General features: G+C 70.5%; 54 protein-coding genes and 1 pseudogene (2 of these 55 cut by a window edge). 21 read left to right on the top strand and 34 right to left on the bottom strand.

The annotated features are described in order from the left end of the window. The 4 genes from ACFPZ3_RS21830 to ACFPZ3_RS21815 all read right to left on the bottom strand — a co-directional run. On the bottom strand, positions 1-125 hold the beginning of the coding sequence (locus tag ACFPZ3_RS21830; protein ID WP_379516028.1) for a hypothetical protein. Its footprint begins 310 nt before the window's first position; the window shows 125 of its 435 coding nt (coding positions 1-125); the start codon lies at positions 123-125; its stop codon lies off the left edge, out of view. Positions 126-231: 106 nt separating this feature from the next. Continuing rightward, complete coding sequence (locus ACFPZ3_RS21825; RefSeq protein WP_379516027.1) at positions 232-2,385, bottom strand: serine/threonine-protein kinase; 2,154 nt, start codon at positions 2,383-2,385, stop codon at positions 232-234. Between the two features lie 176 nt (positions 2,386-2,561). Continuing rightward, positions 2,562-2,828, bottom strand: coding sequence for a hypothetical protein (locus ACFPZ3_RS21820; RefSeq protein WP_379516026.1), 267 nt, complete (start codon positions 2,826-2,828; stop codon positions 2,562-2,564). Between the two features lie 25 nt (positions 2,829-2,853). Continuing rightward, on the bottom strand, positions 2,854-3,819 hold the full coding sequence (locus ACFPZ3_RS21815; RefSeq protein ID WP_379516025.1) for an NADP-dependent oxidoreductase: 966 nt from the start codon (positions 3,817-3,819) through the stop codon (positions 2,854-2,856). Positions 3,820-3,936: 117 nt separating this feature from the next. Between ACFPZ3_RS21815 and ACFPZ3_RS21810 the strand changes: the two genes are divergently transcribed. After that, positions 3,937-4,923: a GlxA family transcriptional regulator gene (locus tag ACFPZ3_RS21810; protein ID WP_379516060.1), complete on the top strand. Its 987-nt coding sequence runs from the start codon at positions 3,937-3,939 to the stop codon at positions 4,921-4,923. Between the two features lie 63 nt (positions 4,924-4,986). Here ACFPZ3_RS21810 and ACFPZ3_RS21805 read toward each other — a convergent pair whose 3' ends face one another. After that, on the bottom strand, positions 4,987-5,631 hold the full coding sequence (locus ACFPZ3_RS21805) for a response regulator transcription factor (protein ID WP_379516024.1): 645 nt from the start codon (positions 5,629-5,631) through the stop codon (positions 4,987-4,989). Next, positions 5,619-6,860 (bottom strand): sensor histidine kinase, encoded by a 1,242-nt coding sequence (locus ACFPZ3_RS21800; RefSeq protein WP_379516023.1) that lies wholly within the window; start codon positions 6,858-6,860, stop codon positions 5,619-5,621. The genes ACFPZ3_RS21805 and ACFPZ3_RS21800 overlap by 13 nt, the downstream gene beginning before the upstream one ends. A gap of 112 nt (positions 6,861-6,972) precedes the next feature. Between ACFPZ3_RS21800 and ACFPZ3_RS21795 the strand changes: the two genes are divergently transcribed. Further along, positions 6,973-7,842: a CPBP family glutamic-type intramembrane protease gene (locus tag ACFPZ3_RS21795; protein WP_379516022.1), complete on the top strand. Its 870-nt coding sequence runs from the start codon at positions 6,973-6,975 to the stop codon at positions 7,840-7,842. Here ACFPZ3_RS21795 and ACFPZ3_RS21790 read toward each other — a convergent pair. From ACFPZ3_RS21790 to ACFPZ3_RS21765, 6 genes are all read right to left on the bottom strand, one after another. After that, on the bottom strand, positions 7,839-8,084 hold the full coding sequence (locus ACFPZ3_RS21790; protein ID WP_379516021.1) for a hypothetical protein: 246 nt from the start codon (positions 8,082-8,084) through the stop codon (positions 7,839-7,841). The genes ACFPZ3_RS21795 and ACFPZ3_RS21790 overlap by 4 nt on opposite strands. A gap of 63 nt (positions 8,085-8,147) precedes the next feature. Next, on the bottom strand, positions 8,148-8,855 hold the full coding sequence (locus ACFPZ3_RS21785; RefSeq protein WP_379516020.1) for an ABC transporter ATP-binding protein: 708 nt from the start codon (positions 8,853-8,855) through the stop codon (positions 8,148-8,150). After that, on the bottom strand, positions 8,848-9,615 hold the full coding sequence (locus tag ACFPZ3_RS21780; RefSeq protein ID WP_379516019.1) for an ABC transporter ATP-binding protein: 768 nt from the start codon (positions 9,613-9,615) through the stop codon (positions 8,848-8,850). Before ACFPZ3_RS21780 ends, ACFPZ3_RS21785 begins: the two co-directional genes overlap by 8 nt. Beyond that, positions 9,612-10,589, bottom strand: coding sequence for a branched-chain amino acid ABC transporter permease (locus ACFPZ3_RS21775; protein ID WP_379516018.1), 978 nt, complete (start codon positions 10,587-10,589; stop codon positions 9,612-9,614). Before ACFPZ3_RS21775 ends, ACFPZ3_RS21780 begins: the two co-directional genes overlap by 4 nt. Next, the gene (locus ACFPZ3_RS21770; protein WP_379516017.1) at positions 10,586-11,479 is read right to left on the bottom strand and encodes a branched-chain amino acid ABC transporter permease; all 894 of its coding nucleotides are present in this window, start codon (positions 11,477-11,479) and stop codon (positions 10,586-10,588) included. The genes ACFPZ3_RS21775 and ACFPZ3_RS21770 overlap by 4 nt, the downstream gene beginning before the upstream one ends. Then, positions 11,476-12,618 (bottom strand): branched-chain amino acid ABC transporter substrate-binding protein, encoded by a 1,143-nt coding sequence (locus tag ACFPZ3_RS21765; protein WP_379516016.1) that lies wholly within the window; start codon positions 12,616-12,618, stop codon positions 11,476-11,478. The genes ACFPZ3_RS21770 and ACFPZ3_RS21765 overlap by 4 nt, the downstream gene beginning before the upstream one ends. Positions 12,619-12,815: 197 nt before the next feature. Here ACFPZ3_RS21765 and ACFPZ3_RS21760 point away from each other — a divergent pair. Next, positions 12,816-12,935, top strand: a pseudogene (locus tag ACFPZ3_RS21760) (ATP-binding protein); the annotation flags it as partial. Between the two features lie 232 nt (positions 12,936-13,167). After that, a complete protein-coding gene (locus tag ACFPZ3_RS21755; RefSeq protein WP_379516015.1) occupies positions 13,168-13,455 on the top strand; it encodes a hypothetical protein in 288 nt (95 codons plus the stop codon). Positions 13,456-13,605: 150 nt separating this feature from the next. Here ACFPZ3_RS21755 and ACFPZ3_RS21750 read toward each other — a convergent pair whose 3' ends face one another. Continuing rightward, positions 13,606-13,764 carry a hypothetical protein gene (locus ACFPZ3_RS21750; protein ID WP_379516014.1) on the bottom strand — a complete coding sequence of 53 codons (159 nt, stop codon included), beginning with the start codon at positions 13,762-13,764 and terminating at the stop codon, positions 13,606-13,608. Between the two features lie 65 nt (positions 13,765-13,829). Between ACFPZ3_RS21750 and ACFPZ3_RS21745 the strand changes: the two genes are divergently transcribed. After that, positions 13,830-14,393, top strand: a complete 564-nt coding sequence (locus ACFPZ3_RS21745) for a GNAT family N-acetyltransferase (RefSeq protein ID WP_379516013.1) — start codon at positions 13,830-13,832, stop codon at positions 14,391-14,393. Positions 14,394-14,464: 71 nt separating this feature from the next. Here the strand turns inward: ACFPZ3_RS21745 and ACFPZ3_RS21740 are convergent, their stop codons facing one another. The 4 genes from ACFPZ3_RS21740 to ACFPZ3_RS21725 all read right to left on the bottom strand — a co-directional run bounded on the left by ACFPZ3_RS21740 (position 14,465) and on the right by ACFPZ3_RS21725 (position 19,483). Continuing rightward, positions 14,465-15,379, bottom strand: a complete 915-nt coding sequence (locus ACFPZ3_RS21740) for an LLM class flavin-dependent oxidoreductase (RefSeq protein WP_379516012.1) — start codon at positions 15,377-15,379, stop codon at positions 14,465-14,467. Positions 15,380-15,400: 21 nt separating this feature from the next. Beyond that, entirely contained in the window at positions 15,401-15,826 is a 426-nt protein-coding gene (locus tag ACFPZ3_RS21735; RefSeq protein ID WP_379516011.1) for an aldo/keto reductase, read from the bottom strand. Between the two features lie 158 nt (positions 15,827-15,984). Next, positions 15,985-16,467 carry a MarR family winged helix-turn-helix transcriptional regulator gene (locus ACFPZ3_RS21730; RefSeq protein WP_379516010.1) on the bottom strand — a complete coding sequence of 161 codons (483 nt, stop codon included), beginning with the start codon at positions 16,465-16,467 and terminating at the stop codon, positions 15,985-15,987. A 175-nt stretch (positions 16,468-16,642) separates the two neighbouring features. Continuing rightward, on the bottom strand, positions 16,643-19,483 hold the full coding sequence (locus tag ACFPZ3_RS21725) for an AfsR/SARP family transcriptional regulator (RefSeq protein ID WP_379516009.1): 2,841 nt from the start codon (positions 19,481-19,483) through the stop codon (positions 16,643-16,645). Between the two features lie 340 nt (positions 19,484-19,823). Here ACFPZ3_RS21725 and ACFPZ3_RS21720 point away from each other — a divergent pair, with 340 nt between their 5' ends. Then, on the top strand, positions 19,824-20,798 hold the full coding sequence (locus tag ACFPZ3_RS21720) for a glucosyl-3-phosphoglycerate synthase (RefSeq protein WP_379516008.1): 975 nt from the start codon (positions 19,824-19,826) through the stop codon (positions 20,796-20,798). 18 nt (positions 20,799-20,816) lie between these two features. Here ACFPZ3_RS21720 and ACFPZ3_RS21715 read toward each other — a convergent pair whose 3' ends face one another. After that, positions 20,817-21,389 (bottom strand): TetR/AcrR family transcriptional regulator, encoded by a 573-nt coding sequence (locus tag ACFPZ3_RS21715; RefSeq protein WP_379516007.1) that lies wholly within the window; start codon positions 21,387-21,389, stop codon positions 20,817-20,819. 157 nt (positions 21,390-21,546) lie between these two features. Between ACFPZ3_RS21715 and ACFPZ3_RS21710 the strand changes: the two genes are divergently transcribed. Continuing rightward, on the top strand, positions 21,547-22,698 hold the full coding sequence (locus ACFPZ3_RS21710) for an MFS transporter (RefSeq protein ID WP_379516006.1): 1,152 nt from the start codon (positions 21,547-21,549) through the stop codon (positions 22,696-22,698). A gap of 4 nt (positions 22,699-22,702) precedes the next feature. On the opposite strand, the gene ACFPZ3_RS21705 is transcribed toward ACFPZ3_RS21710, so the two are convergent. Then, complete coding sequence (locus ACFPZ3_RS21705; RefSeq protein ID WP_379516005.1) at positions 22,703-23,824, bottom strand: MCE family protein; 1,122 nt, start codon at positions 23,822-23,824, stop codon at positions 22,703-22,705. Positions 23,825-23,980: 156 nt separating this feature from the next. On the opposite strand from ACFPZ3_RS21705, the gene ACFPZ3_RS21700 reads away from it, so the two are divergent. Then, complete coding sequence (locus ACFPZ3_RS21700; protein WP_379516004.1) at positions 23,981-25,189, top strand: acyl-CoA dehydrogenase family protein; 1,209 nt, start codon at positions 23,981-23,983, stop codon at positions 25,187-25,189. A 326-nt stretch (positions 25,190-25,515) separates the two neighbouring features. On the opposite strand, the gene ACFPZ3_RS21695 is transcribed toward ACFPZ3_RS21700, so the two are convergent. From ACFPZ3_RS21695 to ACFPZ3_RS21680, 4 genes are all read right to left on the bottom strand, one after another. Further along, a complete protein-coding gene (locus tag ACFPZ3_RS21695) occupies positions 25,516-25,749 on the bottom strand; it encodes a hypothetical protein (protein WP_379516003.1) in 234 nt (77 codons plus the stop codon). A 406-nt stretch (positions 25,750-26,155) separates the two neighbouring features. Then, a complete protein-coding gene (locus tag ACFPZ3_RS21690) occupies positions 26,156-26,944 on the bottom strand; it encodes a GNAT family N-acetyltransferase (protein WP_379516002.1) in 789 nt (262 codons plus the stop codon). A gap of 27 nt (positions 26,945-26,971) precedes the next feature. After that, positions 26,972-27,754, bottom strand: coding sequence for an enoyl-CoA hydratase/isomerase family protein (locus ACFPZ3_RS21685; RefSeq protein ID WP_379516001.1), 783 nt, complete (start codon positions 27,752-27,754; stop codon positions 26,972-26,974). Beyond that, complete coding sequence (locus ACFPZ3_RS21680) at positions 27,690-29,030, bottom strand: cytochrome P450 (protein WP_379516000.1); 1,341 nt, start codon at positions 29,028-29,030, stop codon at positions 27,690-27,692. The genes ACFPZ3_RS21685 and ACFPZ3_RS21680 overlap by 65 nt, the downstream gene beginning before the upstream one ends. 121 nt (positions 29,031-29,151) lie before the next feature. Here ACFPZ3_RS21680 and ACFPZ3_RS21675 point away from each other — a divergent pair, with 121 nt between their 5' ends. Further along, the gene (locus ACFPZ3_RS21675) at positions 29,152-29,709 is read left to right on the top strand and encodes an EF-hand domain-containing protein (protein WP_379515999.1); all 558 of its coding nucleotides are present in this window, start codon (positions 29,152-29,154) and stop codon (positions 29,707-29,709) included. Positions 29,710-29,787: 78 nt separating this feature from the next. Here ACFPZ3_RS21675 and ACFPZ3_RS21670 read toward each other — a convergent pair whose 3' ends face one another. The 3 genes from ACFPZ3_RS21670 to ACFPZ3_RS21660 form a co-directional block, all read right to left on the bottom strand. After that, positions 29,788-31,287: a SulP family inorganic anion transporter gene (locus ACFPZ3_RS21670; protein ID WP_379515998.1), complete on the bottom strand. Its 1,500-nt coding sequence runs from the start codon at positions 31,285-31,287 to the stop codon at positions 29,788-29,790. A 312-nt stretch (positions 31,288-31,599) separates the two neighbouring features. Beyond that, positions 31,600-32,973 carry a glutamine synthetase family protein gene (locus ACFPZ3_RS21665; protein ID WP_379515997.1) on the bottom strand — a complete coding sequence of 458 codons (1,374 nt, stop codon included), beginning with the start codon at positions 32,971-32,973 and terminating at the stop codon, positions 31,600-31,602. 94 nt (positions 32,974-33,067) lie between these two features. Next, positions 33,068-33,412, bottom strand: a complete 345-nt coding sequence (locus ACFPZ3_RS21660) for an ArsR/SmtB family transcription factor (protein WP_379515996.1) — start codon at positions 33,410-33,412, stop codon at positions 33,068-33,070. Positions 33,413-33,500: 88 nt separating this feature from the next. Between ACFPZ3_RS21660 and ACFPZ3_RS21655 the strand changes: the two genes are divergently transcribed. Further along, a complete protein-coding gene (locus ACFPZ3_RS21655) occupies positions 33,501-34,520 on the top strand; it encodes a zinc-dependent alcohol dehydrogenase family protein (protein ID WP_379516059.1) in 1,020 nt (339 codons plus the stop codon). Between the two features lie 93 nt (positions 34,521-34,613). Continuing rightward, the gene (locus ACFPZ3_RS21650; RefSeq protein WP_379515995.1) at positions 34,614-37,781 is read left to right on the top strand and encodes an AfsR/SARP family transcriptional regulator; all 3,168 of its coding nucleotides are present in this window, start codon (positions 34,614-34,616) and stop codon (positions 37,779-37,781) included. Between the two features lie 27 nt (positions 37,782-37,808). On the opposite strand, the gene ACFPZ3_RS21645 is transcribed toward ACFPZ3_RS21650, so the two are convergent. From ACFPZ3_RS21645 to ACFPZ3_RS21630, 4 genes are all read right to left on the bottom strand, one after another. Beyond that, the gene (locus ACFPZ3_RS21645; RefSeq protein WP_379515994.1) at positions 37,809-38,780 is read right to left on the bottom strand and encodes a hypothetical protein; all 972 of its coding nucleotides are present in this window, start codon (positions 38,778-38,780) and stop codon (positions 37,809-37,811) included. Next, a complete protein-coding gene (locus ACFPZ3_RS21640; RefSeq protein WP_379515993.1) occupies positions 38,780-40,180 on the bottom strand; it encodes a phenylacetate--CoA ligase family protein in 1,401 nt (466 codons plus the stop codon). Before ACFPZ3_RS21640 ends, ACFPZ3_RS21645 begins: the two co-directional genes overlap by 1 nt. Before the next feature lie 248 nt (positions 40,181-40,428). Then, complete coding sequence (locus tag ACFPZ3_RS21635) at positions 40,429-41,274, bottom strand: M56 family metallopeptidase (RefSeq protein WP_379515992.1); 846 nt, start codon at positions 41,272-41,274, stop codon at positions 40,429-40,431. Continuing rightward, on the bottom strand, positions 41,271-41,633 hold the full coding sequence (locus ACFPZ3_RS21630; RefSeq protein ID WP_379515991.1) for a BlaI/MecI/CopY family transcriptional regulator: 363 nt from the start codon (positions 41,631-41,633) through the stop codon (positions 41,271-41,273). Before ACFPZ3_RS21630 ends, ACFPZ3_RS21635 begins: the two co-directional genes overlap by 4 nt. Positions 41,634-41,866: 233 nt before the next feature. Between ACFPZ3_RS21630 and ACFPZ3_RS21625 the strand changes: the two genes are divergently transcribed. Then, complete coding sequence (locus tag ACFPZ3_RS21625; RefSeq protein ID WP_379515990.1) at positions 41,867-42,514, top strand: class I SAM-dependent methyltransferase; 648 nt, start codon at positions 41,867-41,869, stop codon at positions 42,512-42,514. Here the strand turns inward: ACFPZ3_RS21625 and ACFPZ3_RS21620 are convergent. Together ACFPZ3_RS21620 and ACFPZ3_RS21615 are read right to left on the bottom strand one after the other, a co-directional pair. Then, complete coding sequence (locus tag ACFPZ3_RS21620) at positions 42,495-42,635, bottom strand: hypothetical protein (protein ID WP_379515989.1); 141 nt, start codon at positions 42,633-42,635, stop codon at positions 42,495-42,497. The two genes, ACFPZ3_RS21625 and ACFPZ3_RS21620, sit on opposite strands and share 20 nt — an antisense overlap. Positions 42,636-42,675: 40 nt before the next feature. Next, entirely contained in the window at positions 42,676-43,869 is a 1,194-nt protein-coding gene (locus ACFPZ3_RS21615) for an acyltransferase family protein (RefSeq protein ID WP_379515988.1), read from the bottom strand. 124 nt (positions 43,870-43,993) lie between these two features. Between ACFPZ3_RS21615 and ACFPZ3_RS21610 the strand changes: the two genes are divergently transcribed. Beyond that, positions 43,994-44,377 (top strand): DUF2255 family protein, encoded by a 384-nt coding sequence (locus ACFPZ3_RS21610; RefSeq protein WP_379515987.1) that lies wholly within the window; start codon positions 43,994-43,996, stop codon positions 44,375-44,377. A 33-nt stretch (positions 44,378-44,410) separates the two neighbouring features. After that, positions 44,411-46,018: an AMP-binding protein gene (locus ACFPZ3_RS21605; protein ID WP_379515986.1), complete on the top strand. Its 1,608-nt coding sequence runs from the start codon at positions 44,411-44,413 to the stop codon at positions 46,016-46,018. On the opposite strand, the gene ACFPZ3_RS21600 is transcribed toward ACFPZ3_RS21605, so the two are convergent. Further along, a complete protein-coding gene (locus tag ACFPZ3_RS21600) occupies positions 46,015-46,872 on the bottom strand; it encodes an NAD(P)H-binding protein (RefSeq protein ID WP_379515985.1) in 858 nt (285 codons plus the stop codon). The genes ACFPZ3_RS21605 and ACFPZ3_RS21600 overlap by 4 nt on opposite strands. A gap of 89 nt (positions 46,873-46,961) precedes the next feature. Between ACFPZ3_RS21600 and ACFPZ3_RS21595 the strand changes: the two genes are divergently transcribed. Together ACFPZ3_RS21595 and ACFPZ3_RS21590 are read left to right on the top strand one after the other, a co-directional pair. Next, on the top strand, positions 46,962-47,873 hold the full coding sequence (locus ACFPZ3_RS21595; RefSeq protein ID WP_379515984.1) for an AraC family transcriptional regulator: 912 nt from the start codon (positions 46,962-46,964) through the stop codon (positions 47,871-47,873). A 61-nt stretch (positions 47,874-47,934) separates the two neighbouring features. Further along, a complete protein-coding gene (locus ACFPZ3_RS21590) occupies positions 47,935-48,723 on the top strand; it encodes a class I SAM-dependent DNA methyltransferase (protein WP_379515983.1) in 789 nt (262 codons plus the stop codon). Positions 48,724-48,836: 113 nt separating this feature from the next. On the opposite strand, the gene ACFPZ3_RS21585 is transcribed toward ACFPZ3_RS21590, so the two are convergent. Further along, on the bottom strand, positions 48,837-49,631 hold the full coding sequence (locus ACFPZ3_RS21585) for an alpha/beta fold hydrolase (RefSeq protein ID WP_379515982.1): 795 nt from the start codon (positions 49,629-49,631) through the stop codon (positions 48,837-48,839). A gap of 327 nt (positions 49,632-49,958) precedes the next feature. Between ACFPZ3_RS21585 and kdpF the strand changes: the two genes are divergently transcribed. The 5 genes in view from kdpF to ACFPZ3_RS21560 are tightly spaced (at most 1 nt apart) and all read left to right on the top strand, a layout consistent with a single transcriptional unit that may run on beyond the window. Beyond that, positions 49,959-50,048 (top strand): K(+)-transporting ATPase subunit F, encoded by a 90-nt coding sequence (gene kdpF, locus ACFPZ3_RS21580; RefSeq protein WP_379515981.1) that lies wholly within the window; start codon positions 49,959-49,961, stop codon positions 50,046-50,048. Continuing rightward, entirely contained in the window at positions 50,048-51,709 is a 1,662-nt protein-coding gene (gene kdpA / locus ACFPZ3_RS21575; RefSeq protein ID WP_379515980.1) for a potassium-transporting ATPase subunit KdpA, read from the top strand. Before kdpF ends, kdpA begins: the two co-directional genes overlap by 1 nt. Before the next feature lies 1 nt (position 51,710). After that, positions 51,711-53,816, top strand: a complete 2,106-nt coding sequence (kdpB, locus tag ACFPZ3_RS21570) for a potassium-transporting ATPase subunit KdpB (protein WP_379515979.1) — start codon at positions 51,711-51,713, stop codon at positions 53,814-53,816. Continuing rightward, the gene (locus ACFPZ3_RS21565) at positions 53,817-54,677 is read left to right on the top strand and encodes a potassium-transporting ATPase subunit C (protein WP_379515978.1); all 861 of its coding nucleotides are present in this window, start codon (positions 53,817-53,819) and stop codon (positions 54,675-54,677) included. Beyond that, a protein-coding gene (locus tag ACFPZ3_RS21560) for a DUF4118 domain-containing protein (RefSeq protein ID WP_379515977.1) crosses the window boundary here: on the top strand, positions 54,674-55,390 show its beginning. 1,830 nt of this gene lie beyond the right edge of the window; only the first 717 of its 2,547 coding nucleotides appear in the window; the start codon lies at positions 54,674-54,676; its stop codon lies off the right edge, out of view. The genes ACFPZ3_RS21565 and ACFPZ3_RS21560 overlap by 4 nt, the downstream gene beginning before the upstream one ends.

The raw sequence follows: 55,390 nt of genomic DNA, 5'->3' as shown, positions 1-55,390 counted from the left end.
AGCACTTGGATCCCGTCGGGTGCCCACAGCTCGCGGATGAGCGCGCTCCGCCGCGCCGGATCAGGCTCGTTCCACTGGGCGACATAACGGTCGGCCCATTGCTTCACATCGAGTGGATTGCTCATGCGCAGCAGTGTGCAGCCTGGCCTGCGGTGTCGCGATTCCCTGCAGGGAATCGCGCGTCCTGCGGGTGCAGGCGGTTCGGCACCGTATCTGAGCGCATCGGCAGGTCTATGGGGGGCGCCGATCGCCCGGGGCGCTCCTCACCGACGAACCGACGGGGACGAGCGGCTGCCCAGACCATCGCTCGGCGGCCGGCACAGGCGAAGGCGATGGGTGATGCCCCATCACGGAGCGGAGTCCGACCAGCCATGGATCGCCTGGACCACGCTCGACTCGGCGTCGACGATCCGGTACGGCTTGCTGAAATCGATCGGGGTCGTTTTCAGCGGTGCGTGCCGGCCGAGGGCAATGGAGATCCGCGCCCCGGAGATCACGGGCTTGACCGTCGCCGTCAATGGGATCGGACTCGTCCGCCGGGTCGGTCTTGTCGTTCTGCGCCACCCACTGGAGCGTCCATGTGTCCTGCCGGCCGGTGAGCGACACGACGGCGGTCTTGCCGCCCTGCTCGACGGAGACGGCCCAGCGGCTGGAGCTGTTCCCCTCCGAAGGCGCGAGCGCGGGGATGGCGCCGGCGGTGACGAATTCGAGGGTCACGCCGTCAGGGCCGGCCTTCATCGCCGCGCCCAGAAGGTCGCTGTACGGTGGTGCCTTGCCCGCGTCGGGCCCGCCCTTGGCGTCTCCGCGCGCATCTTTGACGGCAGCACTGTGGAAGGCCGGTTCCGGCGGCGGAAGCTGGGGGATTTTGCATTTCAGGTCGGCTCGCGTGGTCCGGCCCGGCTTGACCACGCCCGTCGCCGAGCAGGTCCCGTCGCCCAGCGCGGTTTGGAGGCGGTAACGGCCTGGGGGAAGGGAGAAGCGGAATCCGCGCTGATCCGAACGCCGACCGGCTAACCGCTTGCCCTTGCCGGTGAAGACCTCGACCAGCCCGGCCTGATAGCCGTCCGCGACCGACTGCCCGGGAGAGGGGCCGCCGAGATGGAAGATGCCGCCGACGAGCAAACCCGCAGCCGGGGCAGGCGGGGTCGTGGACGTGTCGGGCTCTCTGGACGCGCCGGGAGGTGTGGACGTGTCCGGCGTCGCGGGCCTGTCGCGCGGTTCGTCGTCGTCCTTCACGTGCGTCAAGAGATCCGGCGACGGCTCCGCCGCGGTGGACGGCGGGGTCTCACGGACACGCGCTTGTAGCGCCGATGGGGACGGGGGATCGGTTCGTACCAGGCTCCAGGTCGCCGCGGCCGCGATCGCCACCGCCGCGAGCCCGCCTGCCACGGTCAGCGCCGGGCGCCGGAGGCGACGTGCGGTCCCGCCGTCAGACGCGCCATCGCTGACGGCGGCCTGGTCGAGGGGGACGGCGGATGGGGAAGCCTGCCTCGCCGAGGAGTCAGGTGGGAGCGCGCGGGATTCCGCCTGCTCCTCCGCAAGCGGATGCCCGGCATCCAGGACATCCACGAGCGCGCGGGCTGCCGTGGCCAAGGCACTGGCGCTGGGCCACCGATCCACCGGGTTCTTGGCCAAAGCACGCATGACGACCTCGGCCACGGCCGCCGGGGTGTCATCGGGCAGCGGCGGAGGCGGCTCGTGCAGGTGTTTGAGCGCGATCGCGACCGCGCTCTCGCCGTCGAAAGGCACCCGCCCCGCCAGGCACTCGTACGCGACCACTCCCAGCGCGTACACGTCCATCGCCGGGCTCGGCGCGACACCCTCGGCCTGTTCAGGGGCACAGTAGGTGGCGGTGCCCATCACGATGCCCGAGGCGGTCAGTTTGAGGGCCTCCGCCGTCCTGGCGATGCCGAAATCGGTCAGCACGACCGTTCCGTCGGATCGGATCACGAGGTTGCCGGGCTTGACGTCCCGATGCACGACGCCGGCCTCATGCGCCGCCTGGAGCGCCTCGGCGGCCTGCGCGACGAGGTCCATCGTCGCACCGGCGGCGATCCGCCCCCTGCGGGACAGCAGCCGATGGAGCGGCTCGCCGTCGAGGTATTTCATGACCAGGTACGGTGTGCGCCTGCCGTGCAGCTCGGCGATCCCGTAGTCGAACACGCCCACCACGCCGGGATGGTCGACGGCGGCCATGGAACGGGCTTCGGCCAGGAACCGGGCCACGAACTCGGGATCGTCGTCCAGCCCCGCCCTTATCATCTTCACCGCGACGACCCGATCGAGCCGCGTGTCCTGGGCACGCCAGACCTCGCCGTGCCCACCACCGCCAAGCCGTGACAGCAGGCGGTAGCGGCCCGCCAGTTCCGTACCCGGACTGATCATCTTCGTGTGGCTGCCCTTCATCCCGACGCGGAATGCCCATTCACTGAAGACGTCCCGCGCAGGCCGCCGGTTCGGAGATGCGCGAGATCCACCGGGAAGCTTTCTGCCCGGGGCGGGCAGGACTCAGCTCACGCAGTCTTGGGTGTTGACCACACCTTGATCACGAAAGATCGAGGTTACGTGTCCTTCCTGATCTGGCTACGTACGAGTAGCCCCACGCCCACCCAGACGAGCACCAGGATCACAGCGTTCCCGGCATACCGCCACCAGGGGATGGGCTGCTCTCCCGTCGCCAGGGAGATGGCGACCCCGAGAAGAAAGACGAACGCCGCGGCGATCGCTCCAATGATCGTCAGTGCGGCAACGGGCCGGGCGCTTATCTGCTTGCCGTACCACTTCCCGGCAGTGGCGATCCCCTTCCGCGCCACACCGATCGTCTTCATGGTCGCGATCATCCCACCCTGCCGGTCATCCGGCGACGGTGAGCACGATCTTTCCGGTGGTACGGCCGGTCTCGCCGAGCTCGTGAGCCTTGGCCGCCTGCTCGAACGGCAGGACGGTGTCGACCTCGGCGCGCAGCCGCCCCGCCTCGACCAGTTCGGCGATCGTCGCCATTCCGGCGTTGTCCGGCTCGACCAGGACGAACCCCGCCCAGATGCCGCGCTCCGCGGCCTGCCGGAGGAGGTCCTGGTCAGGCTCCGAAGCGAGCTGGGCCAGGGTGCCGCCGTCCCGCAGCGTCCGCAGGGAACGCGCCCCGTAGTCGCCGCCGATGCTATCGATGACCAGGTCGACGTCGCCGACCGTCTCGGCGAAGTCCTCCTCGGTGTAGTCGATCACCTCGTCGGCGCCCAGCGCACGTACGAAGGCGTGCTTGGGCGTACGAGCGGTGCCGATCACGTACGCGCCGAGATGCTTGGCCAGCTGCACGGCCAGATGGCCGACCCCGCCGGCGGCGGCATGGATCAGCACGCGCCGGCCTGGCCGCAGGTTCGCGGTGTCGTACAGGACCTGCCACGCGGTGAGCGCCGCCAGCGGCAGCGCCGCGGCGTGCACGTGGTCGAGGCCGGCCGGCTTGCGGGTGAAGTGCCGCGACGGGGCGGTCACGTACTCCGCGTAGCCGCCGGCCTTGTGCGGGAAGCGCGGCATGCCGAAGACCTCATCGCCCGGCCGGAAGCGGGTGACCCCGCGGCCCACGGCCTCGACCACCCCGGACACGTCCCAGCCGAGGATGGCGGGCGGGTCGCCCAGCAGCCTGCCCTGCGTCCGTGACTTCCAGTCCGTCGGGTTGACCCCGGCCGCGTGCACCCGGACCAGGACCTCCGTCGGCGCCGGCTCCGGACGGTCCACCTCGGCCAGGGTGAGGACCTCGGGGCCGCCCGCGGACTCCTGGATGATCGCGCGCATCCGTGCCGCCGTCGTCTTGTCTTCGCTCATCAGAGAAACGCTCCGTAAAAGTGAGGGTGCCACCGACCGCGGCGCCCGTGACCAGCCTTCGCGATGGACGGACTCGGAAGAAGTGGCATGATTGCCATTGTGCGCAAGGATCACGCCATGCATCGCGTCGTCGTACTCGCCCTCGACGGCGTGATCCCGTTCGAGCTGAGCATTCCGTCCCGGGTCTTCGGCATCGCCGAGGGCCCGGACGGCGAACCGCTGTACGAGGTCATCACCTGCACCGTCGACGGCCGCCCCGTACGGACCGCGTCGGACTTCACCGTCGCCGTCGAGCACGGACCGCAGGCCCTCGCCACGGCGGACACCTTGATCATCCCCGCCGCCTACGGCGCGGGGATGATCCACGAGCTGGGACGGCTGCCGGAGCCGCTCGCCGCCGCGCTCGCGACCGTGCGGCCGCGCACCCGCATGGTGTCGATCTGCATCGGATCGTACGTGCTGGCGGCCATGGGCCTGCTCGACGGCCGTCCGGCGACCACGCACTGGCGCCACGCCGAGCACTTCCAGCGGCTCTTCCCCCGCGTACGAGTGGATCCGGACGTGCTGTTCGTCGACGACGGCGATGTGCTGACCTCGGCGGGCGCGGCGGCCGGGGTGGACCTGTGCCTGCACATCGTCCGCCGCGACCACGGCAGCGAGGTGACGAACCGGGTGGCTCGCGGCTGTGTCGTCCCGCCATGGCGCGAGGGCGGCCAGGCCCAGTACATCGAACGGCCCGTGCCGGCACCGTCGGCGGCCGGCACCGCGCAGACCCGCGCCTGGGCCCTGCAACGCCTGCACGAGCCGCTGCCGCTCGCAGAGCTGGCCGCGCACGCCCGGATGAGCGTACGCACGTTCATCCGCCGCTTCCGCGAGGAGGTCGGCATGCCGCCCGGGCAGTGGCTGATCCGCCAGCGCGTGGACCGGGCCCGTCATCTGCTGGAAGCGAGCGACCTGCCCATCGACCTCATCGCCCACCAGACCGGCTTCGGCACCACGGCCTCGCTCCGCCACCACCTGCACGCGGCGATCGGCGTCTCGCCGATGACCTACCGGCGCACCTTCCACACGCACGGATCGCCGTCCACGCACGCCGAGGTCTGACGCACATCGGCTTCGGTTCTCTTCCTCCAAGGATTTGCCCGCCGACTCCGAATCGGGGTGCCGTCAAGAGGTGTTGTCCAGATAGGCGAGTACGGCGAGCACCCGGCGGTGGCCTCCGTCGGTGGGCGGGAGGCCGAGCTTGGCGAAGATGTTGCCGATGTGCTTGTGAACAGCGTTGTCCGTGACGAACAGCCGCTTGCCGATGTCGTTGTTGCCGAGGCCCTGGGCCATCAGGGTGAGCACCTCGCGTTCCCGGTTGGTGAGCGCGTCGATGGCGTTCGTGCCGCCCGCCAGGAGCTGGGCGACGACCTCGGGATCCATGACGGTCCCGCCATCGGCCACCCGGCGCAGACCGTCGACGAACTCGCTGACCCGGCTCACCCGGTCCTTGAGGAGGTAGCCGACGCCCCCTCGCCCGTCGGAGAGCAACTCCCGCGCGTAGATCTTCTCGACGTACTGCGACAGCACGAGCACCGGCAGGCCGGGGTGCGCGCGCCGGATCTCCAGCGCGGCCTTGATGCCCTCGTCGCGGAAGGACGGGGGCAGCCGGACATCGACGATCAGTGCGTCCGGCCGGTGCTGGTCCACCGCTGCCACCAGGCCGGGATGATCGGTGACGACGGCGGCGACCTCGATGCCCTTGGCTCCCAGGAGGAGTTCGAGACCGGCGGAGAGCAGGACGTTGTCCTCGGCGATCACGACTCGCACGGCAGCTCCACCGACAGGGTGGTCGGGCCGCCTGGCGGGCTGCTGACGACCAGCTCGCCGTCGAGCGCGGCGACTCGGCGGCGGATGCCCATGACGCCGGTGCCGCCGGTCTCGTCGACACCGCCGATGCCGTCGTCGGTGACCTCGACCAGCAGACTGCCGCCGGCGCGGGTGATCCGCACCCGCGCCTGGGTGGCGGCGCTGTGCTTGGCGACGTTGGTCAGCGACTCGGCCACGATGAAGTAGGCGGCGGTCTCCACGGCGGTGGGTAATCGGCCGAGCTCGCCGAGGTCGATCTCGACGGGCACGCCCGATCGCGCGGCCAGCGCCGCCACCGCGCCGGAAAGCCCCCGGTCGGCGAGAATCGGCGGATACATGGTACGGATCACCTCGCGTAGCTCCGTCATCGCCTCCTCCGCACCTTCGTGGGCCTCCCTCAGCAGGTCGGACAGGTCGCCAGTGCCGTCGCCGAGGGACTCCCTGGCCACGCCCAGCCGCATGGCGATGGCGACCAGCCGGGCCTGCGTACCATCGTGCAGGTCGCGCTCGATGCGGCGCAGTTCCGCGCCATGGGCGTCAAGCACACCGGCCCGGCTTTCGGTCAGCTCGCCGACCCGCTCGGTGAGCAGGTCCTCCGCCGAGGGCTCCAGCGCCGCCAGGCACCTGCTCGCGTGGAAGGCCGCGAGCCTGGGCACCGCCCACCACGTCAGTACCGCGAAGCTCGCGACCTGGACGGCGCCCAAGGCCAGCGCGCTCCCCCAGCCGGTCACCGGGAACGCGCCCAGCAGCCGCAGCGGCGTATCCGAGGGGAACAACCACCACAGCGAGGTCGCGAACACGGTGAACACCACCGTGCCGACGCAGAACATCGCGGCCATCCCCGCCGGGACACCCGTGACGATATGCCGGAACACCCAGCGAACGTCCCGCCTGGTCCCCGGGTCGTCGAGCACCTGGCGCCACTGCGCGCGAATCCCCCTGCCCAGCGTCATGTCCCGGGCGGACACCTGCCTGTCCAGTAGCGCGGCGGCGCGGCGGCGATGCCACTCGGCCCACCGTCGCAGGCCGCTCACCGCCCGCGGGAACACGACGAGCCCAATGCCACCGAGACCTGTCGACAACGCCGCGGCCACCAGCAGCAGCGGCACCATCGTCGTGAGCATCGCAGTCGGTAACCCGAGGAGAAGGTATCCACTGGCTCGCCGTATCTTCCGCCATTGTTCGCGCACGGCCTCATTCTGGCTCGACGCGATCGACGAGCGCACTACAGCGGGCTGTAGGTCCGGCCGGGCCGTCTGCCGCATCGTCAGCGGATCGGGAGGAGACCTATCGTCCGTCCTCATGACCACACCGACCTTGCACCGCCCCGCCGTTCCATGGCCCAGAGTCGCGGCGTTCCTCGCCATCACCTTCAGCGGCATCTGGGCCGCCGGAGCCGTCGTCTGGTTCGGCGGCGGCGACCTCCACAGCGACTCGGCCGCGGCCATCCTCATGATCGCGATGTACACGCCGACGCTGGGAGTGCTCGTCACGGCGACGGCGACCGGAGAGCTGCGTCGCCCGCGTGACCTGCTGAAGGAGACGGGCGTCCGGTCATCGCGGTCGCTGCCGCGGGTGGCCGGCCTTACCTTGGCCGGCCTGCTCCTCGCACCGCTGCTGGCGCTGGCCGCGTTAGCCGTCAGCTCCGCTGCCGGCGGCTTCGCCTTCCATGAACCCTTGCCGCTCGGGAGTCTGGCGGGGATGCTCGCCTCGCAACTGCTGATCTTCCCGCTCGGGATGGTGCTGACGTTCGGCGAGGAGTTCGGCTGGAGCTACCTGCTGCCGAAGCTGCTCCCCCTCGGGCTCGGCCGCGGCCTGCTGATCAGCGGAGTGATCTGGGGCGTGTTCCACGCCCCGTTCACCTTGCAGGGCTACCACTATCCCGGCATGCCGGGCGCCCTGGCCGTGCTCGCCTTCACGATCGCGTCGGTGCTGTTCGGCGCCCTGCTGGGCTGGCTACGTCTCGCCGCGGGAAGCATCTGGCCGGCGGTCGTCGCCCACGCGGCGGCCAACCTGATCGCCTCCGCCTTCCCCGCAGTCCTCGGAACGCCCGGGAGCGCCGCCGTTCCCGCCTTCCACACCTCGCTTTCCGGCTGGCCGGGCTGGGTCGTCATGGCCGTCCTGCTTGGCGTGCTGATCGTGACAGGACAATTCCGGAAACTCGCGGTCTAGCCGGCGAACACCAGCCACGTGGTCACCCTCCTCCAGTCGGCCGTCGAGACCATCCGGCTCACCGTGGAGTCCCTGGACGCCACCGAGAGCGAGACCCGCGACGACAGGACCGTCACCGTCACGCTGACCAGCGACGTCCTGTTCGCCTCGGCAAGGCCGAGGTCACCGCGAAGGCCGGGGACCGGGCGGCGAAGATCGCCGAGCAGATCAGGACGGACTCCGGCGGCGGCACCGCGATTCACGGGCCTCATCTGCACGGCGATCCTGACACGGCTCGCCGCCGGCGCGATGGCCGGTCGTGGGGATCAGGCTCCTCCGAGGTACGCCTCGATCACTCGAGGGTCGGAGCGCAGCGAGTCCGCGGTGCCCGACAGTGTGCTCTGGCCGCTGTCCAGGACGTACCCCCTGTGGGCGATCTTCAGGGCGGCGGTGGCGTTCTGTTCCACCAGCAGCACGGCGGTGCCCGCGGCGTTGATGTCGGCGATCAGGTCCATCACCTGGGCGACGACCAGCGGCGCCAGCCCCATCGACGGCTCGTCGAGCAGCAGCAGGCGGGGGCCCGTCACCAGCGCGCGGCCGATGGCGAGCATCTGCTGCTCGCCGCCCGACAGCGTGCCGCCCTGCTGGGCGCGGCGCTCGGCCAGGCGGGGCAGCAGATCGTAGACGCGGTCGGTGCGCTTGTGGAGCTCTGCCTGGTCGCGCAGGAGGTAGCCGCCGAGCAGCAGGTTGTCGTGCACGGTCAGCGTGCTGAAGATCCTGCGTCCTTCTGGGCAGTGCACGAGCCCCCGACTGGTGATCTTGTGCGCGGGCCGGCCGGTGATGTCCTCGCCCTCCAGGAGGACCTTGCCGCCGCTGGGCCGTACCAGGCCGGAGATCGCCGACAGCGTGGTCGTCTTGCCCGCGCCGTTGTTGCCGAGCAGGGCGACGATCTCGCCGGCGCCGACACTCAGCGACAGGCTGCGTACGGCGTGCACGCTGTCGTAGTGGACGTCGAGGTCGCTGATCTCAAGCATGGGCGTCGCTCCCCAGGTAGGCCTCGATCACGGCGGGGTCGCGGCGCACCTGTTCGGGATGTCCGTCGGCGATCTCCTTGCCGAAGTTGAGCACCACGATGCGCTCGGAGACCTGCATGACCAGCCCCATGTCGTGCTCGATCAGCACGATCGCGATGCCGAGGTCACGGATGCGCCTGATCAGGTCGAGCATCTCGGCCTTCTCGGCGTGGTTGAGCCCCGCGGCGGGCTCGTCGAGCAGAAGCAGGCGCGGCTTGCCGGCCAGCGCGCGGGCGATCTCCACGCGGCGCTGCTCGCCGTAGGGCAGGTTGCGGGCGGCCGAGTAGCGATCCCCGCGCAGGCCGACGAAATCGAGCCAGTGGCCGGCCGCCTCGGTGCACTCGCGCTCGCTGCGGCGATAGCGCGGGGTGTGCAGCAGCGCGTCGAAGACGCTCTGCTTGAGCCACAGGTGGCTGCCGGCGCGCACGTTGTCGAGCACGGACAGCTCACCGAACAGCCGCAGGTTCTGAAACGTACGGCTGATGCCGGCCGCGGCGACGGCCGAGGGCCGCAGGCCCAGCATGGAGCGCCCGTCGAAGGTGATCGCGCCGGCTGTCGGCCGGTAGAAGCCGGTCACGCAGTTGAAGGCGGAGGTCTTGCCCGCGCCGTTCGGGCCGATGACGGAGACGATCTCGGCTTCGTTCACCGAGATGCTGAGTCCGTCGATGGCCAGCAGGCCGCCGAAGGCCAGCCGTAGATCGCTCACCTCGAGGAGCGTCACTTGAGGGCCTCCTTCGAACGGGCCGGCCACAGACCCTGTGGCCTGACGAGCATCACGATGATCAGCAGCACGCCGAAGATGAAGAAGCGGTAGTCGGCCGCGCCGCGCAGCAGCTCGGGCAACAGGCTGATGATGATCGCGCCGAGCACGACGCCGGGCACCGAGCCCATGCCGCCGAGCACCACGGCCATCAGGACGAGCGCCGACTGCAGGAAGGTGAAGCTGTTGGGCGAGATGGCCGACAGCTGGCCGGCGAACAACACGCCCGCCAGCCCGCCCCACACCGCGCCCGCGATGTAGGCGGCCAGCTTGACCCGGTAGGTGTGCACGCCGCTGGCCTCGGCGGCGTCCTCGTCCTCCCGGACGAAGCGCATCGCCCGGCCCAGACGCGATCGGCCCAGGCGGGAGGCGCCGATGATCGCGACCGTGACGATCGCCACGGTGATGTAGTAGAAGGCCGCCTGGTTGTCGATCAGGCTCGGGATGCCATAGATGCCGGAAGGACCGCCCGTGACGGGCAGGTTGTTGGCGGTGATGCGGATGATCTCGCCGAACCCCAGCGTCACGATGGCCAGGTAGTCGCTGCGCAGGCGCAGCGTTGGCGCGCCGACGATGATCCCCGCGATGACCGTGACGACGATGACGGCGGGCACGGTCGCCAGCAGCGGCAGGTCAAAGCGGGTCGACAGGACGCCGCTGGTGTAGGCGCCGACCGCGAAGAAGGCGGCGTAGCCCAGGTCGAGCAGGCCGGTGTAGCCGACCACGATGTTCAGGCCGGACGCCAGCATCGCGAAGATCGCCGCGCTGGTCATGATGCTCAGCATGTAGTCGCTGGCGTTGACGAACGGCACGAGCAGCGCGATCAGCAGCCCCGCGAGTCCGGCCCAGCGGTTGTCGAACAGTTTCGACAGTCTGGTCCTGGAGGCCTTGGCACCGAGCTTGCGAGGGGTTTCGGGGGCTTTGGTCTCGTTCACACCCGCTCCGTCACGCGTTCTCCGAGCAGACCTGTCGGTCTGACGGTCAGGAACAGGATCAGGACGCCGAAGGCGAACACGTCCCGCCATTCGCCGCCCAGCCAATAGGTGCCGAAGGACTCCAGCAGGCCGAGCACCAGGCCGCCGAGCATGGTGCCGGGGATGTTGCCGATGCCGCCGATGACCGCCGCGGTGAAGGCCTTCAGCCCGATGAGGAACCCCATCAGGAAGTCGATCTTCCCGTAGTACGCGCCCGCCATCACGCCGGCGGCGCCCGCCAAGGCCGAGCCCAGGAAGAAGGTCCTGGAAATGACGGCGTTGACGTCGATGCCCATGAGCGAGCTGGTGCGCGGGTCCAGGGCGATCGCCCTCATGGCCCTGCCCTCGCGGGTCCTGGTGACCAGCAGGTTGAGACCGGCCATGAGCACGACGGCGACGCCGATGAGCACGAGCTGCTGCACGGTGATCGTGGCGCCGAGCACCTCGAGCGGCGTGCCGCTGAGCCGGACCGGGTAGACCCTGGGGTCGGGGCCGGCGGCGGAGCGCATGCCGTACTCGATGGCGAAGGACGCCCCGACGGCGGTGATGAGCAGCGACAGGCGAGGAGCCCCGCGCAGGGGGCGGTAGGCCACCCGCTCCAGGACCACGCCCGCCAGGCCGGTGCTGACCATGGTCAGCAGCAGCACGGCCAGCAGGACGGGGAGCGTCATCGCGGTGGAGACTCCACCCACCGCGGACAGGACGGCGAAGCCGCTGAACGCGCCGAGCATGTAGAGGTCGCCGTGGGCGAAGTTGAGCAGCTTGATGATGCCGTAGACCATGCTGTAGCCCAGCGCCACCAGAGCGTAGAACGAGCCGACGAACAGGCCGTTCCAGACGAGCTGTGTCATGACAGGGCGTCCTGCAGGACGAACTTGTCGCCCTTCCACGCCAGGATCTGGAAACCTCCGGCGGAGAGCGTGTGCTCGGGCGTGAACTTCAGCGGGCCGGAGAACATCGAGAACCCGTTGACGCCTTCCAGAGCCGAGACGAGCTTGGCGCCGTCGGTGCCGCCTGCCTTGGTGATCGCTTCGGCGGCCAGGCGCACGGCGTCGTAGGCCTGGTTGGAGTAGGGGCCCGGCGCCGAGCTGAACTTCTTGGTGTAGGAGTCGATCCAGCCCTTGGCGTCGGGCAGCGTGTCGGGGATCGGGGTCATGGTGGCGAAGACGCCCTCGGCGTCGGAGCCGGCGATCTCGCCCAGCTTCACGGAGACCGAGCCGTCAGCGACCATGATCGAGCCCTTGTACCCGGCCTGGCGCAGCTGCCTGATGATCAGCCCGCCTTCTTGGAAGTAGCCCGTCCAGTAGACGAAGTCGGGCTTCTTGTCAAGGACGTTGTGGATGTTGGCGCTGTAGTCGCTCTCCTTGGGGGTGACCGCTTCGGTGATGACCGCCTTGGCGCCCAGCAGCGGCTGGGTGCGGTCCGCGATGTCCTTGGAGTAGCTGGTGTTGTCGTGCATGAGCGCGACCTTGGTGGCGCCCTGCTTGGCGATCCACTTGCCGGCCGCCTCGGCCTGCTGGGTGCCGGTGCCGTTGATCAGGAAGACGTTCTTGAGCTTCTGGTCGACCAGCTCCTGCGAGTTCGCGGCAGGGATGATCATGGGGATGTTCGCCTTGCCGAACACCGGCAGCGTGGGCAGCGTGGCACCCGAGCAGTAGCCTCCGATGGACACGGCGACGCCCTCGGTCACCACCTTGTTGGCGGCGGAGACGGCTGTCTGGGGGTCACAGGCGTCGTCGACGGTCTTGAGCTCCAGTTGCCGGCCCAGGACGCCGCCCTTGGCGTTGATCTCGTCGATGGCCAACTGGGCCGCGTTGGTCATATAGGGGCCGATCGCGGCCTCGCTGCCCGACTGGGGGACGAGCATGCCCAGGAGGATGGGGCCCTTGTCCGCCTGCTGGGCGCTGCCTCCTTCGCCAAGCAGGCCCTGTCCGCAACCCGCCAGCATCAGTGCGGCCACGGCCAGGGAGACAACGTGCGCCTTGCGCATGAGACTCTCCTCACATGAGTGATATGTGACATCTCACCGGCGCGTCCATGGAGAGGTCAAGCTCCGAGACCAGACCGTTAACGTCCTAAGGTGCAGGTGGCAGGTCACGGTACGGTGCTGCGAGCACTCCTCCGGAGGGGTGTTTGCGGAGTTTTGGACACACCTAAATGCTCTTTTGCCCATGATGAGGTGCCCACGGCGGCACCGGGCTCGGCCTGGCGATCGCCCGCGACATCGCGCTCGCGCACGGCGGAACCCTGCGCGCCGAGAACTCGTCGGCCGGCGGCGCCCGATTCGTGCTACGGCTGCCGAAGTAAGCCTGCAGCACCTTCACCGCTGAACGGCGGCCCTGCCCGCGCCGTGCCGAGCAGGTTGAGGCAGATGCGACTGGCCACCTTCGTCAGCCACGCGCCGGGCGATTCGATGGCTTCCCGCTGCTGTTGCGACATGGCGTACCCAGGCGCGCGGGTCGCCTGACACTTCGAGGGGCTGTCTTGTCGTACTGGTAGAAGCCTGTGAAGTAAGGAAATCGATCATGGAACCCGTAGCTTGAGGAACACGTTCTACCACTGGGGCGGCATCATCGTGCCGCTGGTCACCGTGGCCTACGCGATCAGCGGCTGGCGCATGACCCTCGCGTCGAAGACCACCGCCACACAGTTGAACGGCGCCGACCGAGTGCTCTACACCGACGGGACCTACCGGGCGGGACGGGCCCCACGTCATTCGCGTTTCCGCCGCCGATCGACGTTGTCCCTGTCCTGTCCGACTATCCCGCCGGCGAGGTCGTCACCATTCCCCGGCATGCCCCCGCCCATTCGGTGCGCGTCCTCATGACCGCCGCGACCTTCGCCGAGGAAGCGGTGTTCACCAGCGAGCACCTCGACCCGCAGGTACGCGCATGATCGACCTTCACCGTCGCCGACCGGCGGAACCCGCATCGGCCACCTGCACGGTCACGATATCTAGCGCACAGGCGCCATCACCTCAGCAGAGGCGGCCATTCGGCTTGCCGTCGCCCACGACCGGCCCCCCGCGGGTGTCGTCAGCGCCGCCGAAGCATTCGCACCCGATCAATTCTTGCGTACGCTCCATCAACGCGGCCTGTTCGCCATGACCTGCCGCAAGATTGAGCACGTTCGCCATGGTCAAGGTTTCCATGCCGGTCGGGCGGAAGAACCCCGTTGTCAACCGCGAAGGAGAGAAGTTTCGTGACGGAACAGCCCGGCTCGATGTTTCAAGAGCTGCCGCCGCTGGGAGGCGAGAAATCGGACCTGCGCATCCGGCGCGGTTTCGAGGGCGACGCGGAATCCGTGCTCACGCTCATCGACGATGCCATCGCATGGTTCGTCTCGATCGGCAACGTGCACCAGTGGGGTACCGCGCCGTGGTCGGCTGATCCGGTGAGACGCGCAAGGATCAGCGCATTCTGTGCGGAGGCGGGTTCCTGGATCGCGGAGGACAAGGACGGCAACGTGCTTGGAGCGCTCGTCGTCGGCGGCGCGCACGATTACGTCCCGCCCATGGACGATGAGCTCTACATCCGCCTCCTCATCGGCGCCCGGTCCCGCCAGGCACGGGGCGTAGGCCGCAGGCTCCTCATGGTCGCCGACCAGCAAGCTCGGCGGCTCGGACGCGGCCGGCTCCGGGTCGACTGCTATGCGGGCGGCAGCGGGAAGCTGGTGAAGTTCTACGAGTCATGCGGTTACCGGAGAACGGAGACGTTCTCGGTGGGCACATGGCCGGGCCAGCTACTCGTCAGGGAGCTCTCCTGAGACGGCCCGCGCGCTGAAGGGCACGCGACCGCTCGCGCACGGGCCGTACGATGGGCACAGATCACGAAGTGTCAACCGCACTGCTTGGCGATCGCTTCGCGTATGGCCGGGACGATCTCCGCGGTCCAGTGGCCGAGAGAGACCATGTCCGGGGTTCCGCCGCTGGGGGAGAAGAGCATGAAGCCCGACGCCCCGTGCTCCAGCACGGCGCCGGTCAGCTCCTCGGCCCACTGGTCAGGCGAGCCGCCGATCCAGCGGCCTTCGCGGTCACGCGTGGTGGTGAGCGGCCGGTCGGTGATGCGTCCGGGGAAGTTGTAGATCGTACGGATCTCGCCGGGGTCGCGGCCCACGGCCGCCGCCGCCTCGTCGATGACCCGGCGTGATGTCCGGAAGCGCTCGCTCAGCCAGTCCGCCGCGTGGCCGGGGGTCCACCCGTCGGCCACGCGGCCTGTGGCGGCCAGCGACTTGGCGCCGACCGATCCGGTCCACACGGGAGGTGCGGCCACCGGGGCCGCGTCGATCCGCTCCACCTGGTAGTGGCGCCCCCGATGGGTGACCGGGGGGCCGCCACCCGACAGCGACTTGATCAGGACGATCGCCTCCTCGAAGGCGTCCACGGCCTCACCCGGCGACAGCCGCGCCACCCCCATGTCGGAGATGCGGTCCCACAGCCCGCCCGCGCCCATGCCGAGCACGACGCGGCCGCCCGACAGCGCCGACAGCGACGTCACCGCCCGCGCCAGCATGGGAGCGGGTCTGGTCGGCAGGTTGGTGACGTTGGCGAAGCCGGCGATGTGCCGCGTATGCCCGAGGATGAAGCCGATGGTGGCGTAGGCGTCCAGGCGCTCGCCGAGGTAGGGATGGTCCGACAACGAGAACAGGTCGAGCCCGTCATCGTCGGCCAGCTGAGCCATGCGCAGCAGCTCCGGCGCCTCGTCAATAGTGCTGTGCGCGCCGAAGCCGAACAGAACTTGTGGTGCTGACATTGTCTTGCCTTTCTAGGTGGGTCACGAGGCGTACGCCTCGGGCGCCGCTTTGGCGCCGTTCGGCGCGAGCGGCGGGAACAGCTCGTGCCTTGCCGCGGGTAGCACCTCCAGCTCGACCCAGCGGTTCATCAAGTTGTAGATCGACTGTTCGGAGACCAGTCCGAGCAGGTGCCTCGACCGCGCGGTCTCCTGAGCCTGGGCGAGGTGCCAGCCGGCGAAGTTGGACGAGCCGAAGTAGAGCACCTTGCCCTGCTGGCGCAGGACGCTGAACGCCTCCCAGATCTCCTCCCAGGGCGTGTTCCGGTCGATGTGGTGCATCTGGTACAGGTCGATGTAGTCGGTTCGCAACCGCTTGAGCGACGCCTCGCAGGCGCACCGGATGTGCGGCGCGGACAGGAACCGCTCGTTGGGCCAGTCGCCGGTCGGCAGGTAGAGCTCGGTGGCCACCACTCAGGTGGCGCCGGTAGCCGGTGAACGCCACCCACGGCCACGACCGTGCGACTCATGATTGTGTGCTCCTCGAATGCAATAAAACTTGTGGTTCGTGTGACGAACTATAGTAGTTCGTCACACGAACCACAAGTTCGGTTCGAGGCGGCGCCATATCAGTGCCCGCGGTCGGCGGCGGCTCCTTCGTCCGGACCCAGGAAGACCGCGGGGACCTTGTTGTCCAGTACGACGCGGCCGAGCAGGCCGGCGAGCGTGTCACGGCCGGCGGGCTCGAGTCCGTCCGTCAGCCTCTCGATTCGCCGGCAGGTCTCTTCGTAGAACTTCTCGGCCAGCTTGCCGCCCTGCCGGGTGAGCGCGACCCGCACCGCCCGCGAGTCATGCGGGTCTGGTTTGCGCTGGACCAAGCCGTTGCGCTCGCTGCGGTCCACCAGGCCGGTCAGGCTCGATTTCGCCAGCCCCAGCATCGCGCCCAGCTCGCTCATGCCGTGCGGCTGTGCCATCAGCACGCACAGCAACTGGCCCTGCTGCGAGGTGAGACCAAATTCGCGGGCCGACTCGGCGTACACGGCATTCACTAAGAACGTTGACCGGACCAGCGCGGCCACCACGCCGATCTGGCCATTATCATCAATACTCACCCGGTCAGGGTAACATTTATAATTCGAAGGACGAACTATCTGGGGTGTGCAGGGTGGCGCCGGTTCTCGCCGAAAGCACTGATCGAAAGAGTGCGGGTCGAAGCCGCCCGGCCCATGCTGGAGACGACGGAGGAAGGGCTGGAGCGCCCAGATCATCACGGAGCATCATCGGCGGCTACGCGACCTCTCGTCCCAGGGCGAGCTCGACCAGTGCATCCATGTGCAACCCTGCCCCGCGGCGCAGCGCGACGTCGTACTGTGTACCGCCCAGGCGGGCACGCGTGATCTCCTCGCATTGCCGGTGATATCCGGTCAGGTAACCGGAGAGGGTGCCGCCCAGTGAACGCCACAGCGCGCCTACCGCCCCGAGCAGCACGGCGGCACGTTCGTCGTCGCGTTCGTGCGCGGCGATCCAGGCCATCACGTCCACGCACATCGCGAGCCCCATGCGGTCGTTGAACGGCCGCTTCAGCCGCATCGCCTCCCGCGCCAGCTCGTATGCGCTCGCCACGTCTCCTGCCCGCCAGGCACTGATCGCCGACATGCACAGGGCATAGGACCTCAGCCATACCTCGCCGCGCGCCTCGCAGGTCGACACAGCGTCCGCGAACAGCGAGGCGGCCTCTTCCTGATGGTCGAGGTGAGCATGAGCGGCGGCCAGGTACATCTGCGACAGCGCGGCGTAGATCGGGTCGTCCAATTCGAGATACCGCCGCCGGGCCTGCTCGAACAGCACCACGGCTCCGGGCAGATCCTGCCGGGACAGTGCGCGGAGCCCGCTCACGTGCGTGAACATCGCGCGACTCTGCCCCTCGCCGAGACGTTCGGCCAGTGGCTGACCTTCGTGCAGCATCGGTTCCACGGCGGCGAAGTCGTTCTGCAGGCCGGCCAGTCGCGCACTCACACTCAGGGCCCTTGCCCGAGCGATGGTCGGTGCGTCGTCGAGGGCGAGGGTGAGCTCGAGCCAGCGCCGCCCTTCGCGCAGGGAGCCGGCGGCGATCCAATATGAGCAGAGGTCCGCGGCCATGGTCAGTCCGACCTGGGCGCCACCGGGCTCGGTGACGCACTGGTCGAGAACGGCCCGGATATTGCCCTGCTCCTCGCGCAGCCGGGCGAACAACTCGACCTGACCCGGCCCGAGCCACTGGCGTTCACCCTCGTGCACCAGCTCTCGGTACCAGTCCCGATGGCGGGAGCGGAATCCGGTGTCCGCGCCGGACTCCCGCAGCCGATCACGCCCGTACGCGCGCAGCGTCTCCAGCAGCCGGTAGCGCGCCTCCTGAGCGCGCTCTTCCCTGATCAGGATGGACTTGTCGACCAGACCGGCCACCAGATCGATGACCTCCGCGGGCTCGACGCCGTCTCCCGAGCAGACCGCCTCGGCCGCGGTCAGATCCATGCCGTCGACGAACACCGAGGCACGCGCCCACAGCAGCCGCTCCTGTTCGGTGCAGAGACCGTAGCTCCAGTCGATCGTGGACCGCAGCGTCTGCTGTCGCGGCGGCGCCAGCCGCGCCCCCTTGCTCAGCAGCCGGAACCGATCATCCAACCGCTCCAGCAGTTGTTCCGCGGAGAGCACCCTGATCCGCGCCGCCGCCAGCTCTATCGCCAGAGGTATGCCGTCCAGCCGTCGGCAGATCCGCTCCAGCACGGGACGGCTCGCGTCGGTCACCGCGTATCCCGGCGATGTCGCCGACGCCCGCTCGGCGAACAGGCGCACGGCCTCGCTGTCCCCGGCCACGCCGTCGCCGCTCTCACCGAGCGCCAGTGGGGGCACGGCCAGGATCTGTTCGCCCTCGATGCGCAATGCCTGTCTGCTCGTGGCGAGAACGGTCAGGTCGGGCAAGAAGCGTAGGAGCGACTTGATCAGCAGAGCGCACTCGTCGATCAGGTGCTCGCAATTGTCCAGCAGAAGCAGCAGGTGTTTGCCGTGCAGGAAATCGAACAGCACCTCCATCGGCGGACGGGACGAGCGATCCTGAACGTCGAGTGTCTCACTGACCTTGTGCACCAGCAGCTCAGGGTTCTCCACCGCGGCCAGCTCGACCAGCCAGGCACCGGCCGGATAATCTTCGCGCACCTCGGCCGCCACCCGCAGCGCCAGCCGCGTCTTGCCGACCCCGCCCGTACCGGTCAGCGTCACGATCCGGGCATTCGACAGCAGCCGCTTGACCTGGGCCACCTCGGCTCGGCGTCCGATGAAGCCGCTCACCTCCGCCGGCAGCCGTCCGACGGGATACCCGCCGGAAACGTTCGTCGCCGCGCCGGCCATCAGGGCGGGGTCCTGAGCCAGGATCGCCTGGTGGAGCGCCACCAGTTCTGGGCCGGGGTCCAGGCCCAGGTCCTCGGCCAAACGTTTGCGCAGGTCCCCATAGGAGGCCAGCGCGTCGGACTGCCGCCCGGCCCGATACAGCGCGCGCACCTGCACGGCCCGCAGTCTTTCCCGCAGCGGATGACGTTCCACGAGGTCGATCAGGTCGCCGGCGAGCAGCGCGTGCTCGCCGAGCTCCAGCCGAACCTCGGCCTGCAGTTCCAGCGCGGACAGCCGCTGCTCCTCCAGCCGATCGGCTGTCGGCCGGACGAAGCCGCTGTCGGCGAAATCGGCGAATGCCGGTCCGCGCCACAGCGTCAGCGCCTCGTCCAGCAACGCCACCCGCGTTCGGGGATCCGCCGCATCCTCAGCCCGGACGATCAGCTCGGTGAACCGCCCGGCGTCCGTCGATCCGGGATCGATGTCGAGCGAATATCCCTGCGGCCGGGAAACGACCAGTTCGCCGCCACCAGGCTCCTGTTCCAGCGCATGCCGCAGCCGGGACACCTTCACCTGCAGCGCGCCGGTGGGATTGGCCGGCAGGTCGTCTCCCCATAGATCATCGATAAGCCGGTTGGCCCGCACGGCTCGGCCCTGATGGGCGAGCAGGTCGGCCAGCAGCGCGCGCACCTTGGTCTCGGGCACCGCCACCAGCTCGCCCTCAGCCGTCCACACCTGCACCCGGCCGAGCACCCCGAAGCGCATAGTCCCAGGTTAACGCCACGATCGCACCGAGCGCCCGCGCCCCGCCACCGGTCATCCGAAAGGACCCGATGATCCCACGACGTCCACGGTCATCCCCGCGCGCAGGGCCGTGCCCGTGGGCGAACTGCCGATGTCGGACGTCCTTCCCGATACCGTCGATCGGTCTACGGGGCACGGCGGCCACTCGAATGGGAGGGATGAGAGGGCGTCTTATGCACGCGGTCTCCCACCTGGACCCATCATCCTCATATAACCGCAGGTGAGACTGGGGGTGGAGGGACAGGTGTGACGGTGGCTCGTCACATAAACTGATATGTGGGGACACGGGGGGAGAGGTCGCATGCTTCCTGAAGTGCACGGATGGTTGCGATGCCGTACTTCGTCCGCCGAGGACTGGCCGCTCCGGGACCTGGTGGCCGCCAAGGGGGAGACCACCGTCAGCGTGGTGCTGCCGGCCCGTGACGAACGGGAGACCGTGGGGGAGATCGTCGGGGTGATCCTGCGGGAGCTGGCCGCGCTGGTCGACGAGCTCGTGGTGATCGACTCGGGCTCCACCGACGACACGGCGCGGGTGGCCGCGCGGGCCGGGGCCCGGGTGCACGCGCAGGATGAGATCCTGCCGCAGCTCAAGCCGCTCGATGGCAAGGGTGAGGCGTTGTGGAAGTCGCTGGCGGTCACGTCGGGGGACGTGCTGGTGTTCGCCGACGCCGATATCCGGAAATTTCGGGCGTCTTTGATACGTGGGGTGCTCGGGCCGTTGCTGGCTGACCCGACCGTCGCGTACGCCAAGGGCTGTTATGACCGCCCGCTCGACGGCGCCCCCAACGGGGGCGGCCGGGTCACGGAGCTGGTCGCCCGCCCCCTGATCAACCTGCACTGGCCGGAGCTGGCGGGTTTCGTGCAACCGCTGGCGGGGGAATACGCCGGCCGCCGCTCCGCCCTCGAACGCGTACCGTTCCTGACCGGCTACGGGGTGGAGCTGGGTCTGCTGATCGACCTGCTGGAGCTGGCGGGCCTGGACGGGTTCGCCCAGGTGGATCTGGGCTCGCGCGAGCACGCGCCGCAGTCCACCGAGGCGCTCGGGGGCATGGCCTCGCAGATCATGCTCGCGGCGTGGTCCCGGCTGGAACGGCAGGGGAAGATCCGGGCGTGCCATGAGCCTTCGGTACGGCTGGCGCAGTTCCGCAGGGGTCACGACCAGCGTCACGACGTGCTGACCAGGGACGTCGGCATCGGCGAACGCCCGCCCATGCTCACCCTCGACGCCCCGCCGGTAGCTGCGTTCCCGCATGGCGGGAACGGGGCGCCGGCCTGACCGACGTCGAGGCGGGGGCTACTTGAGGGCGGCGGTGACGAAGGCGGCGACCTGGTCGCGCATGGCCTCGTGGTCGTCGGCCGCGTCGCGGAGGATGATCCGCCCCAACTGCGGCATCATCGACGGGAACAGCGCCAGCCCCGTCAGCATGAACAACATCCGCGCCGTGTCCGCCGAGGGCTCCTCCCCGCGACCGGCCGCCAGTGAGGCCGTCTTCCTGCCGCAGCGCTCCACCCGGGTCTCCTGCCCCGGCAGCAGCTCCTGGCCCCGGTAGCTGAGCGCCTCCCACATGAGGAGCCGCACCAGGTCGGGATGGGAGTGGTAGTAGTCGGTCAGCTTGGCCGCGTAGTCGACGGGGTCGGCTCCCGGGAGCGCGATCTGGGCGGTCAGGTCGTCGAGTGCCTCGGTGATGACCGCGTCGAACAACTTCTCCTTGTTGCCGAAGTGCCCGTAGATGCGTTCCTTGTTGACGCCGGCGCGCTCGGCGATGCGATCGACGCGGGCGCCCGCCACCCCGTACGCGGCGAACTCCTCGCGCGCGGCCTCCAGCAGGGCGGCCCGGGTGGCGGCGGTCGAGACCTTGGATGCCATGCCGCCCATCATAACCCCACCAACTAGTTGGTTGTGAACCAACTGAACAGTTGACATCCAACCAGTTGGTTGGCTAGCGTCCCGGCTCATGACACTCACCTTTCGCCGAACCCCACCGCCGCTCCCATCTCCAGCGGCAACCCCAACGGCAACTGCTGTGGCGACCCCTGCTCCGTTCGCCCGCACGCTGACGGCCTTCACGCTGACCGCCATCCTGGTCAGCGGCCAGTTGTACGTCGTGATCCCCCTCCTGCACGACATGGCCACCGGCTGGGCGACCTCGGCCGACGGCCTGACCTGGCTGGTGACCGCGTTCGGCATCGGGTACGGCGTCGGCTTCCTGGTGTTCGGCCCCCTTTCCGACCGGTACGGCCGCCGCAGGCTCCTGATGATCGGATTGCCGCTGGCCGCCGTCACCACGGCATTGGTCGCGTTGAGTCCCTCACCCGAGGTGGCCATGGCCTTGCGGGCGTTGCAGGGTGTGGCGGTGGCGACGTTCCCGCCTGCCGGGATGGCGTATCTGGCCGAGCGGCTGGAGCCGGGCCGCCGGGTGGCCGCGATCGCCTCGGTGACCGGCGCGTTCCTCGCCTCGGCCGTGGTGTTGCAGGTCGCCGCCCAGCTTCTCGTGGACACGATCGGCTGGCGCGGGATGTTCGCGCTCTCGGCGGCCGGGTTCGCGGTGGCCGCCCTCGGCCTGCGCGCCGTCATGCTGCCCGACCGGCCGCGCGAGAAGGCCGGGAGCCTGCTGTCGGCCTACCGCCCGTTGCCAGGACTGCTGTTCCACCGCGTGCTCACCCTGCGTTACCTGGCCACGATCATGCTGATGGTCAGCTTCGTGGCGGTGTACACCGGCCTGCAGATCTACGGCGTCAGCTCGCCCGCCGACCTGCTCGCCCTGCGCGCGGCGGGCCTGCCGGCGATCGTGCTGGTGCCCGTCGTCATGCCGTGGCTGGCCCGGTTCCGCGCGACGGCCAGGGTGATGGCGTTCTACGCGGCCGCCGCCCTCGTGCTGGCGGCCATCGGCTTCACCGGCACGGCCGTGCTGGTGGTCCTGCTCGCCCTGTACGTCGCCGCCATCACCGGCGGACTGCCCAGCATGAACGAGGCCATCTCCGCCGACGCCGGGCCGTCGCGCGGGACGGCGCTGGCGCTGTTCTCCTTCGCGCTCGCGATCGGCGGCAGCATCGGCCCGCAGGTGGCCGCCGCGTTCGGCGGGTTCACCCCGCTGATGTACGGCCTGGCGATCGGCATGGCCCTGGCCGTCCTGGCGGCCCTGGCCTCGACCAGGACGGCCCGCGCTGCGCGGTGAGCGGTCAGCCGGGCAGGCGCAGCAGGCCGCCGAGGGTGAAGTCGGGGCGATCGACGCGGACGTCCGGCACCAGCCACGACGTGTCGATCGCCGCCCGGCCCAGCGCCCGCCCCGCCGGACCGAGGGGCTTGAGCAGCGCTTCGCAGTCTCCGCCCACGGAGTGCGCGAGGGAGCAGAGCCACATGGCGACGTCGTCGGTCTGGCCGTTGAGGTTGATCCTGGTGCGGAAGGTGCCGCTGGTGGCGTCGTACGCGTTGTTCGCGTTGTTCAGCGCGAGCGGGGCCGTGTCGAGGAAGGTCTCGATCGACTCGCGCTGGCGTACCAGAAGCCTGGTGAGCCTGGCGAGGTCGCGCGTGCCGGCCGCGATCTCGCCCCGGTTGTCCTCGACGAAGCCGGCGACCCGCGTGAGCGTGCCGGACAGGCCCCGCAGGACGGCCCGCAGCTCCTCGCGCTCGCCGTCGAGCTGCCGCGAGACGCCCGCCAGATCCTTCATGAACGCCCTGATCTCGGCGTCGTCGCGGGCCATCGCGCCCGTGACGACGGCCAGGTCGCGAACCGTCCGCGACGCGTCGTCGCCGCTCCCGGCCAGCGCGGACACCGCGTCGGACAGCCCGCGCACGGTGGCGCCCGCGCTCTCGCCCCGCCCGCCGAAGGTGCCCGCCGACACCTGGAGCAGCCGCGACAAGGCGCCCTCCGCGTTCGCGCCGCGCGGGCCGAGCGCCACCACGAGCTCGTCGTACGCCCGCAGCGCCTCGTCGATCTCCACCGGTGAGCGCCCCTCGCGCATCGTCGCGCCATCCGCCAGCGCCGGCCCGGAGGTGTACGGGGGAGCGAGCTGCAGATACCGGTCGGCGATGACGGACCTGGCCACGATGACCGCCTGCGCGTCCGCCGGAACCTTGCGCCCGGCGTCGTACTCCAGCTCCACCCGCACCCGCCCGCCCTCCGGCGTGACCGCGCTGACCCGCCCCACCCTGACGCCGAGCACCCGCACGTCGGAGCCCGGATAGAGGCCCACGGCGCGGTCGAAGTACGCCGTCGCCCGCACCGTGCCCGCCGGTTCGAGCACCAGGTAACCGGCCCCGGCCGCGAGGAGGGCCAGCAGCACGATCAGCCAGCGGTTCAACTCCGGATCCTCCCGTGTTCATCGAGTGAGCGAGATATTACCCAGAGTTGACCGTCGGCCTGTGCCCGATCCGGATCGCGGACGGGCATTCCTGGCGGGGCTACCGGCCGGTAAGGTGTTACCACCGGTAACGGCTCGGCTTGAGGAGTGCGGCACATGACGGGGTTCTGCCCGGAGCTCAGTGACGACGTCGTCGGCGTACGTGACTGGGTGCACGACTTCGCCCGCGACGTGATCCGCCCGGCCGGCGCCGAATGGGACGAGCGTGAGGAGACCCCCTGGCCGGTCATCCAGGAGGCGGCCAAGATCGGGCTGTACTCCCTCGACTTCTTCGCCACCCAGTGGTTCGAGGAGAGCGGGCTGGCGCTGCCGGTGGCGTTCGAGGAGATCTTCTGGGGTGACGCGGGCATCGGCCTGTCGATCACCGGCACCGGCCTGGCCGCCGCCGCCCTGGCCTCGAACGGCACCCCCGAGCAGATGGGGGAGTGGCTGCCGCACATGTTCGGCACGGAGAACGACGTCAAGCTGGGCGCGTTCTGCGCCTCCGAGCCCGACGCCGGCTCCGACATCGGCGCCATCCGCACCCGCGCCGTCCGCGACGGAGGCGACTGGGTGCTGAACGGCGTCAAGACCTGGGCCACCAACGGCGGCATCGCCGACGTCCACGTCGTCGTGGCCTCCGTCGATCCGTCGCTCGGCACCAGGGGCCAGGCGTCGTTCGTCGTCCCGCCGGGCACGCCGGGTCTGTCCATGGGGCAGAAGTTCCGCAAACACGGCATCCGCGCCTCCCACACGGCCGAGGTGGTCCTGAAGGACGTACGCGTGCCCGGGTCCTGCCTGCTCGGGGGCGAGGAGAAGCTGGAGGCGCGGCTGGCCCGCGTACGAAAGGGGGAGCGGGGCGGGGAGCAGGCGGCGATGCGCACGTTCGAGACCACCCGGCCGTCGGTGGCGGCGATGGCGGTGGGGATCGCGCGGGCGGGCTTCGAGTACGCCAGGGACTACGCCCGCGAACGCGAGCAGTTCGGCCGCAAGATCGGCGAGAACCAGGCCATCGCCTTCCTGCTCGCCGAGATGGCCACGCGGGTGGACATGGCCCGGCTCCTGACGTGGCGGGCGGCGTGGATGGCCCGCCACGGCCGGCAGTTCGAGCAGGCCGAGGGGTCGATGTCGAAGCTCGTGGCGGGGGAGACGGCGGTGTGGGTGACGGAGCAGGCGATCCAGATCCTGGGGGGCGCCGGGTACACCAGGGAGCATCCGGTGGAGCGCTTCCACCGGGACGCCAAGATCTACACGATCTTCGAGGGCACGTCGGAGATCCAGCGCTTGATCATCGGCCGCGCGGTCACCGGCCTGCCGGTCCGGTGAGGACTTCGCACCTCAAAGGGTTAGATCAAATCACGCGGCAATGATTCTGCCCTTCTGCCAACCTTTTCCGGCACCTTCGCGTTGAGGCCATGTGAGTGATCCAACGGAAGACGCCGCGTACGCCGCCTTCGTCGAGGCGGCCTGGAACAGGCACATGGCGGTCGCCATCCTGCTCATCGGCGACCGCCATGGGTTTCAGGCTGCGGATGCGAGGGGGGCATGCGGTTCCGGCCGTCTACGGCGGTCAAGGCCGCCGTCGGTAAGTAACCACACCAGCTCGTCGGCGGTCCGCCGCGGGGGTGCGGGCCGCCGGCGCTCTTCGCGGCTCAGCAGGGCGTGAAGAAGACTTTCAGCGTGCCGTCCAGGCTCCCCCACTGGCCCGGAGGTTGACTGCACCCGGACCAGCGCTGCCCGATGACTTGCTCGCCGCTGTAGTAGCTGAAGACGATGAGGAGGTCGCCCCCTGGCGGGGGAGGAGGGATGGCGTGGGCCGGGGTCGCGCCGAGAGCGAGTGCGCCGGCGATCAGCGCCGCCGCTGAAACCCCTCGCTTGAATCGCATGGAGGTTCCTCCGAGGCCGATTGGGCGGCCCGGCCAGGAAAGACCGGGCCATGTGCCTATTTGACGTCAGAGTAAGCGCACTTGATCAATGCTGCCAGTGGCAATCGACACTGGGCAAACTCGTACGGGCTCTGGCTGCGGGGGCGGCCGGCGCGATAGTCCTCATCGGAAGCGTGACACCAGTCCAGGCCGCCGGGTACAAGGTGACGGAAAGAGCGGCCGACCCGGCAAAGCACGCGGCGAGAACCGCTTCGGGGTCGTCGACGCCGGGCGGCGCGGTGGCCGGTTCGGCGGTGAGGCGGCTGATGCCCTCATCCATGAGGGACAACAGGTCGCGGATGAGGTCTTCCTTTCTGGGCCAGTAGAGGTAGACCGGCCCTTGCCGACACCGGCGGCCCGGCTGATCTCAGTTTTGGGGTGACCACACGTACGGAGTCGTGGTGGTCACGGCGTGGAAGCCGAGCCGCCGCAGGATCGGGGCGCTGTCATCCGATGCGTCCACGTGCAGAAACCTGGCGCCGCGGGCGGCGGCGAGTTCGGCTCTGGTGGCGACCAGCGCACGATAGACGCCCCGGCCGCGCCACGCGGCCAGCGTCGAGCCGCCCCACAGGCTGGCGAACTCGGTTCCCGGGCGGAACACCAGCCAGGCCGCGGAGACCACCTCGCCGCCCGCCTCGGCCACGAGGACGGCGATCTCGTCAGGGGCCGCCGAGACCCGGGCGATCAGGTCGTCGCCGAGCCACCCCCAGTCCTGTCCCCAGACGGCCGATTCCATGGCGGCGATGCGATGCATGTCGGCGTCCTGGCTCACCCGCCGCAGAGTGACACCGTCCGGCAGGGCCGGCGCCGCGGTCATCTCCTCGGCGAGGCCGATGAGGACCGTCTCCCGCTCCTCCGGGATGAAGCCCGCGGCGCGCAGCCGGTCGGTGAGGTCGGCCGGCTGGTCGTGCTCGCGGGTCTTCCACTCGACCGCCTGATCGCGCGCCGCGAAGTAGTCGCGCTGGCGGGCGATCAGCCGGTCGAGCTCGGAGCCGCGTACCCCGATGTCACGCGGGGTGCTGACGAAGCCACGGAACTGGCCGACGATCCGCAGCAGCGAACCGTCCCGTTCGTAGGTGACGCCGGCGGGCGGGCTGAGCGGCGCTTCCCGCATCTGCTCGTCATAGGCCGTGAGCAAGTTGTCGATGTCTGTCATGGAACAGAACAGTACGGGTTTATATGGTCAGCCGGTGGCGACCGTGCCGGGCAGGGCGTAGGCGAACAGTTCGGCGTCGGTCGCGGTGATGTCTCCCTGACGGCAGGCGGATTCGGCGGCGCGGAAGGCCGTCTTGGTGAGCCGCACCGCCGTGGGGTCGCGGCGGGCCAGGCGGCCGGCCAGGGCGGTGGTCGTCTCGTGCAGGTCTCCCACGGGCGCCACACGGTGGACGAGCCCGTACGCGCGGGCGGTCGCGGCGTCGATCACGTCGCCGGTCAGGACCAGCTCCCGCAGCCGTGAGACGCCGATCTCCATCGCCAGGCGGGGCCCCGCGCCGCCCCACAGCGCGGGGACGCCGATGGTGAGCTCGGGCAGGCGGAACGTGGCGCTCGCGCAGCTGACGCGCAGGTCGCAGTGGGCGGCCAGGCAGATGCCGGCGCCGATCACCTTGCCGTGCACCTGCGCGACGGTGATGGCCGGGCTTTCCGCCAGCGCCCGGCAGGCGCGCCGGCCCGCCTCCACGGCCGCGCGCACGGCCCGCCGGTCGGCGCCGATCATCTCCGGGATGTCCGCGCCCCGGCAGAACGACGGCCCTTGGCCGGACAGCACGATGACGCGCACCTCCTGGCCGGATTCGTCGTGCAGGCGTTCCACGGTGGCGGCCAGGTCCCGCAACATGGCGGTGGTCAGGGTGTTGTGCTCTCGCGGCCGGTTCAGCCGGATCGTGGCCAGGGGCCCCCGCCGTTCACAGGTGATCGCGGGCTCTGCCCCGGCGGTCTGTGTGGAAGGTGGCTCTGTGGCCGCGGTCATGGCGGTCCTCTCCGGCGTTGCGGTGATCGGGAACGACGAGGAGCCGCGTCATGCCGCGGAAGGTCACCCCGCCGGGGCGCTGGGGCGGGGCGGCCGGCCGGAGCGGAGGACACCGCCGGAGCAGGGCGGTGAGGAACTCGCCGCCCAGCATGCGGGCCAGGGCCGCGCCGAGGCAGTAGTGCGGGCCGGCGCCGAAGCTCAGGGCGGCGGTGGGGGAGCGCCGCAGGTCCAGCCGGTCGGCGTCGGCGACCGCGGCGGAGTCGCGTTGCGCCGATCCGATCAGCAGGTGTACGAGGGTGCCACGCGGGACGGGGATGCCCGCGATGCCGGTGTCCTGACCGGCGACCCGGTGCGTCATCTGGAGCGGCGGGTCCCAGCGCAGCAGCTCTTCCACCGCGCCGGGGACCGCCTCGGGATGCGCCCTCAGCCAGGCGGCCTGGTCGGCGTGGCCGGCCAGCGCGGGCACCATCGCCGACAGGTGGCCGGATACCGTTTCCTGGCCGCCGACGAGGATGACGGTGGCCACCGCCCTGGCCAATTCGGGCTCCGCCTGCTCGCCGCCGTCCTGGGCTCGTACCAGCTCGGTGAGCAGGTCGTCTCGGGCCTGGCGGCGGCGCCGCTCGATGGCCTCGCTCATGTACGCGCCCAGCGTCCCGGCCGCCTGGTCGGCCCGCCTGGCCTGGGCGGGGCTGGGGGACAGGTCCAGCACCTGGGTGTAGTCGAAGACCAGGCCGCGCAGCAGGTCACGGTCGGCGACGGGCAGGCCGATCAGTTCGCACAGCACGGCCATGGGCAGGGCGTCGGCGACGGTGGCGACGAAGTCGGCGTGTCCGTCCCGCTCCAGGTCGTCGTTCAGGGTGTCCAGGCAGGCGCCGACATGCCGGACGACGGCGGGGCGCAGCCGTTCCAGCGCCCGGCGGGTCAGCCGGTGGGTGGCGGCCTGGCGATGCCAGGTGTGCTCGGGGGGATCGAGCTGGAGCATGCCTCGCGTGCACTCCACCGCGGCGAGCCCGGATCGCCAGCCCTCGGTGTGCTCATCCCGCCAGACGGCGCTCGGCACCAGCCAGCTCTTGTCCTTGATCACGCTGGAGCATTCCTCGAAACCGGGGAGCAGCAGGCCGCCCCAGGGAGTCGGGATCGCCGGGCCGAGGCCGCGCAGCTCCGCGTAGATCGGGTACGGGTCCTGCCTGCCCGGCCCGTGTCGCAGCCGCCGGAGAAGCCCGATCGCCGCCCGGCAATCTGGGGCCGCCGGGAGGCCGGCCATGAGTTCAGTCACTCAGAGTAGTTTACTCTTAACGGTTTGTTATCAGCGGTGTCATTACTCTCCGCTTGAAGTATGTTGCCGAGAGTAATCATCGCTGCGGCATCCGCTGCTCACAACGAGAGGCAAGGCGACCATGAATCCCTTCTATGTGGACAAGATGCACAAGATGGTCACGTTGCTGGACGAGAACGGCGACGGCGCTCTCACGATCGACGACTTCTACGAGGCGGCGGACCGCGTGGCGGTCTCCTTCGGGCACCTCCCGGGGTCGCCGGGATACACAGCGATCAGAGACGTCTACACCCGGATGTGGGATGAGGTGTACGCGGGGCTGGACACCGACGACGACCAGGTCCTGAGCTTCGACGAGGTCATCGCGGCGCACCGCGACACCATCCTCAGCCCCGCCGACGGGTATGAGAAGTTCCGCCCGGTCGCTCAGGCGTTCCTGACCCTGGCCGACAGCGATGGGGACGGAATCGTCTCGCGGAAGGAATTCATCCAGGCCATGAACCAGGCGTTCAGGCTCCCCGAGGAGGACGCAGGGCGGGCGTTCGACTCCCTGGACTCCGACGGCGCGGGCTGCCTGACCCATGAGCAGATCCACCAGGCGGCCAAGGGCTTCTTCTGCACCGACACCAAATCCTACGGCGCGGGCCTGTTCGGTCCCATCGCACCGATCAGGATGTGAACCACGGGGACGGCGGGGGGTGGCGGGGGTGGCGGTCCGGTGCGGTTGATCGGGTCCCTGCCCCGGCGGTTGAGCGCCTCAGTTCTTGCCGGACAGTTCCCCTGACAGCGTGGCGTGCATGCGGGCGCTGGGCTGGTTGAGCCCGATGATCTGCACGGTCTTGCCGCGGGCGGCGTACTTGGCCTCGACGGCGTCCAGGGCGGCGACCGAGGAGGCGTCCCAGATGTGGGCGCCGGTCAGGTCGATGACCACGTCGCCGGGGTCGCCCGCGTAGTCGAACCGGGAGACGAGGTCGTTGCTCGAGGCGAAGAACAGCTCGCCGGTGACGGCGTAGACGACCTGGTGGCCGTCGGGGTCGAGGCAGGCGGTGACGCCGGCCAGGTGGGCGACGCGGCGGGCGAAGATGACCAGGCCGGTCAGCGAGCCGGCGACGACGCCGATGGCCAGGTTGTGGGTGGCGACCACGATGGCGACGGTCACGACCATGACGGTGGTCTCGCCCACGGGCATGCGCCTGAGGGTGGCGGGGGCGACGGAGTGCCAGTCGAAGGTGCCGAAGGAGACCAGGATCATGACGGCGACCAGGGCGGCCATCGGGATCTGGGAGACCAGCGGGCCGAAGACGATGCACAGCACCATGAGCAGCACGCCCGCGGTGAACGTGGACAGCCGGGTGCGGGCGCCGTTCTTGACGTTGATCATTGTCTGGCCGATCATGGCGCAGCCGCCCATGCCGCCGAAGAAGCCGGTGACGATGTTGGCGATGCCCTGGCCGATGGACTCGCGGGTCTTGGAGGAGCGGGTGTCGGTCAGATCGTCGACGAGCTTGGCCGTCATCAGCGACTCCATCAGGCCGACCAGCGCGAAGCCGAGCGCGTACGGGGCGAGGAGAGTCAGCGTGTCCAGCGTGAAGGGCACGTCGGGCAGGCCGGGCACGGGCAGCGAGGAGGGCAGCGCGCCCCGGTCGCCGACCGTGGGCACGGCCAGGTGGGCGCCGACGGTGAGCGCGGTGAGCGCGACGATCGAGATCAGCGGGGCCGGGATCGCCCTGGTCAGCCGGGGAAGGAACACCATCAGCGCGAGCGCGCCACCCACCAGGGGATAGACGATCCACGGCACGTCGATCAGCTCGGGCACCTGAGCCATGAAGATCAGGATGGCCAGGGCGTTGACGAAGCCCACCATGACGCTGCGCGGCACGAACCGCATCAGCTTGGCCACGCCGAGCGCGCCCAGCACGATCTGGATGAGGCCGCCGAGGATGACGGTGGCGACCAGGTAACCCAGGCCGTGCTCCCGCGCCAGTGGCGCCACCACGAGGGCGATCGCGCCGGTGGCGGCGGAGATCATCGCGGGCCGCCCGCCGACGATCGCGATCACGACCGCCATGGTGAAGGAGGCGAACAGACCGATGCTGGGATCGACCCCGGCGATGATGGAGAACGAGATCGCCTCCGGGATCAACGCGAGCGCCACGACCAGCCCGGACAGGATCTCGGTGCGGGCCACGACGGGGGTCAGCCAGGTGGGGCGGCGGAGCGTGGGCCGGTGGGAGGGCGTGGAGGCAGAGCTGGGCAAACTACATCCTTAACGGTGAGCAGGCGCTGCTGCCGCGACGGCGCGGGCAGGGGCGACAGGCGGCCGGTGAGAGCTGGGCCGCGCGCCGACGTGGACGGGGCACGTCTCAGATGGGCGAGCCCTCCTGGGCCATGGTCGACTCTATCGTAGCGGCCGAGCCGGAGATCATCCGAGCCAGGCCCAGGAGCGACGGGCGCACGCCTGGCCGGGCCTGGCCCCCACCACCTCCGGCGCGCGCCTGGCCGGGCCTGGTCTCCACCACCTTCGGCGCTACCGGCCCCTCCCGCGCCTGCTTCCCGTCATGACGCCGGGTCAGTACAACCAGCGGTAGGAGCGGACGACGTCCGCCGCGTCGCGGTCGGCCGCGCGGGCGGCGTCGGAGGCGCGAACGGCGCGGAAGGCGTCGGTCAGCTCCTCGCCCAGCGCGGAGCGGATGCGCTGGTTGGTCAGCAGCGCGCGGAGTTGCTGCTCGACGGTGGTGGGCAGGCGGTGGATGCCGTGTTCGGCCCGCCGCTCGTCGCTCCAGGTGTCCGGGTTCTCCTGAACGGGGCCGGGCGGGGTGAGGCCGTCCTCGATGCCGGACAGTCCCGCGCCCATGACGGCGGCGAGCGCGAGGTAGGGGTTGGCCGAGGCGTCGGACGGCTTGAGCTCGACGTTGGCGTGCCCGGCGCCCAGCAGGGGAGTGGTCGGCACGAGACGCAGCGCCGCCTCCCGGTTCTCCACCCCCCAGAAGCCGTACGCGCCGCACCAGTAGCCGGGCCGCAGCCGTTGCAACGAGCACACGCTGGGCGCGCTGACGGCCACGATCGCGGGTAGGTCGCGCAGCAGGCCCGCCAGGTAGGCGCCGCCTTCCGCGGTCAGGCTCGCGGGGCCGTCGCCGCCGGACAGGAGGTTCGTCCCGGCACGTGACAGCGAGGTGTGCAGGTGCCAGCCGTTGCCGACCTGGCCGAGCGTGACCAGCGGGGCGAAGCTCGCCCGCAGGCCGTGCGCGCGGGCGGCGGCGTGAACGGTCTGCCGGGCCAGGAGTTGCCGGTCGGCGGCGGTGACCGGGTCGGTGGGGGCGATGTTGAACTCGAACTGGCCGGGGCCGTACTCGCCGTGGAACTGGCCGATGGGCACGCCGTTGCGGTCGAGGTCGCGCAGCAACTGCTCGGCGAAGGCGTCCACGGCCAGCATCTTGGCGGGACCGTAAGAAGGCCCGTCGTAGATGGGGCGCACGTCGTCGCCGTCGCCGTCATCCGCCCGGCTGAGGTGGAACTCCAGCTCGTAGCCGGCCAGGAACTCCAGCCCGAGGCTCGCCGCCCTGGACACCTGCCGCTCCAGCACGCCCCGCTGGTCGTACGGCCAGGCGGACCCGTCGGCCGCCACCTGCCGGCCCGGCACCCACGCGAACCCGGGCTGCCCGGCCAGCGGGACGACCTGGTCGGAGACCGGCATCAGGCGGATGTCGCCCGAGGGGGTGCCCAGAGGGGCGTGCTCGAAGGTGATGCCGTCGTGGGAGTCGAACACCGCGAACAACGGCGTGATCCCGACCCCGCGCTCGATCGCCGCGCCGAACTGGTCGATGGGCACCGTGCGCGATCGGGGAATTCCATTGTTGTCCGCCCAGACTATCGTTACTCCGACAATTCGCGTTTCTGCCGGGGCCAGATTGTCCGGCGCGCCGGCGGCCAGTTGGTCGAGCATCGACATCCCTTCGCCCGTTCACGGTCATCGAATGCTCGACTTTATCCCTGACCTGGTCAGGGCCGGGGGTGCAACGCCCATTGCCGGCCGCAAATCATTTCAGGACATTTCTAGATGGGGCCACTAATGCGCGGAGAAGGTCGGGGAATGCCTCGTCTATTTCGTCGCGGCGCAGCGCGTTCATCCGTGACGTGCCGACGTAGTACTGGCGGATGAGGCCGGCCTCGCGCAGCACGTTGAAGTGGTGGGTGGCGGTGGACTTGCTGACCGGCAGGTCGATGGTGCCGCAGGCGAGGTCCCGGCCGGCGGCGTAGAGCTCGCTGACGATCAGGCGGCGCACCGGCTCGACCAGGGCTTCGAGCACCTGCTGCAGGCTGATCGTGTGGATGTCGGGGTGGGGCGGGACGCGCTCCCGCCCGCTTCGCCGCGTGACCGTCATCACTCCATAGTACGACACCTATCGAAGTTTGACGGCCATCGAACTTTCTGCTTGGGTGAGGCACGACTACGGAAAGGGGAGATGCGTGATGGTCAGGACGGTGCGTTTCCACGAGCACGGCGGGCCGGAGGTGCTGCGGCTGGAGGACGTGGCGATCGGGGAGCCCGGTTCCGGCGAGGTGCTGATCCGGGTGGACGCGATCGGGATCAACCGGGCCGAGGCGTTGTTTCGCGGCGGAAACTACATCGAGCCCGTCAGGCGGTTCCCCGCCCGCCTCGGCGCCGAGGCCGCCGGGGTGGTCGAGGCCGTGGGCGCGGGGGTGGGCGCGGGGGTGACGGGGATCGAGGCGGGGCGGCCGGTCAGCGTGCTGCCGGCGTTCTCGATGAACGACTACGGCGTGTACGCCGAGCGGGCGATCGTTCCCGCGGCCGCGGTGGTGGAGCGTCCCGATGCGCTCGGGGCCGTCGAGGGGGCGGCGGTGTGGATGCCGTACCTGACGGCTTACGGGGCGCTGCTGGAGGTCGGGGGGATGCGTGCGGGGGACACGGTCGTCGTGACCGCCGCCTCCAGCAGCGTGGGCCTGGCCGCGATCCGGGTCGCCAGGCACATCGGGGCGGTGCCGCTCGCCACCACCCGCACCACCGCGAAGAAGGAGGCGTTGATCGAGGCAGGGGCGGCCGAGGTGATCGTCACCGCCGAGGAGGACGTCGCCGGGCGCCTGCTCGACCTGACCGGGGGACGCGGCGCCGAGTTCGTCTTCGACGCCGTCGCCGGGCCCGGTGTGGTGGAGCTGGCCAAGGCGGTCGCGCCCGGTGGCACGCTCTTCCTGTACGGGGCGCTGAGCGGCGAGGTCACCCCCTATCCGGGGTTCGACCTGGGCATGCCCGCGTTGAACCTGCGCACGTACACCGTCACCCACGAGACCACCGCCGATCCGGAACGGCTGCGCAGAGCCGTCGCGTTCGTCACCGCCGGCCTGCGTACCGGGGCCTTCGCGCCCGTCGTGGACCGCGTCTTCGGCCTGGAGGAGATCGTCGAGGCGCACCGCTACATGGAGGCGGGCGCCCAGATAGGCAAGATCGTCGTCGCCGTCGGGGGTCATCGCTGATCGATCGGCTTGCCGTGTTTGTCAAACAGGTGTAACCAGAGATGTACTGCCTTCCGGAAAGCTGATCTTTCGATCACGCACGAGGGGGGACAGGTGGACTTCGCGATTCTGGGCACCATCCGCCTCAACGGTCCCGGCGGCCGGGTCCGGCTCAGCCGCAAGCAGCGGGCCGTGATCGGGGTCCTGCTGCTCCACCCGAACGCGACCGTCTCCACGGAGCGCCTGATCAGCGCACTCTGGGACGACCCGCCCCGCTCGGCCCTGGCCAACGTCCAGACCTACGTCCATCAGCTCCGCCGCTCTCTGGAGGGCAGCGGCCTGCGGCTGGGGACCGAAGGGTCGGGCTACCTCTGCGAGGTCCCGCCGGGACAACTGGACCTGCTGGTGTTCGAGGAGGGCTCACGCCGGGCGCGCAGGGAGCGGGCGGGCGGCGACCTGGTGGCGGCCGAGCGGGAGTACGCGGCGGCGGTCGCGTTGTGGCGCGGCGCCCCGGCCGAGGACGTGCCGCTCAGCGGAGCCGTGACGCCGCGGATCACCGAGCTGGAGGAGCACCTGGCGGTGGCCAGGTCGGAGTGGATCGACGTACGGCTCGCGCTCGGCCACGACGACCTCGTCGCCGAACTGCGTACCCTCGTCGCCGCCCACCCGCTGCGCGAGCGGTTACGCGAGCAGCTCGTGGTCGCCCTGCACCGGAGCGGGCGGCGGGACGAGGCCCTCGACGCCTTTCGCGAGGCGCGCGAGCTGCTCGTGGCCGAGCTGGGCATCGAGCCGGGCCCGGAACTGCGCCGCCTCCACGCCGCACTGCTCTCCGGCGACGCCGACCGGCGCTCCGCACTGGGTCCCGGCGTGGATGATCGGCACGCCGCGGTGCTCGCCGGGGACGCTGATCGGCTCGGCGTGCGGCTGTCCGGGGACGCTGGTCCGCTCGGCGTGCGGCTGTCCGGCGATGCTGATCGGGACGGCGCGTCACCACCTGGTGATGACGGCCGGCACGGCGTGCCGCCTTCCACGGACGTTGAATCAGACCCGCGGCCGATGGCGTTCCGGGGGTTGTGTCAGCTGCCCGCCGACACCGCGGACTTCGTCGGGCGTGAGGGGGAGATCGCCGAGCTGCTGGAGCTGCTGCGGGCGGGCGCGAACCGGCTCAGCCCGCCCATCGTGGTCGTGTCCGGGCTGCCCGGCGTCGGCAAGACCACGCTCGCCGTACGGCTGGCGCACCTGTTGCGCGCCGACTACCCCGACGGGCAGCTCTTCGTCCGGCTCGGACGGGATGCGCGCGGCCCCAGGGAGCCCGGCGAGCTGCTGGATGTGCTGCTGCGCTCGCTCGGCCTCGACGGCGCGCTCATCCCCGCCCCGACCGAGGAACGTGCGAGGCTGCTGCGTCAGCGGCTGGCCGACCGGGCGGTGCTCGTCGTGCTGGACGACGCGGTCGAGGAGGACCAGCTCCGCCACCTGCTGCCCGGCACCGCACGCGGCGCCGTCCTGGTGACCTCCCGCTCCCGGCTGCCCGCCCTGGAAGGCGCCGTCGGGCTCACGCTCGACCTCCCGGACGAGAAGGACGCCAGGTTGCTGCTGGAACGCGTCGCGGGTCCCGACCGCATCGGTTCTGCGCCCGGCGCGGCCGAGCAGATCCTGCGTTCCTGCGGACGGCTGCCGCTGGCCATCAGGGTCGCGGGCGCCCGCCTGGCCACCCGGCCGGTCTGGCCGGTCAGCGAGTTCGCCACCCGGCTGGCAGGACGGGGCCTGGACGAGCTGGTCGTCGGCGGGCTGGACGTGCGCGCGACCTTCGAGCCGAGCTACGCGGCGCTGCCGGACCCGGCCCGGCGAGCGTTCCGCCTGCTGGGCCTGGCCGGACTGGACAGCGTGGCGGAGTGGTCGGTCGCGGCCCTCCTCAGACCACCCGCCCCGGAGAGAGAGGCGGCGCTGGAGGCGGATGCGGCGTTGGAGACGCTGGTCGCGCGAGGCATGCTCACCTCGACCGAGGTGGACGGGGCCGGGCAGCCCCGCTACCGGCTGCACGACCTGCTGCGGGTGTACGCGCGGGAGCGGGCGGAGGCGGAGGAATCCTCCGAGGGGCGTCGTGAGGCGCTCACCCGGCACGTACGGGAATGTCTGCTGCGTACCCGGGCCGCCACGCGTCGCCTGCCGATTCCGCTCGCCCCGCCGTACGAGCGTGCGCCGGAGGACGGGCCGGCGCCCGACGTACGGACGAGCGCGGCGTGGCTGACGGCCGAGCGGCGTACGTTGATGCTCGCCCTCAGCACCGCCGCCGACCTGGGCCTGGACGACACGGCCGCTGAGCTGGCCCACCACCTCACCGGCTACCTGATCATGGATCGGTTCCTGGCCGACGCCGAGCGGGTCCAGCGGATCGTGATCGGGCTGGGCGGTGGGCGCGCCGCGTTGCGGGCTCGGCTGCTGCTGGCCACGGTGGAGATCGAATGGGGCCGGTTCCCGCGGGCCGACACCATGTGCGGCGACCTTCTGACGGAGTTCGGCCGCGCCGGCGACACGCATGGAGCGGCGTACGCGCTGGTCGTCAGGGCCGCCGCGCGGCACGGGATGGGCCGGTTGGACGAGGCGCTGGCCGACGCCTACACCTGCCTCGACCTGCTGGTCGCTCGCGGCGACGCCGCCGGGCTGGCGTACGCGTGGACCTGGCCTGTCTGGATCCACGTCGAGCGCGGTGAGCACGGGCGGGCCGTGGAGATCGCCAGGGCGCGGCTGGAGGTGACCGAGAAGGACGACTACGCCATTCGCGGCAACCTGCTGCGCGGCCTCGGCACCGCCCTCTACCAGCGGGGCGAGACGGCCGAGGCCGTCGTCCGCTACCGGGAGAGCCTGCTGACGGCCAAGGCGCTCGGCGATCGCGTCGAGATGAGCAAGGTGCTGCGCCGGCTGGGTGAGGCGCTGGGTGCGCTGGGCCGGTTCGACGAGGCGGCCGAGACCCTGGCGGCGAGCCTTCGGCTGTTCGTGGAGTGCGGCGACACCCTGGGCGAGGCGCTGGCCGGGCACACCCTCGGCGTCGTACGCCTGCGCCAGGGCGAGCCCGGCCGGGCGCTGGAGCACCTGCGGGCCGCGCTGGAACGGCTCGGCGGCGATGGGCCTTCGGTGTGGCGCGCCCGCACACTCAGGGAACTGGGCCGGGCCCACGCCCTGCTCGGGCGGCACGAGGAGTCGGCGGCGGCGTGGCGCGGCTCCCTCGCCCTGTTCGGCGACGCGGCCGAGGGACGGCAGGTGGCCGAATACCTGGCAGGCTGATCGAATCCCTTCCCCGAGGGGGATCGGCTATTCGCCGAGCCGCCACACGACCGGCACGCCCTCCGCTCCCGCCAGCCTGGCCTCCTTGCGCGCCAGCCCCGGTGTGGCGCCCTCGGCGACCAGCCTGCCCTCGGGCGACAGGGCGGCCCACACCCCGGCGGGCGCGTCGGTGACCTCCAGCGCCCGGTTCACCTCGGGCCGGGCCGGGGCCGGAGTACCGAGGGCCTGCCGGCGCCGCCAGTACACCCACTGGAGGAAGATCAGCGGTCCGAGCACCGTCAGCAGCGGCAGAGGCCGGCCACTGGACAGGACGAGGACGATGGACAGAGCCAGCAGGACGGCCTCCAGACCGGCGGCACACCACGCCGCCGCCTTCCCGTACGCCCGCAGCGCCACCACTGGCCAGATCGACAACATCAGGCAGTCGCCGAGCCCGATGAGGGCGGGATCGTCGCCGAAGGAGGTGGCCAGCACGGGCGAGAACGGCAGTCCCCGCATGCGCTGGACGAAGTCGACGGTGAGCGAGGTCAGCCCGGTGGCCAGCGTGTCGTAGAGGGTGAGGGCGGCGGCCAGGGCGGCCACCTGCGCGGGCGTGATCGCGGCCTGTGTCCACAGGTTCACCACGCCGACGACGAGCAGGATCAGCAGGGCGTCGTTGATGACGAGGAGCGCGGCCGGCCATCCCAGCGCGTAGGCGGTGACGTCGGCGGCGCACAGGAGCAGGGCGGCGAGCATGGCCCACCGGCCGCCCAGCACGGGGGCGAGGGTGAGCTGGGTCAACGTCAGGATCACCAGCCCGAAGATCGATACGACGACGGCGGCGGGCACGTGCAGGTACGCGAACGGCATCACGACCAGCGCCCCCACCATGACCGCGACGTCCGCGCCCACCATCCGGCCGACCGGCGGCCTGGGCATGACGTAGCGGCCCAGGTACGCGGCGGTGAGCGCCACGGTCAGGGCGACGAGGGCGTACAGGGCGAGCACGTACGGGATCATCACAGTCCTCGCTCGAAGCTGATCTCCAGCAGGTCAGCGCGGAGCCGGCAGGGCGCGGGCAGGTCCTCGGCGGTCTCGACCAGGACGATGCCGGTCAGAGGCAGCCCGTGCGCGCGCTCCTCCAGCCGGCCGAGCAGGCCCTGTTCGCCCTTGCCCGCGACGACGTACAGGATCGTGCCCTCCAGGGCGTACCGGGTGGGCAGCGGCAGCGCGTGCTCGGCCTGCAGCAGGTCCAGTACGTCACGTGTGGTGAGTCCGCCGGGCGACCTGCGGCCGAGCACTCGCGAGGTGGCGGGCAGGGCGGCCAGCGCGCACGTCGGGGTCTCCTCTTCGGGCAGGACCTTGACGAGGTCGCCGGTGACGTACCTGAGCAGGAGCGTGGTGTCGCGGAAGGCGGAGTACGGGGTCACGACGATCGTGCCGACCTCACCGGGAGCGGCGGGGGCCAGGGTATCGGGGTCGAGTATTTCGACCAGGCCCTGGTCGGCGGGCAGGTGCAGGTGGCCGTCGGGGCAGACGCGGCCGGAGACCGGGGCGATCTCGGTCATGCCGTACCCGTCGCGGACCTCGGCCCCGAACGCGCGCTCCGCCCGCTCGCGCAGCGCGTCGGTGAGCACCTCGCCGCCGGACCAGATGGTGGTCAGCGCGAAGTCGCCGGCCCGCCAGCCGCCCCGCTCGGCCTCCTGCACGAGGGCCGCGAGGTAGGAGGCCGCCAGGTTGAGATGAGAGATCTGCGCGCGTTTGCCGGGCACATGGAGCGGAGTGGCCAGCCGGTCGAGCGTGGCGGCCGGATCGATGGTGCCCAGATGCGCGAACGCCGCCCCGGTACGGGTGACGGCCCGCTCGGTGAGGATCTGCGCGACGGAGCGCGAACTGCTCGCGTTGGCCCACACGTCGTCAGAGCGCACGTTCCCGGCCATCATGAGCGCGAGCGCCGACAAGGACGCCATCAGCTCGATCTCGTACGCGGAGAACCACACGAGCGTCGGCGTCCCCGTCGTGCCCGTCGTGTGCGCGAGCACGGACGGCTTGGCCCGGTCGGAGACGAACGCCGCCGGCCTACCGCGCAGGTCGGCCTTGGAGGTGGGGGCGATCGAGGACAGGGTCCGCGGGGTGATCGAAGCCGGGTCCACCCCGTGCTCCGCGAACCACCGACGGTAGTAGGGGCTCTCCGCCGCCGCGTGGGCCACCGTGCGCCGCAGCCGCCGCCGGGTGAGGTCCTCCTGGAGTTCGGGGTCGTTGCCCGCGATCAGATCGTCGGCGCCCTCGCCGGGCGAGCCGAACGTCTCCAGGGTCTCGCGCATGTCGTCGACCAGCGTGTTCACCTCTCGCAACCGGAACCTGCGCCCTGACATCATCGACCAGGCGTAGCCAAGCTGGCGTACCGCGGTGCCGAACACGCCGCATCCCTCCCGTCATGGGTGTCCCCCGGGAGAGGGCTCCCGGGGGCGCACTCGACCTTCGTCAGACCTGCAGCACGAAGATGGCGCTGGACAGGGTGCTGATGGCGTACTTGGCGTAACGACGGGCGGTCTTGACCATGGCGAACTCCAGGTTCCTCAGGGGGCGCACCGGCGGCGCCCTCTGTGATCAAGGATGAGAGCCGCCGCCAGAGACTCCCTACAGAGTCACTACAAGGCAAGCGCCGTCACATCAGCAGGAGCAGCAGGCTGACGTGATGGGTGAGGGTGGGGGAGATGGCGCCGCCGGTGGCCATCCACGCGCCGCCGAGCAGCACCGGCCCGGTGAAACGGCTGTCCGGCGGCCGCTGCTCCAGCAGCGCCCGCACCCGGCGGGTGACGTGTGAGTCGGCCAGCGCGAGCCGGTGCGATTCGCTCGCCGCGGACTGCGCCAGCGCCACTCGCGCGATCGTGCGCCCGGTCAGCACCCGGTCCCCGACCGCGCCGGCGGCGTCCTCGTCGGCCCAGCGTTCCAGCGCGTAACGCAGCGCCCGGTAGGGGTGCCCGAGGCCGGGCAGGACACAGGCGCAGACCGAGCCGGCCATCAGGTAGAGATGGTGCCTGCGCCTGATGTGGGCGGCCTCGTGGCGCAGCACGACTTCGAGCTCGCGCCCGGACAGCAGGTCGACCAGGCCACGGGAGAGGATCACCCCGCCCTCCCTGCCGGGCACGGCCACGGCGAAGGGGCGGTCGTCGGGGACGACACCCGTACCGAGGGCTCTGGCCTGGCGGAACTCGGCCCGCCAGGCCAGCGCCGCACGGCCCGCGGCCACCATGACGAGGATCAGGGCCGCCGCAGCGGCGACCCCCACGGGAAGCGGGACCCCGCCCCGATCGGCCAGGGCGCTCGACCGCGTGCCGATCGCCAGCACGACGAGGAAGGCCAGCGAGCCGACCACGGCCAGCGCGCACGCGGCGGTGAGCAGCAGCAGGATCCTGGCCGTCCACGCGGGATGCATGCGGGGCTGCCGCCAGGCCAGCGTCACGGCGGCCAGCGCGAGCAGCACCGTGGGCACGTAGACCCACAGGTTCACGACCGGCTCCCGGGCTCGTCGAGCAGTGCGCGCAGGGCCTCCTCCTCCCTCGGGTTCAGGCCGTGGACGAACTGGCTGAGCACCGCGGACGGGTTGTGCGCCAGGCGCAGGTGGCCGAACATGCGCTCGGCCGCGAGCCCGGACTCGTCGGCGGTCAGCCGGTAGACGAAGGCGCGTCCGCGTTTCTCGCGGCCCACCATGTTCTTGTCCAGCAGCCGGAACAGGATCGTGTTCACCGTCGTGTACGCCGGCTCGCCCGCCAGCCGGTCACAGATGTCACCAGGCGAGAGGAACCCCTCGGCCCCGGCCAGCACGGCGAGCACCTCCGCCTCCAGCTGGCCCAGCTTGCGGCGTGACATCCAAGGCTCCCGATCCAGGTACGTGCGAGGCCCCCAACCGTACCGAGCCCCGATTTGCCGCGCCAAATCTACGACACATGTAATAGAACGGATGAAGGTGGCCACCGTATCGCGCGCAACTATTACACGTGTAGTAGCTTGTGGTTCCATGAGTCCCTTCCCACCGCGCCGGCCCCGCTCCACCGCCTGCCGCCGCCGGGAGACGACTCCGAGGAGTGACCCCGAGGAGTGATATGGCCAAGGCGGGCGACGCCCTCCACCGCATGTTCTTCGGCTTGTTGTCCCACCTGCCCGCCACGGGCGCGCAGGCGTCGCTGAGCCGCTATTTCGACTGGTGGCACCGCAGGCCGGACCCATGGCGCTACACGAGCGACACCTATGAGCGGGGCAGGCACGCCGAACTCCTGGCGTCCCTGCCCCGCCGCGCGTATGGGCGCATCCTCGACGTCGGCTGCAGCGAGGGCGTCTTCACCGACCTCGTCGCCCTGACCCACCCGGACGCGGAGACGATCGGCGTGGACGTCTCCCGCCACGCCGTCCGCAACGCCGAAGGGCGGGCCGCCTCACCCGCCCGCTTCGAATGCCTGGACATCCGGCACGAGCGGCCGGAGGGGGCGTTCGACCTGGTGGTCTGCTCGGAGATGCTCTACTACGTGGGCAACGCCCGCGTGTTGCGGCACGTCTCGCACCGGCTGGGCGCCCTGCTGAGCCCCGGTGGCGTGCTGGTGGTCTCCCATCCGTGGCCCGAGGCCAGACGGCTGCATCGCCACTTCTCCCTGGCCGCGCCGCTGCGCCCGATCGAGGAGCGCGTCGTGCCGCACGCCGAGCGCGCCTACGCGATCTCGCTCTACGAGCGCCACGTCAATCGAGCTGAGGTCTGACCAGCAGGAACGAGATGGCCCCCATCAGCACGTACGCGAGGATCAGCAGCACCAGCCCCGAGATCATCAGGACACGCCGCGCGAGCGTGGGTCTCCTGGGCGGGTCGTCGTCGGGCGCCATACGCGCACGCTAACACCGCTCCACGTCCGTGGCCCGGTGCCTACGCCGGTTCTGGCACGACAGCCTCACGGGCCGGGCGCGCGGTCAGCGTGCGCCCGAGGCGTTGCGCGGGCCTTTCGACCAGCCGGTACGTGACATGGCTGACCGCCAGCAGCCCCGCGGAGACGAGGACCACGAGCAGGCCCTGGACCGGCAGGGGAGCGGTGCTCAGGTCGCCCGCCACCGCGGTGAGCAGCCTCAGCATGGGGATGTGCGTCAGGTAGAGCGAGTAGCTGATCAGCCCCATCCACAGCAGCGGGCGCGGCACCCGCCACCGCCTCCGCATCGCCATCACCCCGGCGAAGAGCGCCCCCGCCATCGCGAGCGTGATGATCCACACGTCCGGCTGCACCCACCACCAGCCCGCCTGCGACGCCCACGCCGGGATCGCGGCCACCAGCACGGCGGCGGGCAGGACCGGCCAGAGCCGGCCCGTTCCCCGTTCCCATCGGTTGATCGTGGTCCCGATGAACATCACGGCCAGGATGGCCGCGCCGAACCACGGCACCGGGCTGGTGAGGAACAACAGCGCGACGGCCCCGATCCCCAGCCCGCACGCCGCGGCCACGGCGCCGCGCCGTGCGACCACGCAGGTCAGGCCGATGGCGAAGGCCGCGCTCGACACCCACACGGGCCAGTTGCCCGTCAGCGACGGACCGGTGAGCAGCGACCCGGCCACCGCCGCGCCCGCGGCGAACAGCACGGCCGCCGCTCCGGCGTGGCGGTGCAGGCCACCGGCGTACATGGCGGCGGCCACGAGGTAGAAGACCATCTCGTACGACAGCGTCCACATGGGATCGACCATCACGGCTACGCCCATCGCGTCCGTCAGCATCGTGGCGTGCGCGGCGACGGCCGACGGGTCGCGCGGCACGGCGTCACGTACCGGGATCCACGAGGACAGCGCGAGGGTCAGGGCGATCACCGCGAGGTAGAGCGGGTACAGGCGGAAGGCGCGGCTGATCCAGAACGCCCGCAGGTCGCCCCGCCGTTCCAGTGAGATGGGGATGATGTATCCGCTGACGAGGAAGAACACCATCACCCCGAAGACGCCAAGATTGCACCAGTAAGGGCGGAGCGCGGGCATGACGGCCTGCAGCAGGTGTTCGGCGAGTACGGCGACCGCGGCGATGGCTCTGAGGGCGTCCAGCCAGGCCATGCGCGTGTGTGAGGAATCGGATAAATCAGTCGGCACCCGATTAACCTAACGCCGGTCGAGGCGTCCAGTTTCCCGAATTCTGAGCCGCCGATGACGCAACGCCGATCGCCCTCGGGTATTTGCCACGGTGAGGACCGGAATGGCGGCAGGAGACGAGCAGATGACCACGTGGACGAACGACGAACTCAGCAAGATCGACGCGGCCGACGAACTCCGGATCGCCCCGCTGCGCGGCGACGGCACGCCGCGCCGGCCGGTGCCCATCTGGGTCGTCCGTCACGGTGACGACCTGTTCGTCCGCTCCTACAAGGGGCACGACGGCCGCTGGTTCCGCGCCACCCAGGCCAGCCACCAGGGGCACATCAGCGCCGGTGGCGTGGACCAGGACGTCACCCTCACCGAGGAGAGCGACCCGGGCGTCAACGAGGCGATCGACGCGGCCTACCGGGCCAAGTACAGCGGCTACGGCGGCGCGTACGTCGACCCCATGGTCGCCTCGGAGGCCAGGGGCACGACGCTCAAACTCACCCCCGAACGGGGGTAGCGCTGCGCGCGGTCTCGCCGGATGCTTCGGGCCATGGGTGACTCAACGCTCTCCTACGCGTCCGGCGTGTCCGCACTTCCCCTGCTGGGCGAGACGATCGGGGAGAACCTGGAGCGCGCCGCGGCCCGGTTCGCCGGCCGGGAGGCGCTGGTCGACGTGGCGACCGGCCGCCGCTGGACCTACGCTGAGTTCGACGCCGCGGTCGACGAGGTGGCACTCGGGCTGCTGGCCAGGGGCATCGCCAAGGGCGACCGGGTCGGCATCTGGGCGCCGAACTGCGCCGAGTGGGTGCTGACCCAGTACGCCACCGCCAAGATCGGGGCGATCCTGGTCAACATCAACCCGGCCTACCGTGCCCACGAGCTGGACTACGTGGTCCGCCAGTCCGGCATGCGCCTGCTGGTCAGCGCCGTCTCGTTCAAGACCGGCGACTACCGGGCGACGCTGGCCGAGATCGGCTTCGAGCCGGTGGTGTTCATCGGCGAGCGGGGCTGGGACGACCTGGTGGCGGCCGGCCGCGACGCCGACCCCGCCGCCCTGCGCGAACGGGCGCTCACGCTCTCCTTCGACGACCCGATCAACATCCAGTACACCTCGGGCACCACCGGCTTCCCCAAGGGCGCCACGCTGTCGCACCACAACATCCTCAACAACGGCTACTTCGTGGCCGAGGGCGTCGGCTACACCGAGGCCGACCGGGTGTGCCTGCCGGTGCCGCTCTACCACTGCTTCGGCATGGTCATGGGCAACCTGGCGGCGACCTCGCACGGCGCGTGCGTCGTGCTGCCCGCGCCCGGCTTCGACCCGGCGGCCACGCTGGCGGCCGTGGAGAGCGAGCGCTGCACCTCCCTGTACGGGGTGCCGACCATGTTCATCGCCGAGCTCGCTCACGCGGCCGGATATGACCTCTCCTCGCTCCGCACCGGCATCATGGCGGGCTCCCCGTGCCCGGTCGAGGTGATGAAGCGGGTGGCGGGGGAGATGCACATGAGCGAGGTGGCGATCTGTTACGGCATGACCGAGACCTCCCCGGTGTCCACGATGACCCGCCGCGACGACGGCCTCGCCCGCCGTACGGAGACGGTCGGGCAGGTCATGCCGCACCTGGAGGTGAAGATCGTCCACCCGGAGACCGGGCTGGCGGTGGCCCGCGGCGAGCCCGGCGAGCTGTGCACCCGCGGCTACTCGGTGATGCTCGGCTACTGGGACGAACCTGGCAAGAGCGCCGAGGCGATCGACGCGGCCCGCTGGATGCACACCGGCGACCTGGCCACCATGGACTCCGAGGGCTACGTCAACATCGTCGGCCGGATCAAGGACATGGTGATCAGGGGCGGGGAGAACGTCTATCCGCGTGAGATCGAGGAATACCTCTACACCCATCCCGACATCGGCGACGTGCAGGTGATCGGGGTGCCCGACGAGAAGTACGGCGAGGAGCTGATGGCCTGGATCGTGATGCGGCCAGGGGCCGAGCCGCTCACCGCCGAGGCGGTCAGGGAGTTCTGCGCCGGGCGGCTGGCCCACTTCAAGATCCCTCGCTACGTGCATCTGGTCGAGGACTTCCCGATGACCGTCACCGGGAAGATCCGCAAGGTGGAGATGCGCGAACGGGCCGCCGACCTGCTGGGCCTGCGCTAGGCCCAGACGCCTTCCTTGGCGGCGGTCCCGGCGTAGGCGGTGAAGTCGCGGGGCTCGCGGCCGAGCACCAGCCGGACGCCGTCGTGCAGGCGCGCGTACTCGCCGCGGCGGATGGCCGCGAACGTCTCCAGGGACCAGCTCAGGGCCGCCTCGGAGGCGCCCGCGGCCCGCTTGCGTTCGGCCCACCGCTCCACCGGTTCGTCGATGACGGTGACCGCCCGGCCCGTCTCTCCGGCGATGATCGACATGATGTCCTGATATGTCAGGGCACGCGGTCCTGAAAGCGGATATGTGCGGCCGGCATGCCCGCCGGCCAGCACCGCCACCGCGACGTCCGCGATGTCGGCGACGTCGATCGGCGCGTTGTACGGGCCAGGGCCAGGGCCCAGCGGCAGCCGCAGCTCGCCGGTCCTGAGCGCCGTCAGGTACGGCTCCCCGCCGAAGACCTGCTGGAACGAGCCCGGCCTGAGGATCGTCCACTCCATCGGCGACTCGCGTACCGGGATCTCACGGGAGGCCATGGGCCGGCTGCCGTACCCGGCGCTCAGGCCCGACAGCAGCACACAGCGCCGCACCCCGGCCCGCGCCGCGCACGCCATGAACGACGCCACCTTCCCGGCGTCGAACCCTGGGTCCTCCGGCGTCACCACGTACACCGCGCCCACCCCCTCGACGGCGGCGTCCCAGGTGCGCGCGTCGTCCCAGTCGAAGCGCACCGTCCGCGGCCCGGACCGCGCGGCGGGGCGCACCGGCAGGCCCCGGGCCCGCAGCCCGGCGGCGACCAGGCGGCCGGTCCTCCCCGTCGCCCCGAGAACCAGCACCGTGCCCCCGCCGTCAGTCGTCGATTCAGCCATGCGGCCCAGTCAACCCGCTCAAGGCTCGGCCAGACATGGGCGTGCGGCTCAATCACCTTCGTGATCCTCCACGGCCTAGACTCGGGCCGGTGGAGTCCCTCACCGGGCTGCTGCGCGCCGTGCGGGCCGACGGCGCCGTGCTCCGGCAGTCGTTCCTCGCGCCGCCGTGGTCGCTGGCGAACGTGGACACGCCCCCGCTGACCCTGTACGCGGTGCTGCGCGGCAACGCCTGGCTGGCGACGGAAGGCGACAGGGCGGCCTGGCTGACCGCGGGGGAGGTCGCACTCGTACGCGGCCCCGGACCGCACAGGATCGCCGACAGCCCGGACACCCCGCCCCAGGTCGTGATCCGCCGGGCGGTGCACTGCACCAGCACCACGAGCGGCGCGCCCCCGCGCCCTGCGGGCGGTGCGCTCACCCTGGTCACCGGTGCGTACCGGACCGTCGACGACGTCGGACGGCGGCTCCTCGGGGCGCTGCCCGAGCTGATCGTCGAGCCCGCCGCCCCCGACCCGCTCTCGGCCCTGCTCACCGAGGAACTGGCCGCAGAAGGGGCCGGGCGGCAACTCGTCCTGGACCGCCTGCTGGACCTGCTCCTCGTCCGCACGCTGCACGCCTGGTTCGAGCGCCCGGACACCGAGCCGCCCCGCTGGTACCACGCATTGAGCGACCCGGCAGCGGGCCCGGCCCTGCGCGCGATGCACGCCGACCCCGGCCGCGCCTGGACCGTCGACGCCCTGGCCGCCGAGGCCCTGGTCTCCCGCGCGAACCTCGCCCGCCGCTTCACCGCGCTCGTCGGCGAGGCGCCGATGGCGTACCTGACCAGATGGCGGATGGCCCTGGCCGCCGAACTGCTGCGCGAGCCGGGCGCGACGGTCGCCTCGGTCGCCCGCGCGGTCGGCTACACCAACTCCTTCGCCTTCAGCACCGCCTTCAAGCGCGCCCACGGGACCAGCCCCGGCCTCCTCACGAGAGCGCACGGTGTTCGCTCATCCCCGTAGGGTGTTAGCCAGCACGATCACTGACCGGCACCAACCGAGCGATGCGGAAGAGCACTGGCAGATGAAGCATGCTGAACTGAAGGACTTCTGGGAACAGCGCCTGGACGCGGACTGGACCGAGAGCGGCGTCGGGTACAAACAACTCGGCCTGGCGTTCAACACCTGGATCTACCGGATCCGCGGCGAGGTCTTCCGCCGCGAGGTGGGCGGCCTGGGTCTCGACCTCTCCTCCGCCCGGATCCTCGACATCGGCTCAGGGACCGGCTTCTACCTGCGCCAATGGCAGTATCTCGGCGCCGGGTCGATCACTGGGGCGGATCTGACCAGCGCGGCCGTGGAGCGCCTGCGCGGCCGTTTCCCCGGCAAGGAGATCCTCCGCCTCGACATCGCGGAGCCGGGCGACGCGATCGAGCCCGCCTCGTTCGACGCGGTCTCGGCCATGGACGTGCTGTTCCACATCACCGACGACCAACGCTACCGCTCGGCCCTGCGCTCCATCGGCCGGGCCATCAAGCCGGGCGGCGCGTTCGTCCTGTCGGAGAACTTCCTGCACGGCAGGGAGCAGCGCGGCGAGCACCAGGTCAACCACACGCTCTCGTGGATCTCCGGGGCGCTCGACGAGGCCGGCTTCGACGTCGTGCGGCGTGTGCCGATGCTCGTGCTCATGAACGCCCAGGTGGACGCCAATCCGGTATGGCGCAAGCTCTGGGGCGGTTTCCTGCGCGCCGCCACGCTCACGGAGGTCACCGGCGGGGCGGCCGGTGCGCTGCTGGCCCTCGCCGAGCGGCGGCTCGTCCGCGTCGTCCGCGAAAGCCCGACGACGGAGCTCATGATCTGCCGCCGCCGCTGATCCACGGCCCCACGCGCCGCTCAGACGGAGATCCACGGCCTGACGCGCCGCTCAGGCCGGGATTCACGGCCTGACACGCCGATCAGACAGGAAATCACGGCCTGGCGTGCCGATCAGGCGGAGATCCGGTCGGCGAAGGTCTGGATGACGCGGGCCACCGAGTCCGGGGCCTTGAGGTCGGCGCCGTGGTCCCGCTTGGGCATCACGACGCGTTCGGCGTGCGGCATCGCCCGCGCGACGGAGTCGATCATCGCGGTGACCCGGGCGGGGCTGCGGTCGCCGCTGAGCAGCACGGTCGGCACGGCGATCGACGCGTACGCGTCGAGGCGGTCGCCCAGCTCGACCATGGCCTCGAGGTCGTCGAGCTGGCCCGGCACCAGCCTGCGGTAGTGCGGGACCAGGGCGGTCAGCACACCCACCGGCCGGGCCTGCCACGCCGGCAGGCCGACGGCGTCCTGGGTGAAGACCGCCATCGCCTTGCCCGGTTTGCCCGCCGCGAACGCGGCCCGTGCTCGCCTGATGGTCTCGCCGCCCACGCCGGCCAGGACGGCGGGTTCGAAGATGACCGCGCCGTCGAAGGCCGACGGCTCCGCCACCAGGGCTTCGAGGGCGACCACCCCGCCCGAGGAGTGGCCGTAGACGATCAGGGGCCGTCCGACCTGGTGGGCGATGGCCAGGACGTCGGCGACCTCCTGGGAGACCGAGCTGCGTGAGCCGCCGGTCTTGAGGTCGAGCCGGTATTGGCGGCGGTGCAGGCGCAGGGCGCGGAACCGCCGGCCGAGGATCGCGGCGATCTTCCCGACCCTCCTCCCGTCGTCCAGCCCGGGACCGATGAGCAGGACCGCCGGGCCTCTGCCCTGCTCGTAGACGCGGATGTCGGATCCGTTGATCGTGAGCGCTGTGTCCATGGCGCCTCCCTTAGCACTGCTAAGGCTAGCTTAGCGCTGCTAAGGGGTCAACGGGAGAAGGTCCGCAGGTCCGCTGGGGCGGCGCGTCCACGTGGGTGGATCGACCGTGTACGGATCGCGTCAAGATTCGCGCCGTCCCCGTATGGAAGCCGTCAAGAAGTCCAAAACCACTCTATTTCGGCGTTTTGCTGGGTCCTGAACCGCTCATCCGGGCGGTATCCAAAAGTTCCGGAGTTGAGGAGTGGGGATGGCTGACGTCATCTTCGTCGCCCTGACGATCGCGATTTTCGTGATCTTCGGGTTCGTCGTGAGGGCGGTGGAGCGCCTGTGAGCGCCATCAACGCCACCGGTCTCGTGGTCGTCGTGGTTCTAGTGATCTTCATGGTCGCCGCCCTGCTTTTCCCGGAGCGATTCTGATGAGCGTGACCGAAGCGGGGATGATCTTCATCGTCTCCCTGATCATCGTGCTGGCCCTGGTGCACAAGCCGCTGGGCGACTACATGTACCGGGTCTACACGACGACCAGGCACAACGTCGTCGAGCGGGGCGTCTACCGGCTGCTGGGCGTTCGGTCCGACGCCGAGCAGAGCTGGGGCGTCTACGCGCGCAGCCTGCTGGCCTTCTCGGTGATCTCCATCCTCGTCGTGTACGCCATCCAGCGGCTGCAGGACAAGTTGCCGCTGAGCGTGGGCATGGCGCCGGTGACCGACCACATCGCCTGGAACACGGCGATCAGCTTCGTCACCAACACCAACTGGCAGTCCTACTCAGGCGAGTCCACCATGGGTCACCTGACCCAGATGGCGGCCCTGGCGGTGCAGAACTTCGTCTCGGCGTCGGTGGGCATGGCGGTGGCGATCGCGCTGGTGCGCGGCTTCGCCCGCCGCAAGGCCGACACGATCGGCAACTTCTGGGTGGACCTGGTTCGCGGCTGTGTGCGCATCCTGCTGCCGATCGCGTTCGTGGGCGCGCTCATCCTGGTGACCGGCGGGCTGATCCAGAACTTCTCCGGCCTGCACGAGGTGACCACGCTGACGGGCGGCACCCAGTCGATCACCGGCGGTCCGGTGGCCTCGCAGGAGGTCATCAAGGAGCTGGGCACCAACGGCGGCGGTTTCTACAACGCCAACTCCGCCCATCCCTTCGAGAACGCCGCGTCCTGGACGAACTGGTTCGAGATCTTCTTGATCCTGGTGATCCCGTTCGCGCTGCCGCGCACCTTCGGCAGGATGGTCGGCCAGGTCCGGCAGGGCTACGCGATCCTGGCCGTGATGGGCATCATGGCGCTGGCCAGCGTGCTGCTGACCAACCTGTTCGAGCTCAGCGGCAACGCCACCGTCCCCCAGGCGGTCGGCGCGGCGATGGAGGGCAAGGAGATCCGGTTCGGCGTCTCGAACTCGGCCACCTTCGGCGCCGCCACGACGCTCACCTCGACGGGTGCGGTGAACTCCTTCCACGACTCCTACACGCCGTTCGGCGGCATGATGACGATGTTCAACATGATGCTGGGCGAGGTCGCCCCGGGCGGCGTCGGCGCGGGCCTGTACGGCATGCTCATCCTCGCCGTGATCACCGTCTTCGTGGCCGGGCTGATGGTCGGCCGCACCCCGGAATACCTGGGCAAGAAGATCGGCGCCCGCGAGATCAAGCTCGCCTCCATGTACTTCCTCATCACCCCGACGCTGGTCCTGATCGGCACGGCGTTCGCGATGGGCTCCTCGGAGCAGCGCGCGAGCATGCTCAACGGCGGCCCGCACGGCCTGTCCGAGATCCTGTACGCCTTCACCAGCGCCTCCAACAACAACGGCTCGGCCTTCGCCGGCCTCACGGTCAACACGCCCTGGTACGACGTGGCGCTCGGCCTGTGCATGGTCTTCGGCCGGTTCCTGCCGATCATCCTGGTGCTGGCGCTGGCCGGTTCGCTGGCCAGGCAGTCGCCCGTCCCCGAGGGTGCGGGCACGCTGCCGACCCACCGGCCGCAGTTCGTCGGCATGGTCGTCGGCGTGACGATCATCCTGGTCGCCCTCACCTTCCTCCCGGCGCTCGCGCTCGGCCCCATCGCAGAAGGACTGTCCTGACATGTCAACCCCCGTGCTGGAGGAGACACCCGTCTCCAAGCGGGACGGCCGCGTGGGCGGCGGTCTCCTGGATCCCAGACAACTCCTCGTATCGCTGCCGGACGCGCTGAAGAAGCTGAACCCGGCCACGTTGTGGCGCAACCCGGTGATGTTCATCGTGGAGATCGGCGCGGTGTTCACCACTGTGCTGGCCGTCCTCGACCCGTCGTTCTTCGCCTGGGCCATCGTGGTGTGGTTGTGGCTGACCGTGGTCTTCGCGAACCTGGCCGAGGCTGTGGCCGAGGGGCGCGGCAAGGCGCAGGCGGCGACGCTGCGCAAGGCCAAGACCGACACCATGGCGCGCCGGCTGAAGAGCCGGACCTCGGCCGAGTGGGACACGGTCGGCGCACCGGAGCTGAAGCAGGGTGACTTCGTCGTCGTCGAGGCGGGGGAGACCATCCCCGGTGACGGCGACGTGGTGGAGGGCATCGCGTCGGTGGACGAGTCGGCCATCACCGGCGAGTCCGCCCCGGTCATCCGCGAGTCCGGCGGCGACCGCTCGGCGGTGACCGGCGGCACCAAGGTGTTGTCCGACCGGATCGTCGTGCAGATCACCCAGAAGCCCGGCGAGAGCTTCATCGACCGGATGATCGCCCTGGTCGAGGGCGCGAACCGGCAGAAGACGCCGAACGAGATCGCGCTCAACATCCTGCTGTCCGCCCTGACGATCATCTTCCTGATCGCGACCGTGACCATGCAGCCGCTGGCGATCTACTCCAAGCTGATCAACCCGGGAGTGCCGGACTCCCTCGCGCTGAACGCCGACGGCGTCAGCGGCGTGGTGCTCGTCTCGCTGCTGGTCTGCCTGATCCCGACCACCATCGGCGCGTTGTTGTCGGCGATCGGCATCGCCGGCATGGACCGCCTGGTGCAGCGCAACGTGCTGGCCATGTCCGGTCGTGCGGTCGAGGCGGCGGGGGATGTGTCCACGCTGCTGCTGGACAAGACCGGCACCATCACGCTGGGCAACCGGCAGGCCGCCGAGTTCGTCCCCGTGAACGGGATCAGCGAGGGCGAACTGGCCGAGGCGGCGCAACTGTCCAGCCTGGCCGACGAGACCCCCGAGGGCCGCTCGATCGTGGTGTTCGCCAAGGAGCGCTACGGCCTGCGCGAGCGGGAGATCCACGGCGCCGAGTGGGTGCAGTTCACCGCGCAGACCCGCATGTCCGGGGTGAACTTCGAGGGCCGCGAGGTCCGCAAGGGCGCCGCCACGGCGGTGATGAAGTGGGTGCGCGACGCCGGGGGTCACCCGACCGACGAGATCGGTCATCTCGTGGACGGCATCTCGGCCTCCGGCGGCACTCCGCTGGTCGTGGCGGAGCGGGGCCGCGTGCTGGGCGTCATCCATCTCAAGGACGTCGTCAAGCAGGGCATGCGGGAGCGGTTCGACGAGATGCGCAGGATGGGCATCCGCACGGTCATGATCACCGGTGACAACCCGCTGACCGCCAAGGCGATCGCGGATGAGGCCGGGGTGGACGACTTCCTGGCCGAGGCCACGCCGGAGGACAAGCTGGCGCTGATCAGGAAGGAGCAGGAGGGCGGCCGGCTGGTCGCGATGACCGGTGACGGCACCAACGACGCCCCCGCGCTGGCGCAGTCGGACGTCGGCGTGGCGATGAACACCGGCACCTCGGCCGCCAAGGAGGCCGGGAACATGGTGGACCTCGACTCCAACCCGACCAAGCTCATCGAGATCGTCGAGATCGGCAAGCAGTTGCTGATCACGCGCGGCGCGCTGACCACGTTCTCGATCGCGAACGACATCGCCAAATACTTCGCGATCATCCCGGCCATGTTCGCGGCCGTCTACCCGGGCCTGGACGCGCTCAACATCATGCGTCTGGCCAGCCCGCAGTCCGCGATCCTGGCCGCGGTCGTCTTCAACGCGCTGGTCATCATCGCGCTGATCCCGCTGTCGCTGCGCGGCGTGAGATACCGGCCCTCCAGCGCCTCCAAGCTGCTGTCCCGCAACCTGTACGTCTACGGCCTGGGCGGCATCATCGCGCCGTTCATCGGCATCAAGATCATCGACCTTCTGATCCAGTTCCTTCCGGGGATGAGCTAAATGGAACGTCTACCCAGCTGGTTGCGCCAGCATCTGGCCGCGATCCGGGCGGTCGCCGTCCTGACCGTGCTGCTCGGCCTGATCTATCCGCTGGTCACCACCGGCGTCGCCCAGGCGCTGTTCAACGGCAACGCCAACGGCTCGATCGTCCAGTCCGGAGGTAAGGACGTGGGCAGCGCGATCATCGGCCAGAACTTCACCGACAAGGACGGCAACCCGGTCAGGAAGTACTTCCAGTCCCGGCCGTCAGCGGCCGGTGACGGCTACGACCCGACCTCGACCAGCGCCAGCAACCTCGGCCCCGAGGACATCGTGGACACCCTGGCGGTGCCCGGCGCCAAGGACGAGGAGGGCAACCCGGATGAGGGCAAGCAGTCGCTGCTCACCCAGGTCTGCGCCCGCTCCAAGGCGGCCGGCGAGCTGGAGGGCGTCAGCGGCGCCCGCCCGTTCTGCACGCCGGACGGGGTCGGCGCGGTGCTGAAGGTCTTCCCCGACCGGGCCGTCAGCGTCAACCAGGCCTGCCCCGCCGCGCCGTTCATCGCCTCCTACCAGGGGCTGAGGGTGGAGTGCGGCAAGCCGGGCGAGGACTACGCGGCGGGCAGGACCGTGCCCGTGCGCGGGAACGTGACCACCGTGGAAGTGCCGGCCGACGCGGTGACGGCGAGCGGCTCCGGCCTGGACCCGCACATCTCCGTGGCCTACGCCGAGCTCCAGGCGCCCCGCGTGGCCAAGGAGCGCGGGGTCGCCCTCGACCGGGTGAAGGCGCTGATCGGCGAGCACACCACCGGCAGGGCGCTCGGCTTCATGGGCGAACCCGCCGTCAACGTGCTCGAACTCAACCTGGCACTCGACCGCCGATGAGCCGGGGCCGCCTGCGGGTCTACCTCGGGGCGGCGCCCGGGGTGGGCAAGACGTACGCGATGCTCGGCGAGGGCCGCAGGGGCCTGGAGCGGGGCAGGGACGTGGTCGTGGGTTTCGTCGAGACCCACGGCCGCCCCCGCACCGAGGCCCTGCTGGAGGGCCTGGAGATCATCCCGCGCAAGACGATCGTCTACCGGGGGACCACCTTCACCGAGCTGGACGTGGCCGCCGTCATCGAACGGGCGCCCAAGGTCGCGCTGGTCGACGAGCTGGCCCACACCAACGTGCCGGGCTCGAAGAACGTCAAGCGCTGGCAGGACATCGACGAGATCCTGGACGCGGGCATCGACGTCGTCTCCACCGTGAACATCCAGCACCTGGAGTCGGTCAACGACGTCGTCCAGGAGATCACCGGCGTGCCGCAGCGCGAGACCGTACCGGACGAGGTGGTGCGCCGCGCCGACCAGATCGAGCTGGTGGACATGTCGCCCGACGCGCTGCGCCGCCGCATGGCGCACGGCAACGTCTACGCACCGTCGAAGGTCGACGCGGCGCTGTCGAACTACTTCCGCGTCGGCAACCTGACCGCGCTGCGCGAGCTGGCCCTGTTGTGGGTGGCGGGAAAGGTGGACGACCAGCTCGACCGCTACCGTGCCGACCACGGCATCGCGACCACCTGGGAGGCGCGCGAGCGCGTGGTGGTCGCGCTGACC

Source organism: Nonomuraea insulae (assembly GCF_042656245.1).
The sequence above is the reverse complement of the archived record's forward strand: the minus strand, read 5'-3'. Positions and strand labels throughout refer to the sequence as shown.

What these genes read in the sequence shown, in the direction of transcription:
- ACFPZ3_RS21825 (WP_379516027.1), bottom strand. Translation starts at nt 2,385, where the DNA reads ATGATCAGTCCGGGTACGGAACTGGCGGGCCGCTACCGCCTGCTGTCA.
- ACFPZ3_RS21820 (WP_379516026.1), bottom strand. Translation starts at nt 2,828, where the DNA reads ATGAAGACGATCGGTGTGGCGCGGAAGGGGATCGCCACTGCCGGGAAG.
- ACFPZ3_RS21620 (WP_379515989.1), bottom strand. Translation starts at nt 42,635, where the DNA reads ATGGCGCCCGACGACGACCCGCCCAGGAGACCCACGCTCGCGCGGCGT.
- ACFPZ3_RS21765 (WP_379516016.1), bottom strand. Translation starts at nt 12,618, where the DNA reads ATGCGCAAGGCGCACGTTGTCTCCCTGGCCGTGGCCGCACTGATGCTG.
- ACFPZ3_RS21685 (WP_379516001.1), bottom strand. Translation starts at nt 27,754, where the DNA reads ATGACCGCGGCCACAGAGCCACCTTCCACACAGACCGCCGGGGCAGAG.
- ACFPZ3_RS21725 (WP_379516009.1), bottom strand. Translation starts at nt 19,483, where the DNA reads ATGCGCTTCGGGGTGCTCGGCCGGGTGCAGGTGTGGACGGCTGAGGGC.
- ACFPZ3_RS21655 (WP_379516059.1), top strand. Translation starts at nt 33,501, where the DNA reads ATGGTCAGGACGGTGCGTTTCCACGAGCACGGCGGGCCGGAGGTGCTG.
- ACFPZ3_RS21630 (WP_379515991.1), bottom strand. Translation starts at nt 41,633, where the DNA reads ATGTCACGCCGCAAGCTGGGCCAGCTGGAGGCGGAGGTGCTCGCCGTG.
- ACFPZ3_RS21585 (WP_379515982.1), bottom strand. Translation starts at nt 49,631, where the DNA reads ATGGACACAGCGCTCACGATCAACGGATCCGACATCCGCGTCTACGAG.
- ACFPZ3_RS21675 (WP_379515999.1), top strand. Translation starts at nt 29,152, where the DNA reads ATGAATCCCTTCTATGTGGACAAGATGCACAAGATGGTCACGTTGCTG.
- ACFPZ3_RS21740 (WP_379516012.1), bottom strand. Translation starts at nt 15,379, where the DNA reads ATGTCAGCACCACAAGTTCTGTTCGGCTTCGGCGCGCACAGCACTATT.
- ACFPZ3_RS21785 (WP_379516020.1), bottom strand. Translation starts at nt 8,855, where the DNA reads ATGCTTGAGATCAGCGACCTCGACGTCCACTACGACAGCGTGCACGCC.
- ACFPZ3_RS21700 (WP_379516004.1), top strand. Translation starts at nt 23,981, where the DNA reads ATGACGGGGTTCTGCCCGGAGCTCAGTGACGACGTCGTCGGCGTACGT.
- ACFPZ3_RS21645 (WP_379515994.1), bottom strand. Translation starts at nt 38,780, where the DNA reads ATGATCCCGTACGTGCTCGCCCTGTACGCCCTCGTCGCCCTGACCGTG.
- ACFPZ3_RS21770 (WP_379516017.1), bottom strand. Translation starts at nt 11,479, where the DNA reads ATGACACAGCTCGTCTGGAACGGCCTGTTCGTCGGCTCGTTCTACGCT.
- ACFPZ3_RS21665 (WP_379515997.1), bottom strand. Translation starts at nt 32,973, where the DNA reads ATGCTCGACCAACTGGCCGCCGGCGCGCCGGACAATCTGGCCCCGGCA.
- ACFPZ3_RS21720 (WP_379516008.1), top strand. Translation starts at nt 19,824, where the DNA reads ATGCTTCCTGAAGTGCACGGATGGTTGCGATGCCGTACTTCGTCCGCC.
- ACFPZ3_RS21750 (WP_379516014.1), bottom strand. Translation starts at nt 13,764, where the DNA reads ATGGCGAACGTGCTCAATCTTGCGGCAGGTCATGGCGAACAGGCCGCG.
- ACFPZ3_RS21715 (WP_379516007.1), bottom strand. Translation starts at nt 21,389, where the DNA reads ATGGCATCCAAGGTCTCGACCGCCGCCACCCGGGCCGCCCTGCTGGAG.
- ACFPZ3_RS21660 (WP_379515996.1), bottom strand. Translation starts at nt 33,412, where the DNA reads ATGACGGTCACGCGGCGAAGCGGGCGGGAGCGCGTCCCGCCCCACCCC.
- ACFPZ3_RS21695 (WP_379516003.1), bottom strand. Translation starts at nt 25,749, where the DNA reads ATGCGATTCAAGCGAGGGGTTTCAGCGGCGGCGCTGATCGCCGGCGCA.
- ACFPZ3_RS21815 (WP_379516025.1), bottom strand. Translation starts at nt 3,819, where the DNA reads ATGAGCGAAGACAAGACGACGGCGGCACGGATGCGCGCGATCATCCAG.
- ACFPZ3_RS21810 (WP_379516060.1), top strand. Translation starts at nt 3,937, where the DNA reads ATGCATCGCGTCGTCGTACTCGCCCTCGACGGCGTGATCCCGTTCGAG.
- ACFPZ3_RS21590 (WP_379515983.1), top strand. Translation starts at nt 47,935, where the DNA reads ATGAAGCATGCTGAACTGAAGGACTTCTGGGAACAGCGCCTGGACGCG.
- ACFPZ3_RS21690 (WP_379516002.1), bottom strand. Translation starts at nt 26,944, where the DNA reads ATGACAGACATCGACAACTTGCTCACGGCCTATGACGAGCAGATGCGG.
- ACFPZ3_RS21605 (WP_379515986.1), top strand. Translation starts at nt 44,411, where the DNA reads ATGGGTGACTCAACGCTCTCCTACGCGTCCGGCGTGTCCGCACTTCCC.
- ACFPZ3_RS21600 (WP_379515985.1), bottom strand. Translation starts at nt 46,872, where the DNA reads ATGGCTGAATCGACGACTGACGGCGGGGGCACGGTGCTGGTTCTCGGG.
- ACFPZ3_RS21795 (WP_379516022.1), top strand. Translation starts at nt 6,973, where the DNA reads ATGACCACACCGACCTTGCACCGCCCCGCCGTTCCATGGCCCAGAGTC.
- ACFPZ3_RS21625 (WP_379515990.1), top strand. Translation starts at nt 41,867, where the DNA reads ATGGCCAAGGCGGGCGACGCCCTCCACCGCATGTTCTTCGGCTTGTTG.
- kdpB (WP_379515979.1), top strand. Translation starts at nt 51,711, where the DNA reads ATGTCAACCCCCGTGCTGGAGGAGACACCCGTCTCCAAGCGGGACGGC.
- ACFPZ3_RS21565 (WP_379515978.1), top strand. Translation starts at nt 53,817, where the DNA reads ATGGAACGTCTACCCAGCTGGTTGCGCCAGCATCTGGCCGCGATCCGG.
- kdpA (WP_379515980.1), top strand. Translation starts at nt 50,048, where the DNA reads ATGAGCGTGACCGAAGCGGGGATGATCTTCATCGTCTCCCTGATCATC.
- ACFPZ3_RS21610 (WP_379515987.1), top strand. Translation starts at nt 43,994, where the DNA reads ATGACCACGTGGACGAACGACGAACTCAGCAAGATCGACGCGGCCGAC.